50 protein-coding genes (2 of these 50 running past the window's edge) are annotated in these 57,671 nt (G+C 56.7%); 37 read left to right on the forward strand and 13 right to left on the reverse strand.

What is annotated here, in order from left to right:
• The 4 genes in view from B0G52_RS30825 to B0G52_RS30840 are tightly spaced (at most 54 nt apart) and all read right to left on the reverse strand, a layout consistent with a single transcriptional unit that may run on beyond the window.
• Positions 1–530 carry the 5' portion of an ABC transporter substrate-binding protein gene (locus tag B0G52_RS30825; RefSeq protein ID WP_094050269.1) on the reverse strand. 502 nt of this gene lie to the left of the window's left edge, so the window shows 530 of its 1,032 coding nt (coding positions 1–530); it begins with the start codon at positions 528–530; its stop codon lies off the left edge, out of view.
• 34 nt (positions 531–564) lie between these two features.
• Positions 565–1,434: an MBL fold metallo-hydrolase gene (locus B0G52_RS30830; RefSeq protein ID WP_094050270.1), complete on the reverse strand. Its 870-nt coding sequence runs from the start codon at positions 1,432–1,434 to the stop codon at positions 565–567.
• Positions 1,435–1,488: 54 nt separating this feature from the next.
• Positions 1,489–1,839, reverse strand: coding sequence for a 4Fe-4S dicluster domain-containing protein (locus B0G52_RS30835; RefSeq protein WP_094050271.1), 351 nt, complete (start codon positions 1,837–1,839; stop codon positions 1,489–1,491).
• On the reverse strand, positions 1,836–3,416 hold the full coding sequence (locus B0G52_RS30840; protein WP_094050272.1) for an FAD-dependent oxidoreductase: 1,581 nt from the start codon (positions 3,414–3,416) through the stop codon (positions 1,836–1,838). Before B0G52_RS30840 ends, B0G52_RS30835 begins: the two co-directional genes overlap by 4 nt.
• 195 nt (positions 3,417–3,611) lie before the next feature.
• Between B0G52_RS30840 and B0G52_RS30845 the strand changes: the two genes are divergently transcribed.
• Positions 3,612–4,793, forward strand: a complete 1,182-nt coding sequence (locus B0G52_RS30845) for a helix-turn-helix domain-containing protein (protein ID WP_255407520.1) — start codon at positions 3,612–3,614, stop codon at positions 4,791–4,793.
• A 137-nt stretch (positions 4,794–4,930) separates the two neighbouring features.
• Here B0G52_RS30845 and asd read toward each other — a convergent pair whose 3' ends face one another.
• Positions 4,931–5,722, reverse strand: a complete 792-nt coding sequence (gene asd, locus B0G52_RS30850; protein WP_094050274.1) for an archaetidylserine decarboxylase — start codon at positions 5,720–5,722, stop codon at positions 4,931–4,933.
• A 210-nt stretch (positions 5,723–5,932) separates the two neighbouring features.
• On the opposite strand from asd, the gene B0G52_RS30855 reads away from it, so the two are divergent.
• Positions 5,933–7,081, forward strand: a complete 1,149-nt coding sequence (locus tag B0G52_RS30855) for a glycosyltransferase family 4 protein (protein ID WP_094050329.1) — start codon at positions 5,933–5,935, stop codon at positions 7,079–7,081.
• 57 nt (positions 7,082–7,138) lie between these two features.
• On the opposite strand, the gene B0G52_RS30860 is transcribed toward B0G52_RS30855, so the two are convergent.
• On the reverse strand, positions 7,139–7,501 hold the full coding sequence (locus B0G52_RS30860) for an ArsR/SmtB family transcription factor (RefSeq protein ID WP_094050275.1): 363 nt from the start codon (positions 7,499–7,501) through the stop codon (positions 7,139–7,141).
• 175 nt (positions 7,502–7,676) lie between these two features.
• On the opposite strand from B0G52_RS30860, the gene B0G52_RS30865 reads away from it, so the two are divergent.
• The 24 genes from B0G52_RS30865 (at position 7,677) to B0G52_RS30980 (ending at position 42,214) form a co-directional block, all read left to right on the forward strand.
• Positions 7,677–15,302, forward strand: coding sequence for a WIAG-tail domain (locus tag B0G52_RS30865; protein ID WP_143762677.1), 7,626 nt, complete (start codon positions 7,677–7,679; stop codon positions 15,300–15,302).
• Between the two features lie 190 nt (positions 15,303–15,492).
• On the forward strand, positions 15,493–15,846 hold the full coding sequence (locus B0G52_RS30870) for a BlaI/MecI/CopY family transcriptional regulator (RefSeq protein WP_233163228.1): 354 nt from the start codon (positions 15,493–15,495) through the stop codon (positions 15,844–15,846).
• 9 nt (positions 15,847–15,855) lie between these two features.
• Positions 15,856–17,529: a M56 family metallopeptidase gene (locus B0G52_RS30875; RefSeq protein ID WP_094050278.1), complete on the forward strand. Its 1,674-nt coding sequence runs from the start codon at positions 15,856–15,858 to the stop codon at positions 17,527–17,529.
• 298 nt (positions 17,530–17,827) lie between these two features.
• Complete coding sequence (locus B0G52_RS30880; protein WP_094050330.1) at positions 17,828–18,673, forward strand: glycosyltransferase family 2 protein; 846 nt, start codon at positions 17,828–17,830, stop codon at positions 18,671–18,673.
• Between the two features lie 4 nt (positions 18,674–18,677).
• Entirely contained in the window at positions 18,678–19,775 is a 1,098-nt protein-coding gene (locus B0G52_RS30885) for a hypothetical protein (protein WP_094050279.1), read from the forward strand.
• Positions 19,772–20,509 (forward strand): glycosyltransferase family 2 protein, encoded by a 738-nt coding sequence (locus B0G52_RS30890; protein WP_094050280.1) that lies wholly within the window; start codon positions 19,772–19,774, stop codon positions 20,507–20,509. Before B0G52_RS30885 ends, B0G52_RS30890 begins: the two co-directional genes overlap by 4 nt.
• 43 nt (positions 20,510–20,552) lie before the next feature.
• Positions 20,553–21,278 carry a sugar phosphate nucleotidyltransferase gene (locus tag B0G52_RS30895; RefSeq protein WP_094050281.1) on the forward strand — a complete coding sequence of 242 codons (726 nt, stop codon included), beginning with the start codon at positions 20,553–20,555 and terminating at the stop codon, positions 21,276–21,278.
• On the forward strand, positions 21,275–22,387 hold the full coding sequence (locus B0G52_RS30900; protein ID WP_094050282.1) for a GT-D fold domain-containing protein: 1,113 nt from the start codon (positions 21,275–21,277) through the stop codon (positions 22,385–22,387). Before B0G52_RS30895 ends, B0G52_RS30900 begins: the two co-directional genes overlap by 4 nt.
• A gap of 18 nt (positions 22,388–22,405) precedes the next feature.
• Entirely contained in the window at positions 22,406–23,788 is a 1,383-nt protein-coding gene (locus B0G52_RS30905; protein WP_094050283.1) for a glycosyltransferase family 2 protein, read from the forward strand.
• A gap of 236 nt (positions 23,789–24,024) precedes the next feature.
• Positions 24,025–24,315 carry a nucleoside-diphosphate sugar epimerase gene (locus tag B0G52_RS30910; RefSeq protein ID WP_094050284.1) on the forward strand — a complete coding sequence of 97 codons (291 nt, stop codon included), beginning with the start codon at positions 24,025–24,027 and terminating at the stop codon, positions 24,313–24,315.
• A gap of 30 nt (positions 24,316–24,345) precedes the next feature.
• On the forward strand, positions 24,346–24,681 hold the full coding sequence (locus tag B0G52_RS30915) for an alpha-helical endospore appendage domain-containing protein (protein WP_094050285.1): 336 nt from the start codon (positions 24,346–24,348) through the stop codon (positions 24,679–24,681).
• On the forward strand, positions 24,678–24,947 hold the full coding sequence (locus tag B0G52_RS30920; protein WP_094050286.1) for a hypothetical protein: 270 nt from the start codon (positions 24,678–24,680) through the stop codon (positions 24,945–24,947). The genes B0G52_RS30915 and B0G52_RS30920 overlap by 4 nt, the downstream gene beginning before the upstream one ends.
• Positions 24,948–24,976: 29 nt before the next feature.
• A complete protein-coding gene (locus B0G52_RS30925; protein WP_094050287.1) occupies positions 24,977–25,282 on the forward strand; it encodes a hypothetical protein in 306 nt (101 codons plus the stop codon).
• Positions 25,283–25,471: 189 nt separating this feature from the next.
• A complete protein-coding gene (locus B0G52_RS30930) occupies positions 25,472–26,194 on the forward strand; it encodes an S-layer homology domain-containing protein (protein WP_094050288.1) in 723 nt (240 codons plus the stop codon).
• Positions 26,191–27,102, forward strand: a complete 912-nt coding sequence (locus tag B0G52_RS30935) for a copper amine oxidase N-terminal domain-containing protein (protein WP_158223962.1) — start codon at positions 26,191–26,193, stop codon at positions 27,100–27,102. Before B0G52_RS30930 ends, B0G52_RS30935 begins: the two co-directional genes overlap by 4 nt.
• Before the next feature lie 602 nt (positions 27,103–27,704).
• Entirely contained in the window at positions 27,705–33,482 is a 5,778-nt protein-coding gene (locus B0G52_RS30940) for a PKD domain-containing protein (protein WP_094050290.1), read from the forward strand.
• A 169-nt stretch (positions 33,483–33,651) separates the two neighbouring features.
• Positions 33,652–34,734, forward strand: a complete 1,083-nt coding sequence (locus B0G52_RS30945) for a CgeB family protein (RefSeq protein WP_233163230.1) — start codon at positions 33,652–33,654, stop codon at positions 34,732–34,734.
• A 54-nt stretch (positions 34,735–34,788) separates the two neighbouring features.
• Positions 34,789–35,904 (forward strand): CgeB family protein, encoded by a 1,116-nt coding sequence (locus B0G52_RS30950; RefSeq protein WP_369827173.1) that lies wholly within the window; start codon positions 34,789–34,791, stop codon positions 35,902–35,904.
• A gap of 200 nt (positions 35,905–36,104) precedes the next feature.
• Entirely contained in the window at positions 36,105–37,610 is a 1,506-nt protein-coding gene (locus tag B0G52_RS30955) for a glycosyltransferase family 4 protein (protein WP_094050293.1), read from the forward strand.
• A gap of 4 nt (positions 37,611–37,614) precedes the next feature.
• The gene (gene wecB, locus B0G52_RS30960) at positions 37,615–38,706 is read left to right on the forward strand and encodes a non-hydrolyzing UDP-N-acetylglucosamine 2-epimerase (protein ID WP_094050294.1); all 1,092 of its coding nucleotides are present in this window, start codon (positions 37,615–37,617) and stop codon (positions 38,704–38,706) included.
• Positions 38,699–39,682: a polysaccharide biosynthesis protein gene (locus B0G52_RS30965; protein ID WP_094050295.1), complete on the forward strand. Its 984-nt coding sequence runs from the start codon at positions 38,699–38,701 to the stop codon at positions 39,680–39,682. Before wecB ends, B0G52_RS30965 begins: the two co-directional genes overlap by 8 nt.
• 2 nt (positions 39,683–39,684) lie before the next feature.
• Positions 39,685–40,539 (forward strand): dTDP-4-dehydrorhamnose reductase family protein, encoded by an 855-nt coding sequence (locus tag B0G52_RS30970; RefSeq protein ID WP_369827174.1) that lies wholly within the window; start codon positions 39,685–39,687, stop codon positions 40,537–40,539.
• Entirely contained in the window at positions 40,521–41,489 is a 969-nt protein-coding gene (locus B0G52_RS30975; protein ID WP_094050297.1) for an NAD-dependent epimerase/dehydratase family protein, read from the forward strand. The genes B0G52_RS30970 and B0G52_RS30975 overlap by 19 nt, the downstream gene beginning before the upstream one ends.
• Before the next feature lie 14 nt (positions 41,490–41,503).
• Positions 41,504–42,214 carry a glycosyltransferase family 2 protein gene (locus B0G52_RS30980; protein ID WP_483296167.1) on the forward strand — a complete coding sequence of 237 codons (711 nt, stop codon included), beginning with the start codon at positions 41,504–41,506 and terminating at the stop codon, positions 42,212–42,214.
• A 123-nt stretch (positions 42,215–42,337) separates the two neighbouring features.
• Here B0G52_RS30980 and B0G52_RS30985 read toward each other — a convergent pair whose 3' ends face one another.
• The 3 genes from B0G52_RS30985 to B0G52_RS30995 are packed head-to-tail and all read right to left on the reverse strand — an operon-like array spanning position 42,338 to position 45,576.
• Complete coding sequence (locus B0G52_RS30985; RefSeq protein ID WP_094050298.1) at positions 42,338–43,723, reverse strand: glycosyltransferase family 2 protein; 1,386 nt, start codon at positions 43,721–43,723, stop codon at positions 42,338–42,340.
• Positions 43,717–44,811 carry a glycosyltransferase family 4 protein gene (locus tag B0G52_RS30990; protein ID WP_158223963.1) on the reverse strand — a complete coding sequence of 365 codons (1,095 nt, stop codon included), beginning with the start codon at positions 44,809–44,811 and terminating at the stop codon, positions 43,717–43,719. Before B0G52_RS30990 ends, B0G52_RS30985 begins: the two co-directional genes overlap by 7 nt.
• A 42-nt stretch (positions 44,812–44,853) precedes the next feature.
• Positions 44,854–45,576: a glycosyltransferase family 2 protein gene (locus tag B0G52_RS30995; RefSeq protein WP_094050300.1), complete on the reverse strand. Its 723-nt coding sequence runs from the start codon at positions 45,574–45,576 to the stop codon at positions 44,854–44,856.
• A gap of 183 nt (positions 45,577–45,759) precedes the next feature.
• Here B0G52_RS30995 and B0G52_RS31000 point away from each other — a divergent pair, with 183 nt between their 5' ends.
• Entirely contained in the window at positions 45,760–46,665 is a 906-nt protein-coding gene (locus B0G52_RS31000) for an NAD-dependent epimerase/dehydratase family protein (protein WP_094050301.1), read from the forward strand.
• Between the two features lie 32 nt (positions 46,666–46,697).
• Here B0G52_RS31000 and B0G52_RS31005 read toward each other — a convergent pair whose 3' ends face one another.
• Entirely contained in the window at positions 46,698–47,666 is a 969-nt protein-coding gene (locus B0G52_RS31005) for a ketoacyl-ACP synthase III (protein WP_094050302.1), read from the reverse strand.
• 206 nt (positions 47,667–47,872) lie between these two features.
• Between B0G52_RS31005 and B0G52_RS31010 the strand changes: the two genes are divergently transcribed.
• Together B0G52_RS31010 and B0G52_RS31015 are read left to right on the forward strand one after the other, a co-directional pair.
• Positions 47,873–48,499 carry a YhcN/YlaJ family sporulation lipoprotein gene (locus B0G52_RS31010; RefSeq protein WP_158223964.1) on the forward strand — a complete coding sequence of 209 codons (627 nt, stop codon included), beginning with the start codon at positions 47,873–47,875 and terminating at the stop codon, positions 48,497–48,499.
• 202 nt (positions 48,500–48,701) lie between these two features.
• The gene (locus B0G52_RS31015) at positions 48,702–48,926 is read left to right on the forward strand and encodes a helix-turn-helix domain-containing protein (protein WP_019422432.1); all 225 of its coding nucleotides are present in this window, start codon (positions 48,702–48,704) and stop codon (positions 48,924–48,926) included.
• A 286-nt stretch (positions 48,927–49,212) separates the two neighbouring features.
• Here the strand turns inward: B0G52_RS31015 and B0G52_RS31020 are convergent, their stop codons facing one another.
• Positions 49,213–49,614 carry a Ger(x)C family spore germination protein gene (locus tag B0G52_RS31020; protein WP_094050304.1) on the reverse strand — a complete coding sequence of 134 codons (402 nt, stop codon included), beginning with the start codon at positions 49,612–49,614 and terminating at the stop codon, positions 49,213–49,215.
• Complete coding sequence (locus B0G52_RS31025) at positions 49,589–49,936, reverse strand: GerAB/ArcD/ProY family transporter (RefSeq protein WP_233163234.1); 348 nt, start codon at positions 49,934–49,936, stop codon at positions 49,589–49,591. Before B0G52_RS31025 ends, B0G52_RS31020 begins: the two co-directional genes overlap by 26 nt.
• Before the next feature lie 151 nt (positions 49,937–50,087).
• On the opposite strand from B0G52_RS31025, the gene B0G52_RS31030 reads away from it, so the two are divergent.
• The 7 genes from B0G52_RS31030 to B0G52_RS31060 all read left to right on the forward strand — a co-directional run bounded on the left by B0G52_RS31030 (position 50,088) and on the right by B0G52_RS31060 (position 55,094).
• Positions 50,088–50,459 carry a hypothetical protein gene (locus tag B0G52_RS31030; protein WP_094050306.1) on the forward strand — a complete coding sequence of 124 codons (372 nt, stop codon included), beginning with the start codon at positions 50,088–50,090 and terminating at the stop codon, positions 50,457–50,459.
• 113 nt (positions 50,460–50,572) lie between these two features.
• Positions 50,573–50,965, forward strand: coding sequence for a cupredoxin domain-containing protein (locus tag B0G52_RS31035; protein ID WP_094050307.1), 393 nt, complete (start codon positions 50,573–50,575; stop codon positions 50,963–50,965).
• 287 nt (positions 50,966–51,252) lie between these two features.
• Positions 51,253–51,414: a cytochrome c oxidase subunit 2A gene (locus tag B0G52_RS31040; protein ID WP_106359418.1), complete on the forward strand. Its 162-nt coding sequence runs from the start codon at positions 51,253–51,255 to the stop codon at positions 51,412–51,414.
• An 18-nt stretch (positions 51,415–51,432) separates the two neighbouring features.
• A complete protein-coding gene (locus tag B0G52_RS31045; protein WP_094050308.1) occupies positions 51,433–51,903 on the forward strand; it encodes a cytochrome c oxidase subunit II in 471 nt (156 codons plus the stop codon).
• A gap of 13 nt (positions 51,904–51,916) precedes the next feature.
• Positions 51,917–53,569, forward strand: a complete 1,653-nt coding sequence (locus B0G52_RS31050) for a b(o/a)3-type cytochrome-c oxidase subunit 1 (RefSeq protein WP_094050309.1) — start codon at positions 51,917–51,919, stop codon at positions 53,567–53,569.
• Between the two features lie 152 nt (positions 53,570–53,721).
• Complete coding sequence (locus B0G52_RS31055) at positions 53,722–54,312, forward strand: hypothetical protein (protein WP_094050310.1); 591 nt, start codon at positions 53,722–53,724, stop codon at positions 54,310–54,312.
• A 77-nt stretch (positions 54,313–54,389) separates the two neighbouring features.
• Positions 54,390–55,094 carry a hypothetical protein gene (locus tag B0G52_RS31060; RefSeq protein ID WP_094050311.1) on the forward strand — a complete coding sequence of 235 codons (705 nt, stop codon included), beginning with the start codon at positions 54,390–54,392 and terminating at the stop codon, positions 55,092–55,094.
• Between the two features lie 61 nt (positions 55,095–55,155).
• On the opposite strand, the gene B0G52_RS31065 is transcribed toward B0G52_RS31060, so the two are convergent.
• On the reverse strand, positions 55,156–56,496 hold the full coding sequence (locus B0G52_RS31065; protein WP_094050312.1) for a sensor histidine kinase: 1,341 nt from the start codon (positions 56,494–56,496) through the stop codon (positions 55,156–55,158).
• A gap of 160 nt (positions 56,497–56,656) precedes the next feature.
• Between B0G52_RS31065 and B0G52_RS31070 the strand changes: the two genes are divergently transcribed.
• Positions 56,657–57,671, forward strand: partial view of a DRTGG domain-containing protein gene (locus tag B0G52_RS31070; RefSeq protein ID WP_094050313.1) — the 5' portion only. 329 nt of this gene lie beyond the right edge of the window; only the first 1,015 of its 1,344 coding nucleotides appear in the window; the start codon lies at positions 56,657–56,659; its stop codon lies beyond the right edge, outside the window.

Below are 57,671 nucleotides of genomic sequence, written 5' to 3' on the forward strand. Positions count from 1 at the left end.
GCGCGCGCGATAATTTGCACGCCTGAATCGTTTGTCGTTACGGGCAATCCTTCCTGTTCCAGCAGCATTCGCAGCTGCGTCTCGACCGTGCTGCCCTTGGCGGTAATGGAGACGGTTTTGCCGACCAAATCTTTTAAGCTGCGGATGCCGGCGTCTTTCCTGATGATGAGCAAGGAGCCTCCGTTAATCGACCCGCTGATGACGCGGAAATTTTGACTTTTCAAATACTGGATCGTGACCGGCGCAGGACCTGCAAATCCGAAATCGATTTGGTTGGTGGCGATTGCGGCCGAGAAATCCGCTCCCTGATCGAAGGGGATAAGTTCAAGGGTGACGCGGTCGCCGAATTGTTCTTGAAAATAATTTTTGGCAAGAGCGGTATAGGCAACGGCATGGGAAACGTTCTTGAAGATGCCGACTTTCACGGTAATCGGCTCCGAAGATGACGCTCCTTCATTCCGATTCCCGCAAGCGCTCAAGCTGACGAGTACGAGTAATAAGCTGATGATCGCAATGGACGTTTTTTTCACGATTTTTCCTCCAGATAGATAATGTAGTGGTCTTCTAATCGACGGCAATAGCCGGCGGCGGAATAACGTTGACGCTTTCCCCGATGTCGATTGTCATTCGATCCAGGCCGACTTCCAGCGGACCGGCATATCCGGCTTGTCTCGTTCTTTCGATGAGCACGGAGTCATGATTTCCGTTGGCTAACCCTTTTTTAATGACATGGGTGTAGACGGCGAGCCGCGGAGCGGTCCTTCGGAAAATATCGGCGGCTTGCTCGGGCGTGGTCAATTTGGCAAGCACGCTCTGCAGCTTGGGAAGTTGCGCAAGTTCGTCGCTGACGGCAATCACATTGTGAACGAGAAGGTCCGTTTCTTGGGCAAACTGGATGACGTTCTCATGGTACGTCGTATCTCCCGACAGGACGACGGACCGCCCGGCATGGGCGATACGGAAGCCGAACGCGGGATTGCCATCGTCATGCCATACTTCGAAAGCTGTTATGACAACGCCGTTCCGCTCATAAATGACGCCTTCCGAATATTCCGTCACCCTCGTTTCGAGAGCTTCCGGAGGATGGCGAGGATCGATCCGATTGGCCAAATCGAAGCGATACATCTCTCTCATCCCGTCGATCATACGCTTCGTACCCGAAGGCCCCCAGATGTCCAACGGCCGGGTTCTGCCATGCGAGAACCAACCCGTCATCCAGAGATTGGGCAGTCCTTCGATGTGGTCGCTGTGCATATGCGTAAAAAAGATTTGGGTCACGTCGGCGATGCTGACGCTGCATTCGAACAGGCGCTGCAGGACGCTGCGCCCCGCATCGAATAACAATTTCTGGTCGTTAACCTCGATCAAGACCGCGCTGCCCTGTCGATGTAGCGTGATTTCGGGACCGCCGGTTCCCAACAAATAGACTTTCATTCCGGTAACCCACTCGCTTTCCGTTTCTAATTGAATTTTCGAATCCTGAACGTACTAGGAGCGCGGACCTGCATCATCCTCCACCAAATCCCTCAGGATATGCGTCATATCGAGTGAAGCAGTTGAACTCCTGCCTTTGCCCCAGCCGATCGCTTGCCTGTAACTGCCGAGCATGGCGGATTCTTCGGGAGTGACGGTCAGAGGCTCGTTCGTATTGTCCAGCATAGGCGAGACGTAGAGCGCGTCGACAGGACAATAGGCTTCGCATAAGAAGCAAGTTTGACAGTCTTCTTGCCTGCTGATGGTCGGAAAATGATCCGCGACTTTATCAAAAACGCTCGTGGGGCAAACCTTAACGCATAAATTGCATTGGATACAGCGATCTTCGCTTAAGTATTTAATCATGATCGATCCGGGCCCCCTGACTGAGGTTCGCGTTGGGTTCTTATTGAGTCCACACCGGAAATCAGTACCCGGTAGAGGGCTCCGTTGTCCTGTGCCGGATAGTCGTCATGCTGGTGCATGCCGCGGGACTCTTTCCTTTCCAAAGCACTGGTGTACATCCAGCGGGCCGTAGCGATCATCGAAGCGGCTTCCCTGCTGCGGACAAGCGCTCTGACATCGTTCGGATCATGTTCGTTCAGACGAATCGTCTTCCACAGATCGTTTAATCTGGCGAGGGAAGCGCGCATCGATGTTTCCGTTCGGAACAGATTTTTGTCATAGGGAATGACCTCTTCCTGAATGGATTTGACGATCGAAGGCATATCCATCGATCGGGCGGGCTTCCCGGCAGAGTGACGCTCTGTGAATCGAAAATGAAGCTGCGTCCTCATTGCAGCTGCTTCAGTCCCCAACGCGTAGTCGGCGGCCGCGCTTCCGGATATGCGGCCCGAGCAGATCGCCCATGAGGCGTTGATGTGACCGCCGCCCGTCGTTGCCCCGGCAACAAATTCACGGGTAGCGGCATCGCCTGCCGCGTACAGCCCCGGCACATTGGTCGCGCAGGTATCGTCGACAAGGTTGATGCCGCCGGTTCCCCGCACGGTGCCCTCCAAGCGCAGAGTGATCGGGAAGCGTTCCCGGAACGGATCTTTCCCCAACCGGTCGAAGGAGAGGAAGAAGTTCGGCTGCGATCGCCTCATGGCGACCTGGATCGCGTCCGACGCTTTATCGATGCGGGCATAGACGGGAGCCCGCTGCATTTCTATCGCCAAAGCCCGTTTATCCGTATTTGTAATGACGGAGTTATCCTCACGGTAGAAAGTCGCCCAGTGATAAAGGAAATTTTTCGTACAGGAGGAAAACTCGGTGGAGAAGCCGTAGATGTTGGAGAACTCCATTCCCGATAAGACCGCGCCGGCTTCCGCCGCCATCAAATAGCCATCCCCGGTCAATACATTGCAGCCAAGCGCGCGGCTTAGAAAGGCGCAGCCTCCGGTTGCAATGATGACGGCTTTCGCATGAACGCTCCATTCCTCTCCGGTTTCCAGATTGACCCCGGCAGCGCCGCTTACGCCGCGTTCACCGGTAATCAACTTCAAAGCGGGAGAATGATCGAGGATGACAACCCCCGCTTTGCGAACGGTTTTCCTCATAAGGCGCATGTACTCGGGACCTTGCAGATTTCTGCTGATTGGTCGGCCATGCTCATCCAACGGGAACGGGTATCCCAGTTCGATTAATTGCTCCGTGCCCATTTTCGTATGATCATACAAAATTTCGAGCCACCGACGGTTGGCAAGCCCATTCCCCCTGGAGAGAAATCGACGTATGGATGCCTCTCTTCTCGCCGGTTCCGACCGGACATGCCACAAGTTGGTGCCGGAGGCGGCCGTCGCGCCGCTGCTTCCGCAATAGCCTTTGTCGGCCAGTACGACTTTGACGCCTTGCGAAGCCGCCGTATAGGCCGCCCAAGTTCCCGCCGGTCCGCCTCCCAGAACTAGGACGTCGGATTCGAACGTTTTCAAGCCGGAGCCCATGAAAATCACCTTCTTCTTATTTACACATTAACCATAGTGTAATACTATGAATTAAAAGTAACAGCAATTTCGCGATAGTTCAATGCGATGATCGATAGTGAGTCGCGAATGACCCGGAATGAGCCTGGGATACAATTTGTGGTAATTTTCGGGGAGGAGGAATAGGAGTTGCGCAGCGACAGAGAACTTCTCACGTTGCAGGAAGCGATGGATCTCTTGCAAATTAGCCGCTCGACGATTAATCGTTGGCGTCGCAATAAAAGTTTGCCGTTCCTTAAAATCGGCAGAGACGTTTATGTGGATAAAGATAAATTGCTAGCCTGGGCTTCCCGATACGAGCACACACATAACGATCCGGATACGGATAAGCAGCAGCGAATCGAGACGGTCACCGTCGGCTATCAAAGCATGAACGCTCACCTATGGAGCTCTCTGATTATTAAGGAACTTCGCTTGTTCGAGGAAGAACTGCTCGAGCTGAGACCTCGCCGTCAGATTCACGTCCAGTGGAGAGACCTGCACGGTCCGAGCCAGATGGAAGAGCTCGTCATCGGGCGAATCCAGATCGCTTCGATCGGCGATTACCCGTTAGTCAATGTGTTTAAGTTAAACCAACTGTTTCCGTCGTTCCAAGCGAACCTGCTTGCTTTTGACGGGAAAAACGCAAGCTCCGAACAAGTCTCTCTCGTCATCCCGCACAAATCCGACATCCGAACGCTCGATCAGTTGTCAGGGAGAACCGTCTCGACTTTCGTTCATTCGAGCGCATGGCACCGATTGTTCAAGGCGTTGGGCCAGGACGTAAGCAACCGTCCGCGAATCATTAATCAGAATTCGCGCCAAAGCTTCCATGATATTTTGAATACGCAAGTGGATGCATGCACGATGGTAGAGCCTTACTTAAGCGTCGTGCAGCGTTATCAATTAGGCAGAATCATCAAGCTGGAGGATAACGGGGACGACTACTTAACCGGAATCGTTGCGGATAACAAATGGTTAAGGGAACACGAAGATATTGTCGTCGCCTATTTGAAGGCGCATCTTCGGGCACACCAGCTGCTCAGGAATAGTCCGCTTCGTATGGCGAAGATCATCTCGGAGCATACGGATTTTCCGCTGGAGATCGTCACCGGAATTTTGGACGGAATCCGATGGGACGCGGCTATCTATCAACGAGATCTTCAAACTCTCGTCAATATCGGCACGACGCACACTCCGGCTCATTATGAAAGGATCAGCGGAGGACTGGACACGAATCTTTTGCGAAGCCAGTTCATGAATGATATGTACTTGACCCGCGCCGCGCAGCACTTGAGACTTCCGCAGATGTTTCAAACCCTGTTCGACGGCGCGTGGCGCCCCGAACCGATATACTAGGGCGTGTATGCATACACGCCCTAGTACCGATCCCAAATTCAAAAAGAGGATTTCCTCGATACAGGTCAAACGTATGATTGAAAAAGGCATATCGCGTATCCATTCTGTTGGATAGGCGATATGCCTTCTCTGCTTGTTCAGTCTTTGGGAACCAACGTCCCGAGCCGTTCGCCCATGCGGACTTTCGAGCCGAGCGTCAAATCCTCGCGGGGCTTCAGCGTGCCGTCTTCGGTCAACAGAACGATGGTGGAACCGAATTCGAAGTAGGCGAGCTCGTCCCCTCGGCGAAGACGGTCGGGCTTCGGTTCGACGTAGCGGATGCTGCTGACGTTCATCGCGCCTACTTTGACGACGGCGACTTCCCCGCCCTCGTGGCAGATGTAGGAGACGAGGCGTTCGTTGCGCGACAGCACGCGGCGCATCGAGGTAAGCCCGAATTCGTTGACGGGATACACTTTGCCGGCGATGTGCTCGCTCTCGACGATCTGTCCGTCGCAAGGAGAGTGGATGCGATGGTAGTCCGTAGGGCTTAGATAGAGCACCCAGAAGTAGCCGTGCCGGTATTGGGCGATTCTCGGAGAGCCGTTAAGCAGTTCCTCGACCGTATAGTCTTGTCCTTTGATTTTCAGCATCATGCCGTCTTCGATGACTCCGCATCCGGTAATGAGCGCGTCGACCGGACTGGCCAGCGCATCGGGAGCGGAATCCACTGGTCGGCGGCCGGGTTTGAGCCTGCGCGTAAAGAAGTCGTTCAGCGAGCGGTATTCTCCGATCTCCTTCTCCGCTTCTTCGACCGGAATGTTGTATATCGCCGCAAAACGGGGAATCATGCGCCGGCTGAAGGAAGATTTGGCGAAGCGCCCTGTCATTCGGGATATGAACTTGCGCGAGGACAGCTCTGTCATCATGCGCAGCAGCCAACGAGTCATGTGGCCGAGCACTCCTTTATCGATAGATTCATTCCCGAGAATTGTGACATAACGCCGAATAAAGTGCAATAGCCCCTTTGTCTGGCGCCGGGGTAGACGCCGTAACCATTCTCCGGGCCGGCGTATATGCTGGAGCGATGGCCTAGGGCGTGTATGCAACCTCCGAGGAAAGCAGATATGGCCGAGAAGGCAGGCGAGGGAGTTGGGACGATGCTGAAAGCCGCATTCATTACTCCGGGAGCCTTCCCGGTTCCCTCCGCGATGGGAGGATCTGTCGAGCGCGTAGTCGAGAAGGTCGTTCCCGCGCTGCTGCCCCACGTCGACGCTACGATCTACGGCAGAAGAGGGAAAAGATTGCCTGCCAGAGGGAGCTTGCACGGCGTGAAGGTGGAAAGATTCCCCGCCGCGGACAAGGGAGACTATTTTAGAAGCGTATGCGCCAGGCTGGTCCGATCAAAGCCGGACGTTATTCAGGTGGAGAACCGTCCCCTGTGGGTGCCCAGGCTGAAGCGGTTGTTTCCGCGCAGCCGGATCTGGCTCAATTTGCATTCCACCACGTTCATTAACGCCCCGTATTTGACTCCTTCCAAGCGAAAAATATGTTTGCAGGCGGCCGACCGCATTCAAGTGAACAGCGAGTTTCTGCGTTCTTACGTTCAGGCGCATGTTCCGCGGGTGTCCGATAAAATCCGCGTGAACCCTCTTGGGGTGGACCTGTCGAGATTTCACGGCAGATCGACGCCGGAGGGCGCGGCCATGCGTCAGGAAATGCGTTCCCGCCACGGCTGGGGCAACCGCCCCATCGCCATATACGTCGGCCGTCTCGTTCCCCAGAAAGGGGTAAAATACTTGCTCGCCGCTATCCCTTCCATCTTGTCGATGGTGCCCGACGCGCTGATCGTCGTCGTCGGCAGCGCCAGATACGGCTCGCATCGAGAGACGGGACACGTGAGACGGCTGCACAAAATGGCGGCGCGGTTGAAAGGGCACGTTCATTTTCAACCCTACGTATCCCATCACGATATTCCCCGCTGGTTCGCGATGGCCGACGTCGCCGTCGTTCCGTCCGTCGGACGGGAGGCGTTTGGGCTCGTCAATCTGGAGGCGATGGCCGCGGAGCTTCCGGTCGTCGCTACCCGGGCGGGCGGGATGAAGGAAATCGTCGTGGACGGACATACCGGGTTTCTCGTATCCACGGATTCCGGAGCGATCGCGTCGGAGCTGGCGGGAAAAATCGGCTATCTGCTGGCGAACGGAGAGGAGCGCCGGGAGATGGGCTATCGGGGCAGGGAACGGGTGCTGAAGGATTTTCAATGGCGGCATACGGCGGAACGCTGGCTCGATTTCCAGCGGGAATGAGAAGAGGCGCATGAGTCCCCTTGCGGGAATCGTGCGCCTCTTTGTCGCGAACGGGGGTTACTCATGCTCCAGATGCTGCAGCGTCTGCAGAAAAATCTGTTCGATGTGGGAGTCGTCGAGCGAATAGAAGACGGTTTTGCCGCTCTTGCGCCGCTTGACCATGCGCATGTTGCGCAAATACCTGAGCTGGTGGGACACCGCGGACTGCCCCATGTCCAGCAGCGTTGCCAGATCGTGCACGCACAGCTCCCGGTGCAGCAAGGCGCCGATCAGCTTGATTCGGGTCGGGTCGCCCAGAGCTTTGAACAGCTCGGCCAAGCGGTTGGCGGAATCTTCGGTAATCATGAGTCGCTTGACGTCATGCAGCGGAAGATCGGAATGGGCGCATTCTTCCGACCGTTCGAGCGCGATTTTATCCATAGTAATCTCCCTTGCGGCTGGTTGCGATTGTTTCTTCATTATAACCTAACGGCAAGCTCGCGGAAATAAGGGGATCATGCGGCAGACGGAACTGGACGGACGCCCATCCTCGTGACGCGCCCATGGGTGAATGCATATGATACTGAAGATTTCGATGAACAGGAAGGAGAGGGACATGAAAAAGAAACGAACGGCTAAATCTCCGAAGTCGCGCAAGCCGCTGTACTACGTCGACGATCCGAACAAACTCGAGCTGAAATGGCTGGATGACATACAAAAGTCGAAGACGAAGCGGATGGCCGTGCACGGATCGGCCGTTGCCGCGCCGGAGAGTCAAGCGGGCGACAAGCCTAAACGCGACGTTGCCAAAAAGGACGCAGCCGACGTTCCGGCGGCAGCCGGGAATGAAGCGGGCCTGTCGCCGGCGGAAACCGCGTCGACCCCCGAGGAGACGGATGAACTCGTAGCGATCGCGACCGCGCTGCTTCCCGCGATCGAATTGCCGGAATCCGCGTCGCCGCCGGACATCGTGGCGGTCGTCGAATCGCTGCGTTCGGAAAGCGTACAGTCCACGGATGAGCTGGTGGCGATGATGAGCGAGGCGGTATCCCAAGACGACAGTTCCCCGGAGCAAGAGGAGGAAGAGGCCGCAGAGCGGGAAGCTCGGCATGCCAAGCTGGAGGAGAAAAGGATGCCTTCCCGTCCGGCGCCCATCGTCTATACCGACGATGTTGCGGACGAGGCGATTACGGGAGAGAAGCTGGCCCCGTTCGCGGTGAAGGCCATGCATCTGGCTGCCGATACCGTCCATACCGATTCGCTGGCGGACTTCTCCGTCACGGCGATCAAGCTGGCCGACGGTTCGGTCACGTCTTCCAAGCTGGCTTCGGAATCCATTGTCGGGGACCATCTGGCCAAAAACTCCATCTCCGGCCAGAAAATCCGCGATCGGTCGATAACAGGCGAGAAGCTTCGCGACGGAAGCGTCTCGTCGGAGAAATTGGCGGACAGAACGATCAGCTCGGATAAAATCGCCGAAGGATCGATTCAGTCCAAACACTTGAACGTCTCCGTCATCTCTTCGGAATTGCTGCAGGATCAGAGCATCACGTCCGAGAAAATCCGCAGCGGAGCGATCCGCAGCGAGAATCTGGCCAACGAAATCGTAGACACCTCCAAGCTGGCCGAAGGATCGGTGACGACATCGAAGCTGCGCGACGGAGCGGTGACGAAGGATAAAGTGGCAAGGGGAGCGATAGAGTCCCAGCACTTGACCGAGGGACTTATCGTTGCCGATCACGTGGCGCTGGGCGTGCTGCAGGGAAAGCATTTGGCTCCGCGGGCCGTCGCGGCGGAGCATCTCGGGGACGGAACCGTAGGGACAAGGGAATTGGCGGACCGCTCGGTGGCCGGAAGCAAGCTGGCGCTCGCATCCGTTCAATCCGAACATCTTCGGCCGGCAACGGTAAAGGCCGATCATCTCGCGGACGAGGCCGTTAATAGCAAACATCTGCAAGACGAGTCGATTACGGCGTCTAAGCTGGCGGATCAGTCGGTTACGACGTTGAAGCTCGTCGATCAAGCGATAACGTCGACGAAGGTGGCGGACCAGAGCATCGTCTCCGCGAAGATCGGGGACGAGGCCGTGCAGTCGCGGCACATCGCCAAGGGAGCCGTCGTATCCGAGAAGCTGGCCGAGGGGGCGGTAGAAGAGCGCCATCTCGCGGACGACTCGGTGAGCGGCCGCCATCTGGCCGCCCAATCCGTCGGCAGAGTTCATCTTGCCGACGGCGCGGTCGGTTCGGGCGAACTCGCCAAAAACGCCGTTCAAGCCGCCCACGTCTCGGAAGGAGCGATCGGACCAACGCAGCTGGCCGAAGGCGCCGTAACCTCCGACAAGCTGGCTGAGCGTTCCGTGGGCAGCGGGCATCTGTCGTCAGCTTCCGTCAAGACGGAGCATTTGGCCGGGGATAGCGTCACGTCGGAACAGTTGGCGGCGGGAGCGCTGAAGCCGCGTCATTTCGGCCATGAATCGGTGGTCGGCGGCGCGCTGGCCGCGGATTCGGTCGACGGCAGGCATATCCGCGCCGGAGCGGTGGAAGCCGCGCATCTGGCGAACGGTTCGGTAGGCACGTCCTCGCTGCAAATCGAGGCGGTGACGGAGAAGAACATTGCCCCAGGAGCCGTTGGAGAGCGTCAGCTCGGCATTCGGGCCGTATTTTCCCACCACTTGACCGATCACTTGATCACTTCGCTGAAGCTCTCTCCGGAGTGCGTGTCCACAGATAAGCTCGCGGATTTGGCGGTGACGTCGGCCAAACTGGCGGATGACAGCGTCGGCTCCGACAAGCTGACGGAGAACGCGGTGTTCGACAAAGCATTGCAAGACGGAGCCGTAACGGGGCGCTCCCTGGCCGAAGGCGCCGTCGCTTCGAAGCATCTGAAGCCGAAATCCATCAAGCAGTCTCACTTGAGCGAAGGGGCGGTCTCATCCGCGAGCCTGGAGGACGGAGCCGTCACGTCGGATAAAATCTCGCACGGTTCGGTCAAGTCGCCGCATTTGGCCATGGGAACGGTGGAAAGCCGCCATCTGGCGGAGCAAGCCGTTCTGGGCGTTCATTTGGCCGAAAGAAGCATCCGCGAATTCCATTTGAACGACGGTATCGTCGGTCCGGGCAAGCTGGCGGCCAACAGCGTTGACGGAGGCAAAATCGCGTCGGGCTCGGTGAAGGAGCATCATATCCAGGAACAATCGATTTCTTCAGCGCACTTGAAGCGGGAATCGGTCGAGTCGGCGCATATCGGGGCGGGAACGGTCGGCGAGCGGCATTTGGCCGCCGGCAGCGTGCAGGAAGCGGCGATCAAGAACGCCGCCGTTACCGCGGATAAGCTGGCGGACGGCAGCGTGACTTCCAAGAAGCTGGCCCAGCTCAGCGTCGGCATGGAGCATCTTCAGATCGAGAGCGTCAGCGGCAAGCACCTGAAATCCGAGGCTGTGCACGGCTTCCATCTTCGCAAGGGAACGGTGTCCATCTCCCACTTGGCTCCGGATTTGCTCGAATTGGCCAAAAACGGCGAGCGGCGCATCGACGCGGAGAGGCTGGAACCGAACGCCGTCAGCGCCGTGCACATCAAGGATCGGACGATTACGGAAGAGAAGCTGGCGGACGGTTCCGTCACGAGCTTAAAGCTGGCGGACGAAGGCGTGACGGGCGACAAGCTGTCCGCGGGCAGCGTCACAACCGGCAAGCTGGCCAATTCCGCGATTACGTCGGATAAGCTGAGCGACGGCGCGGTGACGACCGAGAAGCTGGCCGGCGGCAGCGTCGGCACTGAGCAGTTGGCGGCAGCCTCTGTAACGGCGGCCGTGCTGGCTGACGGAGCAGTTACCGGCGCGAAATTGACGGACGGAGCGGTAACCGGGGACAAAATGGCTCCGGGAAGCGTGGGCGCGGACCAACTGGCCGACGGCTCGATTACCGGCGAGAAGCTTGCTGACGGCGCAGTCGGAGCGAATCAGCTGGCTTCGGGCTCGGTACAGGCGGATAAGTTGACGTACGGCGCGGTGGGGGCGAGGCAAATTGCGGAAGGAGCGGTCGGCGAATTCGCGCTTGCGGACGGAAGCGTAACGGCCGATAAGGTGCGGGACGGAGCCATTACGGCGGATAAGCTGGCGGACAGCGCGGTAGGGACGAAGCAGCTCGCGCTTGGAGCGGCGACCGCGGCGATACTGGCGGACGGCAGCGTGACGAAGGAGAAGTTGCTTCGAGGGGCCGTGACGACCGAGAAGCTCGCAATCGGCAGCGTCGGAACGGAGCAATTGGCGGTCGGAGCGATCACGGAAGACCTCCTGGCGAGCGAAAGCGTGACGGCGGATAAGCTGGCCGGCGGTGCGGTGACGGCCGATAAGCTGGCTTACGACAGCGTCGGAACGTCGCATTTGTCGGCGGGTGCGGTTACGTCGGACATTCTGGCCGACGGCAGCGTAACGGCCGAGAAGTTGCTCGCCGGCTCGGTAACGACGGATAAGCTGGCCTATGGCAGCGTGGGCACCGGGCAATTGGTCGTCGGCGCGATCACGTCGGATCTTCTTGCGGAAGGAAGCGTGACGGACCGGAAGCTGGCGGACGGCGCGGTGACGGCGGAGAAGTTGGCTTACGGCAGCGTTGGAACGAACAAGTTGGCGGACGGTGCGGTCGTCTCGGAGATTTTGGCCGACGGTGCGGTAACCGGAGAGAAGCTGGCGGAAGGCGCGATTTCGGCGGAGAAATTGGCTTATGGCAGCATAAGCGCGCGTCATCTGGCCGCGGGTTCAGTCGTCACGGATGCGGTGGCAGACGGAAGCATTACGGGCGAGAAGCTTCTGGATGGCATCGTCACGACCGATAAGCTGGCGGGGAGCAGCGTAGGTACGAGTCAACTGGTGCTCAATTCCGTTACGGAAGATATTTTGAGCCCTGGCAGCGTAACGGCCTCCAAGCTGAGAGACGGCGCGGTGACGACCGCGAAGCTGGCGCTTGGCAGCGTTGGAACGGGGCAGCTTGCCGATGGCGCGGTGCAGGCGGGTAAGCTTGCGGAAGGCGTCGTAGGGACTGGGAAGCTGGCAGACGGAGCGGTATCGACGGAGAAGCTGGCTTATGGCAGCGTTGGACCGGAACAGCTCGCAGAAGGTGCGGTGCAGGAGAAGTCGTTGGCCGACGGAGCTGTAGGAAGCGCGAAGCTGGCGGACGGAGCGGTAACGACGGAGAAGCTGGCTTACGGCAGCGTCGGACCGGAACAGCTGGCGGAACGCGCGGTGCAGGAGGAGTCGTTGGCCGAAGGCGCGGTGGGAACCGGGAAGCTGGCGGACGGAGCGGTGACGTCGGAGAAGCTGGCTTACGGCAGCGTTGCGGCCGGACATTTGGCGGCTGGCGCGGTAACGGAAATCCGATTGGCTAACGACAGCGTTACGACGGAGAAGCTGGTCGACGGGGTCGTGACGACGGATAAGCTTGCCGGAGGCAGCGTGGGCACAAGCCAATTGATGGACGGTTCGGTAGCTTCCGAGAAGCTGGGCAAAGGCGCGGTGACGAGCGATAAGCTTGCGGACGGAGCAGTGACGACCGCGAAGCTGGCGCTGGGCAGCGTCGGAACGGAGCAACTGGCCGAAGGCGCGGTGCAGCCGGAGTCGTTGGCCGAAGGAGCTGTAGGAACCGGAAAGCTTGCGGACGGAGCGGTGACGTCGGAGAAGCTGGCTTACGGCAGCGTCGGACCGGAACGGCTTGCGGACGGAGCGGTGACGACGTTGAAGCTGGGACTGGGCGCGGTCACGGTGGAAAACCTGTCTCCGCCGTTGTTCCAATACCTGCAATTTGCGGGAGCGGATATTACGGAGGAGCGGATCGCCTCGGGAGCCGTAACGACGGAGAAGCTGGCGATCGGCGCGATCGGGACGGAGCAATTGGCGGACGGCTCTATCGCGAGCGGGAAGCTTCAGGAAGGCAGCATCGGACCGGAACAGTTGGCGCCGGGAGCCGTGAACGGGGAGAAAATCGCAGCCAGAAGCGTAAGCTCGTCGCACATCATTCCGCGTTCGATTCTTGGTTATCATCTCGGGGAGCAGACGATCACTTCCAGCCACTTCAAGCCGCAATCCGTTACGGATACGCAGCTGGCGGACGGAAGCGTCAGCGAATCGAAGCTCGCTCCGGAAGTGCGCGATTGGCTCTACCAGCTGCAGCAGGCGCACATCACGGCGTCGGAGGCCCCGCTTGATGCTTCTCGCGAGCTTGAAGCGGGCAGCGTGACGAGCGAGCATCTGGCGGATGGCAGCGTGAGTAGGGCTAAGCTAGAGGCGGGCAGTGTGACGAGCGAGCATCTGGCGGATGGCAGCGTGAACGGAGCGAAGCTGGAAGCTGGCAGCGTGACGGGTGAGCATCTGGCGGATGGCAGCGTGAGCGGGGCTAAGCTAGAGGCAGGCAGCGTGACGGGTGAGCATTTGGCAGACGGCAGTGTGAGCGGGGCTAAGCTAGAGGCGGGCAGCGTGACTGGTGAGCATCTGGCGGATGGCAGCGTGAACGGAGCGAAGCTGGAAGCAGGCAGCGTAACAGGCGAGCATCTGGCAGATGGCAGTGTGAGCGGGGCTAAGTTAGAGGCAGGCAGCGTGACGAGTGAGCATCTGGCGGACGGAAGTGTAAGTGGCACGAAGCTGGGAGCAGGCAGCATCGTAAGCGGACATCTGGCTGACGGCAGTGTAAGCAGCGCTAAGCTTGAAGCGGGCAGCGTGACGGGTGAGCATCTGGCGGACGGAAGTGTAAGTGGCACGAAGCTGGAAGCAGGCAGCGTAACAGGCGAGCATCTGGCAGACGGCAGCGTGAGCGGAACAAAGCTGGAAGCGGGAAGCGTAACGAGCGAGCATCTGGCAGATGGCAGCGTGAGCGGAGCGAAGCTGGAAGCAGGCAGTGTGACTGGTGAGCATCTAGCAGATGGTAGTATAAGTGGCACGAAGCTGGAAGCAGGCAGCGTAACAGGCGAGCATCTGGCAGATGGCAGCGTGAGCGGAGCGAAGCTGGAAGCGGGAAGTGTAACGAGCGAGCACCTGTCTGATGGCAGCGTGAGCGGAGCGAAGCTAGAGGCAGGCAGCGTAACAGGCGAGTATCTGGCAGATGGCAGCGTGAGCGGAGCGAAGCTGGAAGCGGGAAGTGTAACGAGCGAGCATCTGGCAGATGGCAGCGTGAGCGGAGCGAAGCTGGAAGCAGGCAGTGTGACTGGTGAGCATCTAGCAGATGGTAGTATAAGTGGCACGAAGCTGGAAGCAGGGAGCATTACGAGTGAGCATCTGGCGGATGGCAGTGTAAGTAGAGCGAAGCTAGAGGCAGGAAGCGTAACGGGCGAGCACCTGGCTGACGGTAGCGTGAACGGAGCGAAGCTGGAAGCGGGAAGCGTGACGGGCGATCATCTGGCGGATGGCAGCGTGAACGGAGCTAAGCTGCAAGCAGGCAGCGTGACGAGCGATCATCTGGCTGATGGTAGCGTGAGCGGAGCGAAGCTGGAAGCAAGCAGTGTAACGGGCGATCATCTGGCGGATGGCAGCGTGAGCGGAGCGAAGCTAGAGGCAGGCAGCGTGACGAGCGAGCATCTGGCTGATGGTAGCGTGAGCGGAGCGAAGCTGGAAGCAAGCAGTGTAACGGGCGATCATCTGGCGGATGGCAGCGTGAGTGGGGCTAAGCTAGAGGCAATCAGCGTAACGAACGAGCACCTGGCGGATGGCAGCGTGAGCGGGGCTAAGCTGGAAGCAGGAAGCGTAACGAGCGAGCACCTGTCTGATGGCAGCGTGAGCGGGGCTAAGCTGGAAGCGGGCAGCGTAACAGGCGAGCACCTGGCGGACGGCAGTGTGAGCGGGGCTAAGCTGGAAGCAGGAAGCGTAACAGGCGAGCATCTGGCCGACGGAACCGTAAGCGGAGCGAAGCTGGAAGCAGGGAGCATAACGAGTGAGCATCTGGCGGACGGCAGCGTAAGCGAAGAGAAGCTTGCTTTCCCTCCCGTGGCAGGTCCTTGGCCAGGAGTGGGCGTGCTGTTCGGCAACCAAACTTATGCCTTCCAAGGCGGAAAAGAATCGCTGCGGTTGATTATACCGTTTCCAATCGCTTTTTCCGATGATTCCTATACGCTTGTAGCGATGTCTGATCATCCGGCTTGCAGTTGCATCCTTGCCGCCAAACGTCCTCATGAAGCGGAACTGATTGTGTTCAGAACGAGATTGGGCCCTGAACCGCAGGGAGCCATTCAGTGGATTGCGCTAGGCCAAAAAGCAAATGCATAGTTTCGAGTCATACCATACGGTCATTTTTCCCACTTTCATCGTTGTGGGGGAAATGACCGTTTTACTTTTTCCTCCGCCAATACGGAGAAATTACAGGACTCTATCGACAAAATTATTCTACTCAAGTAGAATGTAAATATATGATTCTACAGCAGTAGAACAACTGTGAACGAGGTGCATTCATTTGGTTATGAAGTTATTCGATAGCGAACTTAATATTATGGAAATCTTGTGGAGAGATGGCGATACCCCCGCAAAGAGAATTGCAGAAATTACAAAAGAAAAAGTAGGTTGGAGTAAAACAACAACGTATACCATCATCAAGAGATGCCTTGATAAAGGGGTAATCGAGCGGCATGAGCCTAATTTCGTCTGCCATGCGCTTGTTACACGAGAGCAGGCGCAAGAACACGAAACAACGGAATTGATAAATAAATTGTATGATGGCGCCCCCGACAGACTGATTGCTTCATTGTTGGGACAGAAACGACTGTCGACGGAAGAAATCAGCCGCTTAAAACGTCTAATCGATAGTTTGGAATGAGGTGAGGGAATGCCGTTACTTCAAATAAGCATCTCGGCTTCCGTCTTTATTCTTGCGGTTATTTTCTTACGTTCCTTGCTGATTCACAAGCTGCCCAAAATGACCTTTATGTTTCTTTGGGGTGTTGCAGTCATTCAATTGCTTGTACCTGTTTCAGTTCAATCGCAATTTAGCATTTTTACGGCAGCGGAACATGTAAGCAGAATGTTTACATCGCCAAAATTGATTCCCTCGCCAGAAAGTTCAACATCTATTAATGGAACTACGGTCATCATGCCGCCCATTACAGAACATCTGAGCGCGCCGATTGTGCCATTGAAGACGGCTTCACAAATATCGCCCATTGTATGGGTGTGGTTAGTTGGTTTTTTGTTATGTGCTTTATTGTTTATCATTCCGCATTTAAGATATCGCAAAATCTACAAAATGGCTGTGCCTATTAGAAACGATTTTATAAGAAAATGGCAGCATTCAAATTTGTTATGGCGAGATGTTCAAATCAGGCAACTGGATCGTATCTCAACTCCGCTTACCTACGGTATTTTTCGGCCTGTTGTACTCTTGCCGAAAAATTTAGATTATGACGATGAGAAACAACTTGAGCTTGTCCTGACCCACGAATTTACGCACATCAAGCGATTCGACACACTCAAAAAATGGATTCTTGCCGCTAGCGTATGCGTCCATTGGTTCAACCCTTTAGTATGGGTCATGTATATCCTTGCCAACCGCGATATCGAGCTATTCTGCGATGAAACGGTCATACGGAAATTCGGAGAAAAGACGAAAACTACTTATGCCAGGGCACTTGTACGTTTGGAAGAAAAGAAAATCGGTTTGTCGCCGATGATTAGCAGCTTTTCCAAAAGCTCGACCGAAGAAAGGATTATATCGATCATGAAAACCAAGAAAATCACGATCGCCACGATGCTGCTCGCTATTGGGCTTGTAGCCGTCGTCGTTCTCGTCTTCGCGACTTCTGCATGGGACAAAACGGATGTCGACAATCCCATAGCCGAGATAGCCGAACCTTCAGCCGAAGCACTGCCCGCATTATATCAAGGGACCATCACTACCGAAATAGTGCCCGCACTATCTCAAGGCGCCACAAATACAGATTTAATGCCGCACGATTTAACATTCAACAAGAAATATGATGTACCGAAGTTGATAGACAGCCTAATGGCTTCCAAGTATCGTGCAGTTTATATGGACAACGAAATCTATCTTCGTGTCATGATGGATAACACAGTACAGATAAGCAAAGATAACGGCGCGGTTTGGAAAAAATATGATACAGATGAAGTCGATGCAAAAGAATTTGCAAAATGGCTGCTGATCAATGATCCAATTCCGGGCTATTCAATGGAAGAGGTTCAGACTCGCTTGGCCAACGGGGCAGTAGTAAAACATTTGGTGTTTGAAAACGTAAAGGAAATGTATTTCATCATCGACACGAACGGTGTACAGATTGAACTTGTACAGCCTGAAAAAATATCTTCCGTTCTGATCGACGGTCAAAGAATGATGATTACCTCCGCTATATCAGCCCAGATGCTGAAATCATTTTACGACTTGTTAGTGTCGAACAATATACTTTCGGAAACTCATGCCGAACAAGATTATTCGGAAAGAATGAAGGTTCTTGAAAAAAATCTCCCTAACTTTATCGCGATGAAATAAAGGCGGGTTGCTATCCCCTTACGATAGACAGTGAAAAATGAGTTCATGACACCATGAATTCAACACTGTTGAGTGAGGGGATTTTTTTGTCGGTGTCAAGCAAGTGCGGTCAGTTAACGAACCATTGGTCCTTACAAATTGCAACGCCGAATGAAGGGGGCAAATACCATAAGTATGCACGAGTAGGCCAATTGATGAGGCACACGAACTTGTCACACATACTATGTCTTGTATACCCTTGCCCGAACCTGAGGGGGTGAATGGATTGGCGATTCATGGCGGGAGACGCAATTCCCGCATGCGCAAACCGAAATTCGCGGGTAAAGGACGCAAACGGCCGATCCGACATGCGGCTGCCGAACAAGTGAATCTCGACGCTCAAGAACCGATTCATCTGTCGGGAGACCCGTGGCAGGCGCCGAAGGTTTCGGTCATCGTGCCGGTCATGAACGAACGGAGGACGCTGCGCAGGGTAATAAGGGAAGCTTTTCGCGTGCATCCGCATACGGAAGTGATCGTCGTCATCAACGGTTCGACGGACGGTTCCCTGGACATCGCGAGAAGAAGCGGAGCCAAGGTGCTCGTCTACGACCGTCCGCTAGGACACGACGTCGGCAGATCGATCGGCGCAAGAGAAGCAATGGGAGATATTTTGCTGTTCGTCGACGCGGATATGGTTATCCCGGCCGCGAAGCTGAGAGTGTTCGTCGACGCGGTGGCGAGAGGGACGGACGTGGCGCTTAACGATTATTCCGGCCCGGTCGACCTTCCTGTCGTGCACGGCGTCGTCCTGGCCAAACATGCCCTTAACACGCTGCTTGGGCGGCCGGATCTGGCCGGGGCTTCGATGACGGCCATTCCCCATGCGATCAGCCGCCGCGCCTTGTCGGCTTTCGGCTGCTCGGCGCTGTCCGTTCCGCCGCTTGCGCATACGATGGCGATCCGGCACGGGCTTAAAGTGGAACGAGTCGTCCCGGTCAATGTCGGCAAGCTCAACCCTGTGCGGTTAAAAAGGGAACGCACGAACTCTCTGGAGCCGCTCATCGTAGGCGACCATCTGGAAGCCATCCATTGGTGGCTCAGGCATACGGACTTCAGGGGCGGATACGAGGACGGCTTCCGCCAAAGAGGGATGGTGAGATAGCGAGATGAAGAAAAAGCGCCGCTCTACTAAGCGAGCCGTCCGTCCTTCCGCACGCAGGAGAACGGTTCGTCCCTCCCGGAGCAGGAAGCTTCGCCCGAAAACCGGCGCTTCCAAAAGGAGGAAACCGGCCGCGCGCACGGGAACGTACGCCGATTATGCCGCGGGAGCAAACGACGGAACGGCTTGGCGAGGAAGTCAGCCCGGCTCGCCGGAGATGCTTCGCGAAGCCGTTCACGAGAGTTGGAATCGAAGATTCCGGGGCGCCGGCGGGAGAAGAAAAGCGGATTGGCGGCTGACGCTGCAGCGCGGCAAGCATTATGCGGCCGGATTTATGCAAGCATCGGGAGTACGCGCCGCGATCTGCCCGGTCCCCCTGCAGATGAGAGCGTCGGCCGTCGTGTACGCGGGAGAGAATGAGACTGCGCTGTTTCAGACGCTGTCCCAGTTGGAGGTTTTGCCGCTGCACGAGATCGTGATCGTCGCCGGACAACCGACCGAAAGTCTCTTCGCGCTGGCGAGAGGGTTCGGCAATGCGGTCGTCGTCGTTTTGCCGGACCGGGTGGACCCCGATATCGGACGGGCTCTGGGCGCTAAACTAACCGGAGCGGACACGGTGCTGTTCGTCGACGGGGAGCAGCCTGTCGGGGCCGATCAGCTCGCACGTTTCTTATGGGAGTGCGACGGCAAGCTGGACGTCGTCCTGAACGATCTCGGCTCGAGAATGGGAACGTTCCGCCGCCGCAAAGCAATCGAGCGGCTGCACGAGTTTCTGAACGCGAGCTTGAAGAGAGAGGATTTGAAGATCAATTCCCTGTCCGTGCTTCCGTTCGCCTTATCCCGGCAAGCGCTCGACTCGCTTGGCGCAGGCGCGCTGTCCGTGCCGGTTAAGGCGCACGCTCTAGCGATACTGAAGGGACTTCGAGTCGGAACGGGAGGCTTCGTACGAACGGGGACGTTGCCGGATTATGCCGATTCAAGATGGAAGAAAGTTGCCGGCGATCATGCCGAAGCTTGGAGAGAAGCGCTTGGCGTCAGAGGGAATCGGATGCATTTCGCGGATTCGATGCGCAATCGAGGCATATTGGGAGAGTGGGTGACATGACCAAAGCTTCCATTATCATTCCGACGTACAACGGTCTTGATTTGCTGCAGAGATGCGTACAATCGATTCGCCGCTACACCGATCTTCCGTATGAAATCATCGTCGTGGACAACGGGTCCCGGGATGATACGGCGGCCTGGTGTTTGCGGGAAAAGCTGACGCTCGTGTCTCTTCCGCGCAACGAAGGATTTCCCATCGCCTGCAACAAAGGTCTGCGCCTCTCTTCCGGGGATACGATCGTTTTGCTGAACAACGATACGGTCGTGACGCGCAACTGGCTCGCCAATCTGTCGTCGGCTTTGCATAGCTCCGCGGACGTCGGCATCGTCGGCCCCGTTACGAACTATGCCAGCGGCTCGCAGCAGGTGCATTATCCGTTCGAGGATCTGGAAGAGTTTCAGAGAATCGCGGAAGCCGTGAACGTGTCGGATCCGGCGAAGCGGAAGCGGGTCGAACGGATTGTTGGGCTGTGCTTTGTTTTCCGAAGGGAACTGATGGAGAAAATCGGTTTGCTGGACGAAAGATTCTCGCCGGGTCATTACGAGGACGACGATTATTGCTTGCGAGCCAGGCTTCACGGATTCGGCTTGATCGTCTGTCACGACGCATTGATCTATCACGAAGGAAGCGCCAGCTTTAAGAGGGAAGGCTCTTTGGAGCAATCTCTGCTCGTCGAACGAAATTATAAGATGTTTATGGATAAATGGCAGCTTGATCCTCGGGCGTTTGTCTAAAAAAAGGGCTGTCTATGCCCCTTATCATGAGGAGGTATCGCTTTTGAAGGCTGTCATCTTGGCGGGCGGCACGGGAACTCGACTGAAGCCGCTCACCTATTGGACGAACAAACACTTGCTTCCTATAGGCACGTATCCTATGATTTGCCACGGAATTACGAAGCTGAGAGAAGCCGGCATCCGGGATATCGTCATCGTGACGAACCGGTCCGCGCTTGGCAGTTTTGCGGATGTTTTGGGCAGCGGAAGAGATTGGGGCGTATCGATCGTGTATCGGGTCCAGGAAGAAGCCGGAGGAATCGCGCAGGCTTTGGAATTGGCTCGGCCGGTCATGAACGGCAAGGATAAATTCGTCGTGCTGCTCGGAGACAATCTGTTCGAAGAAAGCCTCAAACCTTATTGCGACCAGTATGCCAGGCAGTCCGAAGGTGCAATGGTGCTGTTGAAAAAGGTCGACGACCCGCGCAGGTACGGAGTTCCGTTGTTGGATGAGGAAAGCGGACGGATCGTGACGATCGAAGAGAAGCCCGAACAGCCGAAGTCTGATTTTTGCGTAACCGGGCTCTACTTCTACGATACGGAAGTATTCGAGCTGATTGACGGAGTCAAGCCTTCCCGCAGAGGGGAATTGGAAATTACCGACGTGAACAACGCTTATGCCGCGACCGGCAAGCTGACCTATCGGGAACTGACCGGCTGGTGGACGGATGCGGGCACGTTCGAGTCTTTGGAAGAAGCGGGAAGGAGATTAAAGGGGGCGATTTCATGATTCAGCCAAGCTTGCGCAAGCCGGTTAAGCCGGCGGCCGTCCCTCCCGCGCCCAAAGCTGAGAAGCCGCGTCCCCCGGCGAAGCCGGCGTCCAAGCCGAAAGCCGTCAAGTCGATTGCGGCGGCCAAGCCGGGCAAGGGTTCTTCCAAAAAAGGCGTCCGAAAGCTTGCGGGAGGGAAAGGAAAAGCGATCTCTCGCAGAAGGCGTCTCGTCAGAAAACGCAGAACGCCCCTCGTTCCCAAACCTCAGCTGGAGCAGTCGGGCGAAGGGACCCAAGAGTTGAAGCGCAGCTACGAGCAAGGATTTCAGGAGGGGATGATCGAAGGCGGCGAGCGCATGCTGCAGGAGCATCTGCCGTCGGATATGATTATCCCGGACATTACGGCCAGAGAAGCGATCTCCGCCGGAATCGAATCGCTCAGGAAGCGGGGCGTTCCTCTGCTGGACAGCTCAGCGGTCTACGAGGAGCTGGAAGCGGCGCTTAGAGAGAAGCGGTCTTACGCTTTCATTCGCCTCGGAGACGGGGAATTGCTGACGTTGGCGCAGGAAAAAGTTCTCTCTCTGGAGGAAGTCCGGCGAGCGGGAGACTTTCTCCCTTATGCGGGCGTGACGATTCCGAATTTGCAGGCGCGCGACGAGCTGGCGGAGTGCATCAAGGTGGCTACGCTGATCGGAGTGCCGATGTCGCGTCATCCTCATTTTCAACCGTTGCTGTTCGCCGTTCTGCGCGCCCATGGCATCGATTACCGCAAGCTTCGCTACACGACGTCCACGATGAATTATACGATGGAGGAGCAAGGCTTGCTGCTCCGGCTGTTCCGGGGACGCAAAATTCTGATCATCGGGGACGTGGCGCTGCAGCTTCGGCAGGCGCTTGTCGACAAAGGGCTGGAAGTGGTCGGAGCGGTAACCCCGGTTAACGGCTACGCCGACGTTCCTCGGGTCGTGGCCGAGGCGATGCAGTACGATTACGATATCGCTCTCGTAGCCGCCGGCATTCCCGCGATTCCGATAGCGGTCCATCTGGCGGGAATGGGGGGCAAGGTGACGTTCGATTTCGGACATCTGGCCGATCGAATGGCCGGACTTGCTCAACCCGAAAGGCAATAGGAGCAGGAGGTGAGAGGAATGGCCGCGACGAAAAACAAGGTCAAACGGGCTGGGCGGCGCAGGCCTTCTCGTACCGGATCGAAAGTTGCCGGAGGAAGGTCCCGCCGGCAGCGCGAAACCCGGCAAATCCGCCACCGCGAAGGATTCGGGGACGGATACCGGGAAGGCGTGCAGTCGGGACTGCAAAGCTATCCGATTCTATTCGAAGGAACAAGCATCGTCATCCCGACTTATAATCAATTAAACATGGTGAAACAGTGCATTGAGAGCATTTTCGACAATACGGATCTGCCCTATGAGATCATTGTCGTGGACAACGCATCGACCGACGGGACGGCTGCTTACTTGCGGGATCTGGGCGGACAGGTCCGGTTCCGGGTGCTGGAAAAAAACCTCGGTTTCGCAGGTGCGATCAACGTCGGAATGATGATGTCGAAGGGCGGCACGATCGTGCTGCTGAACAACGATACGCTGGTGACGGAGAACTGGCTCGACAACCTGCTGGCGTGCTTGAACAGCGACGAATCGATCGGCATGGTCGGCCCGATGACGAACTATATCAGCGGCGAGCAGAAGATCGACGTCCCTTATACGGATATTGCCGATATGCCCGCTTTTGCCAGGGAATACAACCAGTCGAATCCTTCAAAATGGCGCAGAATGGATCGTCTGACCGGGTTCTGCCTGCTGTTCAGGCGCGAACTGTTCGAAGCGATCGGCTACTTCGACGAAGGGTTCGAAATCGGCAACTTCGAGGATGACGACTACAATATTCGGGTACGGTTAATGGGAAAAAGCCTCGTTATGGCGCAGGATACGTTTATTCATCATTTCGGGAGCGTCAGCATGAAGGCGCTGGGGGACCGGTTCCAGGAGGTCAACGATCGCAACCAGCAGTACTTCATGGACAAATGGCGCAACCCGTACGAATGGATTCAGCAGGTTCGCAGTCAACCCGCTCTAACGCAAGGAGTTCCGCTTCATTCGGCTTCTTTCTTCCCCGAGAGAATCGTCGTACAAGGGATCGGTGCGAATTACTACTGGATCGAGCAGGGACAGAGACGTTTGGTGGAAGGCTCGATTACGTTTCCTGTCGTCAGACTGTCGCAGATCGATCTGAAGCGCTGGCCTCTTGGCGACCCGATCTCCGTTCAGGAAGTGGAAGCGCGCTGGCGGGGACTGGACGGGGCATCCGGATGGGAATCCGGCGTCGCGCAGCTGGAGGACGGGACGTTGTTCTATGCGGAGAGCGGCAAAGCGCGGAGAATCGTCAGCGCGGCGGTGATGAGGTCTTGGCAGCTGCATCTTAAACCGTCGCGGACGATCTCGGTAGAGCAGTTGGCGGAAGCGGAGGAAGGGCTGCCGATTATCGCTCCCCCTGCACTGAAGCAAGTGCTGTAAGGGAAGGAGCGAATGAACGGCGCCTCCGCGAGGAACAATCGGTCAGGCTTATTGTCGGCTGGCTTCATGTGGCGGACGATAGGCCTTTTTGGCGTTGCGCCGGGCGAAAAGGCGCGCCAATGTAGGCGATTGCTCCTGTGGCAAGCGCTGATTGGCGGCATATGCTGTAGGGAACTAGATGGTTGGGGCTGGTTGCGGGAGAATGCACTTTTGGCTTAAGGGAGGGTATGGCTGGCATGCAGGAGCTGTTGACCGAAATCGTCGTCCACCTCTCCAGATCCCATCAGCAGATGGCCAGAATATTGGATGCCAAGCGGCATGTGGCCGTACGTATGGCCCATCTCGTCCAGGCGCTGCCGGATGAGCATCCTCAGTTGAACGGCTTAAATGGGTTGCTGGATAGTTCGTCCAACGTAACGAAGAACGTCATTTCTTATTTGAACAGCCTTGCGGATTTGCAGGAAGCCGTCGCCGACAGCTTAACCAACGTCGTAAAGGCGATCGGGGATTCCGGCGACGAGGAATAGCAGCAGCGAAGAGAAAGGAGGGGAGATGAGATGAACCGGGAGGAAGCTTATCATCTCACGCTCGACGCCATTGCGAAGATGCAGTGGAACGTAGCCATGATTCTGGAAGCGAAGGCCGCGGAGGCTGAAAAAGTCCGCAATTGGCTCTGCACCCACATTACGAACGATACGTACGAAGCTCATAACGACCAGCTTACGACCTGCATGCAGTGGAACGAGCAGAACGTCGAGGTTCTGGACGGATTGACGAAGCTGTGCAACGGACTAAGCCGCAACATGAAAGTGATCCTCAATCCGGATAGCGAAGAATCCGACGGCATGGGGTCCATGTTCGGAGGATACGACATGGGAGACCGCGAAAGATGAACCGGCCGGATCGGGAATGGGAAATCAAGCTGCAACTGATGGGCGCGATCTCCAGAAGCCAAGAAGCGTTAGCGAAAATATTGGAAAACGTAGCGGACGTGACGGATCATGTCGGCGTCTCCCCGGCGACTTTGCATGAGCACGTTCGGGTGCTTAACGGGATGCAAGGGGCGCTGCTGAGAACGGTAACCGGGCATAGCTGGCGGCCTCCCGTCATCGGAACGCCGGCCGAGCCATGGTTATCCGAGGCGGTCAGACGCAAGTAACTAAGCTAAGCGACCGGAGGTGTCCCGAATTGAAAGGCAAATCGCGTTCCGCCCGCGTGGGCGGAAGGAAGAAATCCGTCTCCGGCAGAAGCGGCAAGAAGCCCGGACGCAGAGGCAAGATCCGCTCGGGCAAAGGCAAGCTTCGTTCCCGCAAAGGCGCAGGCAAGCGTCATCTTCGGAGAAGGCGGGCAGGCAAGGGGCGCGCCGGAAGCGCCGGAGGGGGCGGCTCTTCGTACCATGCGGGTTTTAACCAAGCGTATAACGAAGGGTACAACATCGGCTTCGCCAAAGGCTTCGAGGACGGTCATCAGCTCGCTTACGAGCAGCAGATTTGAGCGAGAGAGTCGGATAAAGGCATGATTTGTAAAAGTGTGCTTGACAGAATTGTAGTTAATGTAATAAATTAACTAAAAACAGGATAATTTTACGCGAGGAAGCACCACGCCGACTGGGGAGACATCCCTTTGTTTGCTGGTGTTTTTTTATCGGCATTTGTGCGAATTTTTGCGTAAGGGGGATCGTTAATGAGGAAAATAGGCGCCTTGCTCGTCGCGCTGGGCTTGGCAGCATGCGGGGTGTCGGAGGCGGTCGGAGCCGCTGTCGCTGCTGCGGAGACTTCGTTCAAGGATATCCCGAAGCGGCACTGGGCGAGGAGTCAGATCGAGAGAGCCGTATCGCTGGGGTATGTGAACGGCTATCCGGACGGGACGTTTAACGCCGCGGCTTCCGTCACCCGCGCGGAGTTCGTCAAGATGATGGCGGACGCGCTGCGCCTTCCGCATTCGCAAGGGGGGACTCCCTGGTATCAAGGTTATGTGTCGGCGGCGTTTGAATTCGGCATCCTGGAGGAGACGGACTCGACAGACTACAATCGTCCGATCAAACGAGTCGAAATCATGCGCATTATCGCCCGGGCGTTGGCGACGGAGCCTTCCTACGGCGAATATTTAGAGAGCTTTCAGGTTCTCAAGAAGGGGGATATGCCGTTTGAAGATCGACAGGAGTTTCAGAATCGGGATGTGCCGTTTATCGCACTGGTTTACGGTTCCGGCATAGTAAACGGCTTCCCGGACCGGACAATGCAAATTAATCGCACCGCTACCCGGGCTGAGACGGTTGTCATGATGGAGAGCTTTCTGGAAGTCAGAGCCGCTGATCCGCTATTGAGAGATCGGCTGCGGCAGTTCAAATCCGACGAATTAAACAAATGGACTCAAATCGATCCCATACTGGAGGAAGTAAAATGATGAAACGAATGTCGCTATTGATCTTGGTCGTAAAGCTGCTGGCCGTGGCTGTGATCCCCGTTGCCGCTATTGCCGCAGAGCAGAAATCTGCTATTCCTAAAGTCGCGCCTCAAGCAATTGAAGTTCTCGTGAACGCCCGTAAAGTGAAATTTCCCGACCAGAAGCCCAAGATGGAGAACAACCAGGTGCTTGTACCGATTCGTTTCGTCTCGGACAAGCTGGGGGGCAAGCTTGATCTGAAGGGCAAAGAAATTACGATCGTCAAAGGCGACCGGACGGTAAAGCTGCTCATCGGCACGAAGACGGCGACGGTGAACGGCAAGGAACTGGCGCTGGGCGTCGCGGCCAAGGAAGTGAACGGACGGACCTATGTGCCGCTTCGCTTTATCTCCGAAGCGTTGGGCGAGAAGGTGGAGTGGGACAAGGCGACTCGCTTTGTTTGGATTGGCAGCAAGGATATTCCGGAGCTAAGTGATCTGGTAGAGCCTGTGAGTATTGATCCGTTTAAGAAGTATTTTAAGGATAAAGAGTTTTTGATGAAAATCTGTTACAAAATATGCGAAACTGCGATCCAAGCATATGTGGTTACAGCGGATGATCTGCCTTTTACCGTTCGAGGGGAAGCCTATTTTCGCTTTGATATGTCTTCCGATGCTCGCGGAGCCTGGATCCGCGCTACAACAACGGATAAAGGTGTAATGCCCAACGGATTAGTTTACTTAAATCCAGAGCAAGAAGCGATTCCTACAAACGGCGGCTTTTTTACAGAAGAGAACCAGGGTGACTTTCGTTTCATTTATTACTATGTTGATGTTGAAAGAAAGGGTTACACGATCCAACAGGCGGATTATATTTCGATTACGGCAGACTATCCAGGCTATATTTTGATTGAAAATCCCTTGAAATAAGAATTGCAATTAGGAGTGGCTGAGATATGCACAAGAGAGTACGTAGAAGAATTCTAAGCATTTTGCTCATGATTTCTTTTTTGTCTCCCCTTGTACCGATTGCGCCTCAAGAAGCGGAAGCTGCGATTCTCGGGGGAAATAGCTGGATTCAGCCTAAGGGGTATCCACCGGAAAATCCAGCAGACACGAAGCGCTACGCTGTGGCGTTCATGTACACGGAGATTTGGAGTAAAAACGACGGCACATGGGATTATGAGAAGAAGGTATACCAGCATTATTACGAAGAGAAAAATGTAGAAATGGTTCATCCCTACACTTTTAATTTTCCAGGGAGAAAGGTAAAAGATATCAAGATTAGACGCTTCGGTGAAGGGCCGTTGGACATGGAGTATTTTAATAACTCCCGTCCAACAGGAGAGAGTTTTTCGCTCTATCAGCGTCACATAAGCACTAATATAAGAAAGATTGAAGTATCCAATAAAACGGGACAAGGCACGAGTGATATTAGTTTTAAGATTACGGCTTACGCTGATTTGGAATCCGATGTTCCCTATATTGTTACAGACCAGCCGAATAACCCGTATCCTGATGTCAAGAATCCAATGAAAGTCGTCCGAGTGTTCGTGCCTATTGTCCTTGAATTTGAACTGGAGGCCAACCTCAAGGTTGCTTACAAAACGACGAGCGGACAGAATATCGACGCACTTTTTACGAATCAATCGCAAAGTATGGCGGCTGGGCAACGCTACACCATCGTCCCGGCTACGACTCCGAATTATCGATATGTCGGCTACAAGAAAAGTACGGTCAGCCAGCCCAGCGGCGGGGCGATGACGAACGGTCCTCCGGAAACCTTTACGTATGATGGGAAATACGATACATACTACTTAAATTTGTATTATGAACCGCAGACCGACGACGGCACAATCAATATACGACACATGGTAAAATCCGGAACCGGAGCTTATAGCGAGAAGGGGCGAGAGTCGCAAACGGTCAGTCCGTTGCCCGCCAATCGGACAGTGAATCCCAAATCATCTTACGGGACGGTTGTGGGAAGCAGCGTTTCGTACGGAGCCGCTTACTCGGATACGATCAATTCGGCGAAAAATGCGGCTGTAAGCCTTACGAATACGCAGAAAACGGCTTATGTCTCCTTCTTTTATGAGAACGCGGTAACCGGAAACTTCGAGATTTTGCCGTCGCAGACGATTAAATGGAGGGACAGCTTCTCGCTGAAGCCGAAAGACTTCGTCATTCCTCCGGCATGTAAGTACCTGTATCACGAGTATTATTTCGAGAAAGACGGAGCGACCTGGGTCAGTAAAAGAATAACCAGTCAGACGGAAACGACGGCTTTCTCTTATTCATCTTATCCAGGTATTTTGGGCGTGGGGACTAACTTTATCTCCATTCGCGTAACCGCAGACTGCGGAAATTCAGGATGGGTCAACCAGAAGCCGTTGGAAATAACAAGTCCTTCCGATAATCGCCCGCCCATATTTTCAGTCGGATTTTTTAAGGAGTCCAACCGCACGGGAACGATACCGGATCATCAAGTCGTGATCAATCGCCCCGTAAATTTGAGAATTATCTACAACAATATGAGCAATCCGCCGGAGCCTTACGATCCGGATGGAGATCCGATCACGTACACGTTCTTATTCAGCGGCAGCTCCAGCTCCTGGATTCGAAGCTTACCGGAGGAATACGGGCTGTGGGAACATAGTGAAGCGCATTATATGCTGAAGGCAACCGAGCTTGGCTCGCATTCCATCACGGTAATCGCAAGGGATACGTTCGGTGCGGAATCGAGGAGAACCGCTTCGATCAACGTCATTCCCGAGAACCCGATTCCGGTCATTACCGGACCGACCAAAGTAAAAGAGAATCGTCCGCTGCCGTCACCGTTTAGCGGTGAAAGAAGTTACAGCCCGATTGGACGATCGATTGCCGAGTACATCTGGGAGAACAAGAAGGACGTCTATACGACTCCGGGAACGGAGACGATTCGTCTGGAGGTTGTGGATAGCGCGGGTTTGAGATCGGAATACGCCGCATCGCATCAACTGACCGTGCTTCCGGACGAGCCTCCGATCGGCGTGCTGGAAGTGCCGCCTTTAGGCATTCGGCCAAGCGACTTCAATATTTTCAACAAGTCGTACAGCCCCGACGGCGACAAGATAGTCAGCATCCAATATCGCTACAAATACGATGCGAATAACAACGGCGTGTTCGACGAACCATGGACAGAGATGCTTGGGGGGGATTTGACGAAAGTTGTTCTAAGGCCGCAGAAGGTAGGCAAGTTCCTGCTGGATGCGCGCGTGTGCGAAGACTGGGGGAAATGCGCCTGGGCGTCCGATACGCAGCCCGAAAGCTCGCGGATCATCGACGTGGTAAACCTTGCTCCAAGCGTGTCTTTCCTGATCGAGGGCGAGAACGAGATTCCGAAGCCTCCGACAGAGGACGGAATTCCAGTCTCGCAAATTTTGGAATGGGATCTCTATGATACGAATACGACCAGTAAAATCGTCAATAGCCCGTTTATGTGGCAAAAAGACGGGAGGTCGTTGCTGGCCGGCTTGGGAAGGGGAATGGAATCTCAAACCCGAACGTCAAGTTCTGTAGGATTTGGCGGAGGGTGGGATGCGCAATCCGGATTTGCGGCTATCAGCGATAATGGTCTGGGTCCTAACGGACTGTCCGCCTATCGCGCTATCGCATCCCGAGATTCAAGGTCGCAACCCGTCTTACTCCCGGTTAAAAGCAGCGGCTGGTCCTCGACGACCTATACTACGGGAGAGGACTATTCGCAGCTTCAGCCCGCAACATTTAATTCCAAAGTAAGAACCAACAAGACGTATCTCTTTTTTGATCATAATCGTCATATTTTTGCGCTAAACAAAAGTAAAATCCCCTCCTACCATAAGGATCTAGTTTTGACTTGCGGCGGTACTACCGACATGAGTCAATGCAATGGCTATAACTGGGAGCAGAACTTGATGCATTTTTGGGACGGCCCGAATCCCTATGATTTTATTTTGAATCTGGATAATCTGCCTGCTAATCGATACACGGTTCCTTACTTTACAGAAAGTGATAAAGAGAGAGACAGCAGTTGGGGAACCAAGGCGCAAAACGGGAATTTCTCAGGTGCTTCGGGAACAACTGCAAATACGGTCGCCCCCATTTTTTATGAAATTGCCGGGAGCAGAATTTATGTCGTCTATAACCGAACGACCTATGCGTACTACTATCGGAGCGATGAAGGATCAAGAACGGATTTCGGCAATAACGGACATCTTGACGTGCATGTCTATGACGCCTACACCGGAGAGTTTCTAAGCAGCTCCTATGAGAAGGGCGAGAGAATAGCTTCCAGAGCGAATTATACCAGTCTCCATGTTTCGGATGTTCTCGGTGACGACTTGATCCTTAGATCTTATACAGGTCGTATGCTAAGGTACAACCGGGACGGCCGTAATATTATGGACAAAACCGTTACTTTACCGACGACGGTCGAGCGGATCGAAAGGAAGGGCCGCGCTTGGAATGGCGCGATCTACACCGAGGACCCTGCAGACTTTACCTGTACATGGGTCAATGCGAACTATCAATTCAAGGATGCCGAAGGCAATATGTATGCCTATGTCATGAATACTTGCAGCCGAACGGTAAATAGCTCTACAGTGACTATCGATCCGGAACTTAATCCGGAATCGTCAGCGGGATATCATCTCGTACAGTTAAAGCCGGATTTTACGTTCGGAATCAAAGCAAGGCTGCAAGGAACTTATTTTGCTAACGCGTGGCCCGGCCCTTACGATCTTAACTTGGAGACGAGTGCGGTTCTTGCCATAAATAATGTCACCAAGCAAGCGATAACCAGGACGGCTGCCCCGGTACAGGGATCGATGGGCAACTATTTCTACACCCAGCTTGTCGATTTAACGACCGGGGAGGTAGGTCCTTGGACCAGAGGAATGCCCACATCGTCTCAGCAGCGGTTCAGCAACCCGTTTCATATTACCTATACTGGCGAGTATAAGAGCGGGTGGCTGTCGCAAACCGCTGACGGCATCGAATCCAGACCTAACAATTGGGCGGGGTTTGAGTATTTAAAGCGAGCATTTAACCCGATAGTCTCCGTTAATAGCGCGAGATACATGAGATACGGGGAGTATATGGGCGACGGAATCTATCTCTCTATTTACGACACCGATTACCAAATGAGTATGGCCGGAGGAGGCCCGGCAGCGTCTGCCCACATGTTCCTGGACGTAGGGACGCCAACTGCCACGAGCGCGTACAAGGGCTTTCGATTAGGGCAATTCGTCTCTCCGGAGGCGTATGAGGACGCGGAGTATACGTTCTCTATTAAGATGGATTCTCCAAAAGAAGACCAATCGCTAGCCGGTTTTTCGTTCCGAATGACGAATCCGAAATATCGGTATGCAGTAGAGACGGATGGGACGAAGCTGTTTCTGTCCAAGTACGTCAATGGGACGCGCACGGTGCTGGACAGTGTGGCTTATCCGTTTCAGGCTAGAACATCTTACAGCTTTAAAATACTCACTCAGAATAAGAAAATCGAAGTGTTTTTGGACGGTGTTCCGTATTTCGAAATTACGGATGAGACATACCAATCGGGTAAGTTCGGCCCGTTCTCGGACAAATCCTATGTTTCGTTCGCCGGAATCGAGCAAAAGGATCTCTCGAATCCGGACGTAGAATGGATGGCCAGCTATGCCATTTGGGATGAAGGAAAAGCGACGGCAACTGTACGCTACAGCAACATTACGTATGCCGATCCAGAAAATGACCCGGCTGCGCAAAATAATTTGTGGTCGATCTCACATACGCCAAAGTTCTTGAACAACCAAGGATTATCCGAACTTGACGGCCAAACGTTAACAAGCCCAGCACTGGAGTTTGATAAGGTCGGTAATTACCGTGTGACGCTGAAGGCCCAGGATGATCCTCATCCGGATTATCCGTTCCCGGATATGACGTTCGGAGGCTACCGGAAGTGGTCGAACGAGTTCTGGCAGATCATTACCGTTCATCGGAGGCCTGTCGCGCAATTCACCGTAGCGGTTCATCCGATGGACAACACGGTCGTCTGGAACGACGCAAGCTACGATCCCGATCGCTGGCTCAGCCCGACCAACTACAGCACGGAGAACACGGGAATCGATTATCGGACGACCCGGGGCGTGCTGGAATGGCGTTATTATTACGTTACACCGGACGGGGACATCGTCAATCAGAAGCTTGTTACGCCGCAGATGAAAGGCCGTTACCGCGTCGGCCTGCAGGTGAAGGACGAATACAGCGCATGGAGTTACTGGGCGGAGCAGACGATCGATATCGACACGCCGTTGCTGCCGGACGATCCGCCGATTCCGGGCTTTACGGTTACGCCTTCCTCGAATTATGCGAACGAGCCGTTTACGATTACGTCGACGGCTTGGGACAAGGAAGACGGTCCGGCCGCGAATTTGAAGCATGCCTACTATGTGCGCAACGTGACGGAAAACGGCATGGAAGCGATCCGTTCCGCCGATCGCGGCACGTGGACGACGCAGTTCAACTCGCTCGGCGTCATCGAGATCCGCCAAGTCGTCACCGACTCGAAGGGCCAGTCCGCGCAGGCCGTGCAGCGGGTGGCGGTCGTTAACCGCAAGCCCGTTGCGGACTTCGATTGGCTGCCGAAACCGGCTTACGAGGGCGATACGATTACGCTGCTTAACCGTTCTTCCGACCCCGACGGCGATCCGCTCTCTTTCGTATGGACGATTAAAGCTCCGGACGGCTTCGCTCTGACCGGATTCACGAAGGAGATGACGATTCCCGGGAATTTGACGGAAAACAGAACGGGAGCGTTTACGGTAACCTTAAGCGTCACCGACAGTCATGGAGCCGGCGACGCCGTTACGAAGCAGATTCCGATTCTGCCGCTGACGGTTGCGGGACAGGTGGCGCATACGCCCGAATGGGAGCGGAATCGCTTGACCTGGAACGCGAAGTATCCGGCGAAATTCAGGGAAAGCCACGTGTTCTGGGCCGGCGAAGCATTCGTCCTGTCGGCGACGGTGACGGATACCGGCAGTTCCGCCACGAAGGCGGTCTCCGTGACGGCCCAAGCGACGCCTGAGCTGCTCAAGAGCCTGACGGAATCGCCGCCCGGCTCCGCCGCCTGGGCAGGTCTCCTGCGCCAAGCGGATACGTCGATTCGGTTCGTGGATATTCCCGACGGCAGCTACTCGTTCGTCTTCACGGCTACGTACAGCAACGGCGTCGTGAAAACGTCCGTCGTCCCGATCGAAATCCGCGGCATCGTCGACCAATTCGTCCAAGTTCATCGCGTGCAATAGCTATATCCGAAAATACAAGACGGCAAAAGCCCGTTTTCTCGTTCATCGCGAGAGAACGGGCTTTTTTTGCCCGCCTAATTTCGTCCCATGGACGGGTAAGTATCCAAGATCTACCCAACCGGGACGCATATATTGATTGCGGGTGATGAGGATGCGGAGTTCATCTCGAATGAGAAATTACGCTCGCGGCCGCATGGACGGCTATGAGAAAGGAAAGCTGGACGGCTGGAGGCTGGGCGCCTGCAGAGGCATCGACGAAGGCGTGCGGCATGAAGAGCTTCCGCCCAGCCGGGCTCGTATCCTCTATGTTCCGCAAGGCTTCGAAGCGATCGATCAAGGCGTCGTTGCCGCGCTGCGCACCGAAGTCGCGGAAGTTACGGTCGTCTCCGCGACGGAGATGCGCTTGCAGGCCGAACGTTATCGTCCGGACGCGGTGCTCGTCATGAACGGCCTTCATGTATTCCCGCCGGATCATCTGGAGCAGATCGACGCCATTCGCGCCATGGGGATCCGCACGGTGATCTGGTTCGTCGACGACCCTTACGTGACCGACACGACGGTGAAGGTCGCTCCGCATTACGATTACGTGTTTACTCACGAAAGGTCTTGCCTGGGCCTCTACCGCGCGCAGGGCTGCGGGCAGGTGCACCATCTTCCTCTCGCCGCGTATTCCGATTGGTTTAAGCCGATGGCCGTTCCTCCGGAGTATCGGACGGATATTTGCTTTATCGGCATGGCTTTCTGGAATCGCGTCGAGCTGTTCGACGCGATCGCTCCCTATCTTCAGGACAAGAGAGTGCTGATCGGAGGGAAGCTGTGGGAGCGCATGAACAGCTTTGCCCGATTATCCAAGTTCGTCAAGGACGGCTGGATCGAAGTTCCGGAGACGGTCAAGTATTACAACGGCGCCAAAATCGTCATCAATCTCCACCGCACGACGGAAGCGGGCAAAGACAATCTGAACGGAATCAACTGGCCGGCCGAATCGATCAATCCCCGCACGTTCGAGATGGCTTCCTGCGGCGTGATGCAGCTGACGGACATTCGGCAAGAGCTTCCCGAGCATTTCGCGATCGGATCGGAAATCGGAGTATTCCACGACGCCAACCATCTCGTTCAACAATTGGAGCATTACTTGACTCATGAGGAAGAGCGGCAATGGGTGGCCGCCAGAGGGTATAAAAGGGTAAAGAAGGACCACACGTTCCGCGATCGGATCCGTAGGTTGATCGGCACGGTCGGGCTGGCGTAGACCCGGACGAACCGCATACGAAATTAGGATCAGGAGGGATGAGGCTTGGCTAAGGTGAAAAGACGTCCCGCGGTCCGATCCCGCGATGCGGCTTACCGCAGAGGCAGGGCAGAAGGCTTGGCGTTGGGGAGAGCCGACGGACATTGGCAGGGGCTGTGCGAATACATCGTACGCAAAGCGGCGCCCGTCCCGGTGAAGCGCCCCATTCATGTGCTGTATGTCACTTCCGGTAAAGGGTTCCCCTACTCCCCTTTGGACGACGGCATTATCGCGACGCTGAAAGAGATCGCGGAGAGAGTGACCGTCGCCGTTCCCGGCGACGACATCGCGGTTATCGCCGCCAGAGAAAGGCCGGATCTGCTGCTCGTGCTCGACGGCATGCATCTGGGGCTGGAGAAAGTCCATGCGGTAAACGCGCTGGGCATACGCACGGCGATCTGGTTTACCGACGATCCGTATTATACGGACATTACGAGCGGTATCGCCCATCACTACTATCACGTCTTTACGCTGGAGCGCAACTGCGTTCCGTTCTATGCGGAGAGAGGATGCGCGCGCGTATCCTATTTGCCGCTCGGCGTCTTCCACGGCGCTTATCGGCCTCGCAATTCGGACCGTTCGATTCGGGGAGAAATTTGCTTTATCGGCACGGCGTATTGGAACCGGGTCGATTTGTTCAACCGGCTTTTGCCGCTCATCGCGCACAGGCGTTTGTACGTATCGGGGATGTGGTGGGACCGGCTGGCCGAATTCGGCCGCTGGAAGCACTTCATCGACTTGGGCAAATGGATGGAGCCGCTGCCGACTTCGGAAAGGTACAACGCGCACAAAATCGTCATCAACTCGCACAGAGCCCACGACGACGATACGTTTAACCAGAACAGCGCGATGATTACGGCGGTATCGCCGAATCCGCGAACGTTCGAGATTTCGGCGTCGGCGACGCTGCAGCTTACCGATTGCCGCGACGACATTGCCCAGCACTACGTGCCCGGCGAAGAGATCGTAACCTACGATTCCCCTGAAGATCTGGCGGCCAAAGCCGAGTACTACCTGGAGCATGAAGAAGAGCGCAAGAACATCGCGCTAAGAGGTCTCTATCGGACGCTCAAGGACCATACGTACGTTTCCAGACTGAATCAACTGATAGATTTGACGATGAATGGTTAATCGCCGCGCCGGGAACGCTGTCCGCCCCATACATTGTACAACTCACCAAATGAAGGTTCAAAACAAATGAAGGTTCAAAAAGTTCGGTTTTCAGCACCGAGGCTGGTCGTTCGCCTTACGGCGAACTGCTCGCCCATGCATCCCGGAAGGTTGAAGGAGGTGACGGACATACCCGTGAGCTCTAACAGGTATGCAAAATCGTGAACGGCGCGAAACCGAAGCTGATGATCTTCTCGCATATTTGCAGCCCCGTTTTCGTCACGGGAGCGGAGAAGCTGCTCTTGCTGTTCACCCGCGAGATGATCCGTCGTTTTCAATGCGTCATGGTCGTTCCGCAGATCGGGGCGATCGCGGAGAAGGCCAGAGAGTTAGGCGTTAAAGTCGTCGTTCAGGATATCCCTCTGTGCATTTCCTTATATACGTCGGCTCCAACGATTCCGCAAGAGATCGCCGCCATGCAGCGGAGCCCTTCGTGGGGACGAATCCATGCATTGCTGGCGGAGGAAAGGCCGGATTGCGTGCTTGTGAACACGAGCGTCCATCCTTTGCCCGCGCTGGCGGCCAAAGCGATGGGAATTCCTACCGTCTGGGTTCTGATGGAGACGGTTATGGACCGGCCGTCCAAGCCGTTGTCCGTCGGACTCATCGCTTCGAACTGCGATATTGTCGTAGGCATCTCTCATTCGACGCTTCAGCCGATTCACGAGTTCGCTCCGGGCGCGCGGACGTTTATGCTGCCTCCTTATCTCATTCGGGATGAACTGCTTCCCGGAAGCTGGCCGTACCATCGGATGAGGCTTCGACAGCAGTACGGCTGGGGCGAGCATCATCGCGTGGCGGGTTTCATGGCCGCGACGATCTACGCGAACAAAGGGCTGGAGCAGTTCGTGAACGCGATGCTGCCGATCGCGGCGTCCGACGGCTGGGCGAGATTCCTCGTTCTGGGCAAATCGGCCGACGACGCGTACTACCGTCACTGTCAGAAGCTCGTATGGGACTCCGGCTTCGCGGACCGGTTTCTGTTCCTGCCGTTCGCGGACCAGATTCAGCATGCCTATCCGGTCATGGACGTCGTCGTCGTGCCGAGCCTGATCGCCGAAGGCTTCGGAATGACTGCGCTGGAAGGGCTGATGTTCGGCAAGGGCGTCGTCGCCTCCGCCTCCGGCGGGCTGACGGAGATTCTGAACGCGACGGGCAACCAGGATTACCTCGTACCGCCCGGCGACGTCGGCAAGCTGACGGAGCGGGTGAACGCGCTGCTCGGCAACGCAGCGCTGCTTCGCGCCGTCGGAGAACGAAATATGCAAACGTCGCAGCAGGTATTCGGCGTCGAAGCTTTCCGCCAACGACTGGCCGATCTGATCGCCCAGCTGCCGCAGACGCCCGTGCTTGCCCGCGGCTCGCTCTGGCGCGGCAGCGCGCCCACCGTGTTTCTGGTTGATAACGGCGTGAAGCGTCCGTTCGCCTCCGAAGCTTCTTTCCTGCAAAGAGGATTCCGCTTCGAAGACGTGACGGAAGTGCCGGACGAGGACTTGCAGAGGCTTCCGACGGGATCGACGCTGTTCGAGCAGAAGCGGCGAGTCAAGCGGGCGCGCAGAGGCAAAGGGCGGGGCGTAAGACGGAGAAAGCGAATTTCGGGCAGACGGCGCTCCCGCGCGAGCGGAAGGAAGCGAGCGGGCCGCAGAGCCCGCCGCGGAAGAAGGTGAACCGATGCGAATCGTGACCATATTGGGAACTCGTCCGGAAATTATTCGCTTAAGCGTGCTGCTCGGCAAGCTGGATCGCTTGGCGGAGCGCCACGTCCTCGTTCATACGGGACAAAATTTCACGTCCAGCTTAAGCGGGGTTTTCTTCGAACAGATGGGGCTGCGCGCGCCCGACCTGCTGCTCGACGACCGCAAGGAGACGGTCGGCGGGCAGCTCGCGTCGATGTTCGGCGCCGTCGAGCAGCTGCTTAGGAAGGAGCGGCCCGACCGGGTGCTCGTGCTCGGCGATACGAACAGCGCCTTGTGCGCGCTCGTCGCGGAGAGGATGGGCATTCCGGTCGTTCATATGGAAGCGGGCAACCGCTGCTTCGATTTGAACGTGCCGGAAGAGAAAAACCGGCGGGTCATCGATGCTGTCTCCACGTATAACCTGCCTTATACCGAGAACAGCAAGCACAATTTGCTGAGGGAAGGCTTTCCCGTCAACCGTATTTTCCGCTCGGGAAATCCGATTTACGAGGTGCTGCGCCATTACGAGGAGCAGATCGACGCCAGTTCCGTTCTAGGCAGGCTGGGGTTGACCGCGGGACAATACCTGCTCGCGACGATCCACCGGGCGGAAAACGTCGATTCGCCGGAGGCGCTGCGCGGAATTATGCAGGGACTGAGCCGTACGGCGGAAGAGCACGGATTGCCCCTTGTGTGCAGCCTTCATCCCCGGACGAGATCCAGACTGTCCGAGGAGCTTCGCGCTTCCGTGCATCCGTTGGTGACTTTTCACGAGCCGTTCGGCTTTTTCGATTTCGTCCATTTGGAAAAGAACGCGCTTCTCGCCCTTACGGACAGCGGTACCGTTCAGGAAGAGTGCTGCATCTTCGGAGTGCCGACCGTGACGGTCCGCCAGACGACCGAGAGGCCGGAGACGGTGGACTGCGGAAGCAACGTCGTTGCGGGCTTGCGGCCGGAAGCGATCCGGAATGCGGCCCGGGTCATGGTCCATCTGCGCGATTCCTGGCAGTGCCCCGAAGGTTACCTGGATACGAACGTCTCGGACAAAGTGGCGAAATTTGTGCTTGGAGGGAAAAGGGATGTTTAAAGATCGGCGTATCCTGGTCACCGGGGGGACCGGTTCCTGGGGGTACGAATTGATAAGACAATTGCTGCCGATGAACCCGGCGGAGGTGATCGTGTTCTCCCGCAACGAATCGAGCCAAGTGGCGATGAGCCGGGCGTTCGAGGATCCGAGGCTGACGTTTCGCATCGGCGACGTTCGGGACCGGGAGGCGTTATCCAAAGCTTGCAAGGGCGTAGATATTCTGTTCCATCTGGCGGCGCTCAAGCATGTGCCGGTATGCGAAGACCAGCCTTACGAAGCGCTGAAAACGAACGTGATCGGCACGCAGAACGTGATCGAAGCGGCTATCGAAAACAAAGTGGAGCGGGTCATCAATATATCTACCGACAAGGCGGCCAATCCGTCGAACTTCTACGGCATGACCAAGGCGATCGGAGAGAAGCTGATCGTCTACGCGAACCTGCTGCACAGCGATACGAAATTCGTCTGCGTCCGCGGCGGCAACGTGCTCGGGACGAACGGCAGCGTCGTTCATCTGTTCATGAACCAGATCAAGTACAAAGAGCAGATCAGCTTGACGGACCGCAAGATGACGCGGTTTTTCATGACGCTGGAGGACGCCATTCGGCTGTTGTTCAAAGCGACGGCTCAGAGCATCGGCGGGGAAATCTTCGTGATGACGATGCCGACCTGCCGGATTGTCGACCTGGCGGAAGTGCTGATGGATGCGCTCGGCAAGCGGGTGGAGATGGCGGAGAGCGGCATTCGGCCCGGCGAGAAAATCCACGAAATTTTGCTGACCGAATACGAAAGCCTGAATACGATCGTCTACGACGATCAGTATCTCGTCATTTTGCCGACGCTGGACATTCCAGGGCTCAAAGAGCACTACGAAGCCTACGATCCCGTCGATTTCGACAGCTTCTCTTCCAGCCAATCCCTCATGGATAAGCAGGAAATTCGAGCGATGCTGCAGCGGGGAGGTTTTCTCTCGTGAAAATGCTGCTTCTGGGCGGATACGGAATGGCGGGTCATATGATCGCTTCCTACCTGAGGACCATACCGGAAGCTGAGTTGGTTGTTGCGGTCCGGTCTCGGGCGGTCTCGAATCGAACCTTGAAGGCGCTGGACGGCCTTCAGGTTCGTGAGCTCGATGTCCGATCCTTCGAAGCGGTACAGGAGCTCGTCTATGAAATCTCTCCCGACGTAATCGTCAACGCCGTCGGCATTCTGAATCACCATGCGGAGGACAGCCCGCTGGAGGCGTACAGGGTCAATGGGCTGCTTCCCCACTGGCTGCGCCATCTGGGGGACAGTCTTGGCGCCAGGCTTGTTCATATCAGCTCGGATTGCGTATTTTCGGGAGAGCGGGGGCGGTATGTGGAGACGGACGAACCGGACGGGAAGACCGTCTACGCGAGAAGCAAGGCGCTCGGGGAAGTCCGCGACGGGAAGCACGTCACGATTCGCACGTCCATCATCGGGCCGGACGATAAACCGACGGGAATCGGGCTAATGAAGTGGTTCCTTTCGCGCGAAGGAGAAGTCCAAGGGTATCGCAACGTGCTGTGGAACGGCGTCACGACGCTGGAGCTGGCCAAGGCGGTCGAATGGCTGATCCGGCACCCGGAGGTAGGGGGGCTCGTGCATCTGACGGCGCCGGAGATCGTGTCCAAGCACGAGCTGCTGCTTCTGATGCAGGAACAGTTCGACAAAAGAAACGTCGCGGTCGTACCCGCGGATGAACCGGCAATCGATCGAACCTTAGTTGCGACCAGAACCGATTTCGGTTACCGTCCGCCCCGTTATGCGCAGATGCTGGAGGAGCTTCGCGGGTGGTCGTCGTCGCCATGACGGCCCGCAGAATATTTATTACGGGCGCGGCGGGATTTACCGGGCTTCATGCCTGCCGCAAATTCGCCGCGTCGGGATGGGAGGTCGTCGCCGCGTTATCCCCTCGCGGTGCGAATACGTCCGGTCTGGAGGCCGCGCTTACGGAACGCTGCGAGCTGACGGACGCGGAAGCCGTAGCGGAGATGATGAAGAGGCTGGAGCCGGACGCGGTGCTGCACTTGGCCGGACGCAACGCTGTCGACGTCTCCTGGACGTCGCCGGCGTCGACGCTGGCCGCGAACTTGATGTCGACCGCGTATTTGCTGGAAGGCGCGCGCGCGATCGGGGGATGCAGGGTGCTCGTGGCCGGATCGATGCTTCGGGCAAGTGAAGCGGCTCTGTCGGAAGCTCCGCATCCGTACGGCTTCAGCAAGACGCTTCAGACTGCGGCAGCGAAAGCCTGGCACCGCTGGTACGGGCTGCCGGTCATGATCGCCGAGCCGTCCAATCTGATCGGGCCCGGCAACAGCGCCGGGTTATGCGGGAAAATCGTTCGCTGGGCCGTTTCTGCGGAACAGCCCGAAGGGAAGACGAAGGCCCCTCCGTTTCGGCTCAGTTCTCTTCACGAATCGCGGGACTTCATGGACGTCCGGGATGCGGTGGCGGCTTACGAGCTGGTGCTGAACGAAGGCGAGCCGGGCCGGAGCTACGCGATCGAGTCGGGTCGGTTCCGTACGCTCGCCGAGGTCAAAAGCGCGTTCGACGATTTGGCGCAGGCGGAGCTTCCCTGGGAGATCGGGGAGGGGACGGCAGCTCTGGCCCCGACTCCGCAGCCGAGGGATTGTTCGCCGATCCTGGAGCTTGGGTGGAAGCCGGTGCTGACGTTTCGCCAATCGATCTTCGACGCGCTGCAGGACGAGAGGGAGAGAAGGAGCAGGGAAAGGGGAGACGCCCCATTCGACAGTCCATAAATCCGCTCGTATCGATCGTCATTCCATTTTATAACGACCCGTACGTCCGAGAGGCTTTGGAGAGCGCGCTTGCGCAAACCTATAAGCCTCTTGAAATTATCGTCGTGAACGACGGTTCGGAACGGGAAACGGATATTTTGTACCGGCTGGAAGGGGCGGGGAGAATCAAGGTGGTCCACCAGCCGAACCGGGGGACGGCGAGCGCGCTGAACGCCGGCTTTCGCCTGGCCGCGGGACACTACGCCGCATGGCTTAGCTCGGACGACCGGTTTCGTCACGACAAAATCGAGAGACAGGTCCGCTTCATGCAAGGAGGCGGATGGGCGATCAGCCACACGGCGTTCCGGTTGATGAGCGGGGAGGGAATCGCGGAAAAAGATCCCATTCTGCTTCCGGAAGGGTCGATGCTGCAGTTCTACCGGTCGATGCTGCTCAGCAATACGGTGAACGGCTGCACGGTCATGATGGAACGGACGCTGTTCAACCGGATGGGGGGCTTCAACGAGAAGCTTCCTTATACGCATGACTACGAGCTGTGGCTCAGAACCGTTCTATCGGGCTATCCGATTGGCTATCTGCGCGTTCCCCTGACGGATTACCGCGTGCATTCCGCCATGGGCACCGTCAAGCACGGCGCCGCGATCGAACGGGAGTTGGAGAGTGTGAGGAATACGTATCTTCCAAGGCTTAAAAGGTTGATAGGGACGTTGGAAGAGAGAACGTAAGAGGACAGAGGCAAGGGGCTGTCTCATTAAGTAAGGGCGTACAAGAGGATCGATGCACCTGGCACCATTCATCGATAATCGTTCTGTACGACTTTCCTTACTTATGAGGCAGCCCCTTCTGCGTCAGTGGATCGGAAAGCCGACCGGGGTCCGATGAAACAGTTCGGGAGGGATAAACGCGGCCCGGTCCTGGTTCCAGCCGAAGCGGGTCAGCGTCTCCTCCCAGACGAGCGGCCGGAGCCGCTGGCCCTCGCTGTAGTATAGACCTCCGTTCGGTCCCCGGTACAGGGCGTAGTCGTGCAGCTCGAAGTTCTCCCAGACGTTGCCCCGCATCGGCCAGCCGTCCCCGAAGCTCCAGATCAGCTCGTAGCCTAGCGGAATCGCGTCTTCCGGCCGCAGACCGACGGCAATCATCGTCGCTTCGCTCTCGATCGGATAGCGGATGCCATGGCAGACGCTGTACAGTCCGCCTCCCGGATCTCGCGCGATAAATACGTCGGGATAGCCGTAGGGGAAGCTGCCGGCATCGATCGGATGCCCGGTCGGCAGGCTGTTCAGCAGAGCGGAGCCGCAGCGGCCGACGCGGTCGAAGCTCAGATTGAGCCGACAGAACGTATCGAAGGAGTGAATCGGCCGCTTATGCCCGCGTTCGATGCGGTAGACGCAGCCGTCCTCGCCCATGCCGTACCAGCCGCTCGGCACTTCGGGCGCTTGCGGGGCGTGATGGGGGTGGGGCGACGCGTACCGATCGGGCAAAAAAGCGGGATCGTGGACTAGAATGAGCCTCTCGGGATTAAATCCCCACTTGCGAATGAACAGGCGGCGATTGATCGCGGCCACGCCGTACATGTCGATGGCGTTGGAGTTAAAGCTTCGATTGCCTTCATGGTAGACGAACGCGTCGCCGGCCAGCCGCAGAAACAACCCCGCTTTAAGCGCCCGATAGCCGAGATCGATATCCTCGTAGCCTCCGACGCCGAACGCCTCGTCGAAGCCCCCGAGCCGCTCCCACGTGCTCCGTCTCAGCAGCATGCAGAAGCCGCTCAGCGCGGCCAGATCCTGCCACAATGCGGGATTGTGCCGGTTAAAGCTTTGCGCGAACAGGTGGTACTGTCCCTCGCTTCCGACGTCCGCGGGAATTTTCTGCAGAGGGATGACAAAGTTCGATTTCGGGCCGACGATGCCGACCCGTTCGTCGGCATGCAGGCACTGGAGCAGAACGGTTAACCAGTTGTGGGACACGATCGTATCGTTGTTCAGCAGCAAGATGTGGTCTCCGGCCGCCGCAGCCGCTCCCTGATTGCAAGCGGCGGCGAACCCTCGGTTCGCGCCGTTGGCGATCAGCTTGACGTCGGGCTGCTGGGCCAACCAGGCCGTCGTTCCGTCGGTCGAGCCGTTGTCGACGAAGATCAGTTCGTAAGGACTGTTCGTAAAGACGCGAATGCTGTGCAGGCAGCGCATCGTCTGGTCGAGGTTATTCAGCGTAAGGATCACGATGCTCGTCAACATGGTCTCGCACCAACGCTCAAGAGCATGCCGGAGAACCGCTGCGCGTATTTTTCCATCGAAAATTCACTCCGAACATGTTTTTTTCCCGTTTCGACGAGGGATTTTCTAAGCTTGCGCTCCGTCATCAGCCGCACGACCCGATCCGCCGCGCCCAGAATGTCTCCGTGCGAATAATAGAGTCCCGTCTTTCCGTCGAGAATCGCCGAGCTTACGCCGTCCGAATTGGAGGTGACGACCGGACAACCGGAGCCTAGAGCCTCAAGCGCCACGTAGGGCGCGCCTTCGGATTTGGACGTCATGCAGACGACGCCTCCCGAGGAAGCGATCAGATCGTAGTAATAGGGCATTTGCGCGTTGGGGACTTTGTGGTGATGGAGGATGTGGTGGCCGAGTCCAAGACCGGCCGTCCATAGCGCCAGTTGATCGGCTTCGCCGGGTTCGGCCAAGTCCGGGTCGCTGAACATCCATAGCCGGACGCCTGGAATCCGCCCGATCACTTCAGCTCCGATCAGCAGAAAGTCGCGCCAGTTTTTGTTGTCCTCGAGTCTGCCGATCCACGTCAGCGGAGGATAATCCAGCGGAGCGGCCGGAGGATAAGCGAATGAGCTTCGGTCGTAGGCACGAGAATCGAACGGATTCGGGAACGAATATTTGGGCGTAAAGGGGTAGAGCTCCTCCAGCAGCGAACCGATGACCGGGGTGCCTGGGTAGACGATCGCGTTGGCGAACTCGTTCACGAAGGGACGCGCTTCCGTCAAGTTGCGCCGGGCGTGCTCCTGAGTTCCGAAGCCTTGGATTTCGTAAATGACGGGCTTGTCGAAGCCGATCTGGCGGAAGAGCGCCAGCTGCAAGAAAAAAGAAGTAACGACGATGCAATCGAACTTGTAGTAGTCCAGAATATGCCGGACGGCGGGAGGTTCCGAAGCGTAAAACACCGGAATGTCGGGAGCGAAGTCAGTGGAGCCGCTGCCCTCCCGGAAATACAGAAAATGGCTGTAGATTCCCGCGGGGAGCAGAGCCTGATGCCTTAGCCGATTCAAAGTATTTACCCCGCCGCTCGGCACGATAAATACGAACAGAACCTTCAAGCGCGTTCCCCTCCCCGGTAGTCGAATGGCGGCGGAAGCCGGCTACAGCACGTTCAGCAGGGCATGCAGTTGAGGAGAGTACCGGTCGCGCACGAGATTGAATTCGAAGTCGACGGCCGCCTTTTTCTGCACGGAGCCCATCCCGTCATGCCAGCGATACAGAGTGAGCACCTCGTTAATAAAATAAAAATCGATTCTGGCCAGATGAACTCTAAGCCAATATTCGTAGTCCTGCGTGCACGACAGCGCTTCGTTGAAGTACCCGATCCGTTCGGGAACGGAGCGGTGCATCATGACGGTGGAACCGTTGATCGGACAGAACGTGAACAACGCTTCGATCAGCTTCTTCAGGCTGGGAAATTTGACGGCGAGCGCGCTCATCGTAATTTGGTTGCCGGCGTCGATCAAATGGAAGTCGGTGCAGCTGATCGGAGCCTGGTGCTCTTCCATGAACGCAACCTGGCGGGCGATCTTGTGCGGGTACATGAGATCGTCCGAGCTGAGCCAGGCGAAATATTTGCCGCTTGCGATGCGAAGGCCGTAGTTCAGCGCGCTGCCTGTGCCTCCGTTGGCTTTGCCGATGTAACGGATGCGGGAACGGAACGGGTCGAGCTTATGCTGATGAAGCGTCGAGCCGTCGTCGATGACGATGATTTCAATATTGGGATACGTCTGGTTCAGCACGCTTGCGACCGATTGATCGATGTAGGGGCAATTGTAAAACGGGATAATGACGCTCACGAGCGGAAAAGGATCGTAAGTCATGAATCAGGCAACCTCCATCCTTCAGTCGGGTTAAGCAAAGCGGATGCTCTATCGTATGTGGACAGGGCGTCTGCCGCCACGACGCATGAACCGTGTCCGGCCGCCTATTTTCCTCCGTCTGTCCAAGCGGGGGACGGGTTGTCTCCATAAAATGGAGGAAAAAGGCAAAGGACTGAAAAGCCAATGCGTGTCGTCGTGACTGGGGGAGCGGGATTTATCGGGAGTCGTCTGGTCCGTGCGCTATTGGAACGGGGAGACGAGGCGATCGTGATCGACGATCTGAGCACCGGGAATGTCGGAAGGCTGCCCGCGGCGGTCGATCTTCATCGGATACATGCGGAAGACGCGGCAACGGCGAAACTGATTGCGGAAATCCGTCCTCAGGTCGTCTTTCATCTGGCGGCGCAGGTAGGGATGGGCACTTCGATCAGATGTCCGGCCGAGGACGGCAGGAGCAACGTAATCGGCACGCTGAGAGTGCTGGAAGGGTGCAGGGAAGCCGGAAGCAAGCTGGTATTTTCTTCGACGTCGGGGGTGTACGGGGATGCGGCGGGGGGCCGACCGCTCAGGGAAGCGAGTCCGAAGAAACCCAGCGCGCCTTACGGGCTGTCAAAGTGGGTGGCCGAGCAATACATTGAACATGCTGGAAAATGGTGGGGAACTCCGCACACGATTTTGCGATACGCCAACGTATACGGTCCGGGACAAGCAGCCCGGGGCGAGGGGGGAGTGGTGGCGTGTTTCATGGAGAGAATCGCGAGCGGGCAGCCGCTGGTCATTCACGGCGACGGGGAGCAGAGCCGGGATTTCGTTCACGTGGATGACGTTGTGAAGGCGAACATCGCCGCGATCGCCGAGGGCGACGGGGAGGCGTTTAACATCGGGACGGGAATCGCCACTTCGATTAACGGGCTGGCGGACCGCTGCGAGCGATTGGCCGCCGCCTCGTACGGCCGTCTCTACGAACCGGGACGAAGCGGCGATGCCAGAAGCAGCAGACTGTCGTCGCGCAAGGCGGCAGCCGTCCTGGGATGGAAGCCTGCCATATCGCTGGAGGAAGGACTGTCGCGTCTATTCGGGAGAAAGTGAAGGCGGGGTCTTGCGCCCCCGACTTCCCGGAATCAGATCGTCCATCTGAGCAGCAGGCCCGATTGGGTCAAGCCGGAGCCGAAGCCGTACAGCGCCACGAGCTGTCCGGGGCGCAGCCGGCCTTCTTTGCTTGCCGCGTCGAGCGCCAGCGGAATAGTTGCGGCCGACGTATTGCCGTTGTTTACGACGCTTTGCAGCGCTTTATCGGAGGAGATTTCCAGCCTTTCGCAGATGGCTTCGATCATGCGCAGATTGGCGCTGTGCGGCACGAACCAGTCGATATCCCCAACGCTCAGATCGGCCTGGTCGAGAAGATCGCGCACTCCGTCCGGGACGGTCGACAGCGCCCATTTGTACACTTCGCGTCCGTTCTGGACGATTTTTTCATGCGGATAGCAGTACACCTGCATGCCTCCGCTGCCGTCCGTCATCGCGTTGGAGGCGAGGAAAGCGCCCGATTCATCGGCTTCCACCAACACGGCTCCCGCGCCGTCTCCGAACAGAATGCAGGTGGAGCGATCCGTATAGTCGGTAATCTTCGTCAAGGTTTCGGCGCCGATGACGAGCACGGAACGGTATGATCCGCTCAGGATCAGACCGTTCGCCATCTGCAGAGCGGATACGAAGCCGGCGCAGGCGGCGCTAATATCGACGGCCATGCAGCGGGCGGCGCCGATCGCTTGCTGAACTTTGGAAGCGACCGACGGGAACGGCATATCGGGAGTCGTCGTCGCTACGATGATGCCGTCGATCCGCGAGGCGTCCACGGACGGATAACGGGCGAGCAGATCGCCAGCGGCGGCGATGGCCAGATCGCTCGTCGATTCGTCCGGCGCAGCCCGGTGACGGCGCTCAATGCCGGTTCTTCTGACGATCCATTCGTTGTCCGTATCCACCATTTTTTCCAGATCCGCGTTCGAAATGACTTCACCGGGTACATAACTTCCGATGGCGACAAGACGGGCTTTCGATTGAAACGATTGCGTCGTTGCGGCAGCCATTGCGCATTCCTCCGCTTCGTTTATTTTAGTATTAAGTATTAGTATCAGGTGCTAATATTGCAATCATACTTCCCGCCGACATCGCTGTCAAGGGAGACCGATCGAATAATCGAATAATCGAGTGCCTCCGGAAGCATCCTATGATCGGGCGGGAAACGAAAGCTGAGCAGTCCCGAGCATTCGATCAAGAAGGAGGCCATGCTGTCGTGCGCAAAGGCATTATGATTTCAACGACCGTGTTATTATCATCCGCAATCGCGCTGTCGGGATGCATGAATAAAACGGGGGATTTGGGCAATAAAAATATTCGCAACAACGCCGTTCGCCAGAACAACGCCGCCAGAGGGTACGGCGTCGACGAATTCGGCTTGCGTCCCCCGGTGAGACGTTTCGCCAACGACGAGGCGAACGAGCAGAACCGCATCAACGGCAACCAGCGCATCAACAACAATATCGTCGGCATGCACGGCAATACGCGGATGGAAGCAAGCGATCGGATCGCCAACAAGGTCGCGGCGATGCCCGGCATCGATTCGGCTTACGTGATGCTGACCGACCGCAACGCCTACGTGGCCGTGAAGGAAGACGACCGGGCGAACACCGGGCATACGGCGCTTAACGACGCCGTGAAGGACAAGATCGCGGATCAGGTCAAGTCGCTCTCTCCTTCTGTGGAGAACGTATACGTCTCCGCGAACCCCGATTTCATCGGCCGCATGGAAGGCTATGCCAACGACGTCAGGGCCGGCCATCCGATTCAAGGCTTCTTGACCGAGTTCAACGCTCTCGTCGAGCGGATTTTCCCGGAACGGTCCGGCACTCGAACTCGCTAACCCGCCCGCAAACGCCAACAGCCTGAGGCTCCGCAGTATCCGGAGCTTCGGGCTGTTTTTTTGGCAGGACGGCCGAATCATTTTCCAGAGCCCATTTTGCCCGACCTCCGCACCAGAGGAAAACCCCTTTCATATGATAAAGTTGACTGTATCCCTATACCTTGTATTCACAACATTCCCGGGCAAGGAGGGGTGACAAACGTTGAAGGGCAGCGACCATAAAAGCAAATTCCTACTCACCAATCGGGAACGCGAAGTCTTCGAACTGCTGGTACAGGACAAGACGACCCGCGACATTGCGCAGCAGTTGTTTATCAGCGAGAAAACGGTCAGAAACCATATCTCGAATGTTATGCAGAAGCTGAATGTCAAAGGTCGTTCGCAAGCGGTTGTCGAGCTTATTAAGCTCGGGGAGCTAAAGATTTAAAGCAGCAGGTGCACCTTTCATTGCCGCTGATCGATCGGCGCGGGCCTTCTTCTTCGTTCCCGAAAGGGAGCGGGGAGGAGGGCTTTTTGATGTCGTAATCCTGAAATGACCGCCATATCCTCTGACTGACGCACTCGGTTATTGGAGCTTGCTTGAATGGTCTCCACCAGAAGCGTCACTGAATAGACGACACGAGAGAATTTCTCTTCCATCTGCCGGCTCATCTCTTCCTGTAAAATCTTATCGTTCTGCAGCGGATCGAGGGGGAACAGCTTCTCCGACAGAATCACCCTGATTTTGAAGCGATAGTCGAATGTGAACCGTCCGTCCGCATGCACAAGTTGCGATAGGAAGCCGTATCGACCAGTTTCGTCAAATAGACGGGCAGCCTCGATTTGTCCTTCGGGTTGAAATGGACGAGTTTCGATACCGGACCGTCGACGAGAACGATGCGCACCGAAGAAGTGTTTTTCGGTTCCCGCAGGAACGGATCGAGCAGCGTGAACCAGCCTTTGCGGCGCATCAGCTTTTTGCCGATCAGGAGCAGCTGGGTTTTGCCGCCGGACGAGTAGGCCGTGAACGTTCGGTCGCTCTCGTCCCTGGCGGCTCGAAGCGAGTACGAGCGGGAGGTGCTGATTTCCGTTTTTATTTTCGCTTCAGCTTCATCCTCCCGATCCCCGCCATCCAATGAGTTCTTTTCCCTTGACGGCTGCCAGCAGCAGAATGGGGAACGCGAACATGCACCATTCGTTCATAATCGTCAGCACGATCTCGCTGCGGTCGGCTTCGTTCCAGGTCGGCTGATGGACGAAGACGAGCGCGACGAAGACGGCCAGGAAGGCGAAGGCGAACCGGGAGTGATCGGGCTTGCCGAACAAACGGCTGGCAGAATAGATCGCGGAGTAGCAGTACAGAATCCAGCATCTGGATACGATGAACAGGTACAGCGCGAGAAAAATCATGTCGAATCGTTCGAGGAACCTGAATTCGATCGTTTTGAGCAGATTCATCAAGGGCTGGTTAAGCATGCTGCTTATTCAGAGTTCGCCACCGGCTGGGAAATTATTCTGTTCTCGGCGAAACCCTGCGAAGAGCCAAGGTTCAATCGTACAAGCACATCTCGTCCTTCTTCATATATTGAGGGGAAAGGAGGTGATGGCCATGGCGAACAAGGTGAATTCCTTGCAGACGTATCCGAGATTGACGGTGTACACCGAGGAGAATTTTCGCGGGCGCAGCGCGATCTATCGGGGCAACTTGGGCATTGCGAATCTGGATACGAGGCTTGGCGGCATCGAAAGCCTGAGATTTTTCTCCACGAGCAGCAACGCGACTCTGGTCTTGTTCACTCGTCCCAATTTCAGAGGCACTTTCCGCGTATTCCGCGGCAATAGAAGCATTGCCGATCTGGACGATATTATCGGCGGCAACGATGCGGAGTCGCTTATCTCGACGAATCAGCGGCTGACGCTGGCGCAAATTCGCGCGATCCGCGACAGCGGCAATCTGCCTCAAGGTTACAGAAGGCTCTGATGGCAGGTTGTGTCAATATTGTTACGCTGTGATACAAATCACATTCGATGCTTCCCTTCCGGTATATGATGAGCTTGTAAACGAGACGATACCGTCGAAGGGAGCAATAAACAATGAAAAAATGGGTATCTTTAAGCGCATTGCTGTTGGCCGCGATGTTGGTCGCATCCGGCTGCGGCGGGGGGGACAAGAAGGAATCCAGCCCGTCTCCGGCGGCCGCGCAAGCCGGAACGTCCGGCGGCGAGGCGAAGGCGTTCACGATCGACGCTACGAACTTCAAGTTCGAGCCGGGTGAAATTACCGTGAAGCAGGGCGACGAAGTGAGCATTACGCTCAAGAACAGCCAAGGCAATCATGCATTGAAGGTCGAAGGCTACGACAAAGAAGTCAAGGGCAACGCCACGGTGAAGTTCGTCGCCGACAAGACGGGCGAATTCAAGATCGTGTGCTCGATCTTCTGCGGCAAAGGCCATGACGATATGATCAGCAAGCTGATCGTGCAATAACGCCCTCTGAAGGGCCGAACCATAAGCAATCCGCCGGGAAGACGCGGTTCGCTTGCGGTGCGGCCCTTTTCTTAACGATTCGGAAAGTATAAAATTCGCTATCCTTATCCGAATCGTCTCCGACAAAACGCATTCATCGTCCAGAGGACGCCGAAGGCGTTTTTGCTTGCGCGCGAAAACGGTGTAACAAATCGTCCACAATAGACGGCCTTCCAGTGACAATTATCACAGTCCGCTAGGCCGGAAGTCCTTACAATGAAGACAACTTGAAATCAGGAGGAATCGGAATGCGCGATGATCGATCGGTGTCGAAGCCGCACGAAGGCCATTCGGAGCCGGAGAAGAAAGAGCAATCGCTCAAAGGAGCTTTCGCCTCCGTCATGATCCTTGGGGCGTTCTTGGCCATTACCTGGATCGGGGTATTCATTTTGTTCGTCGCACGCGACTAGAAGGGGGAAGAAATCAATATGCATATGCATCGACTAGAGAAAATATGGCTGACCGCGGGCGTGTCCATGCTGGTCGTATTTCTGCTCGTGCTGGGAATTATGACGTTCGGAAGGGGCATCGCCCCGCCCAACGAGCACATTCACCGCATTGATCCGACGAAGGTGAGCGAGACGCCGCCGTTCGACAAGCCTCAGATCACGAAGATCGGAGACAACGTGTACAAGGCGGTCATGGTCGCCTACGCCTTCGGCTACGACCCGATTCCGATGGAGGTTCCCGCCGGAGCGACGGTCCACTTCGAAATTACGTCTTCCGACGTCGTCCACGGCTTCGAGATTCCGGGAACGAACGTCAACGTCATGGTGACGCCCGGAGAAGTCAGCCACGTGTCCCATACGTTCGACAAGCCCGGCGAGTACTTGATTCTCTGCAACGAGTATTGCGGGATCGCCCACGAAATGATGAAAACCACCCTCGTGGTGAAATAGGAGGACGCGTCCCATGACTGATTCCAAACTATCGACATTCGACCGCAAGGACGGGCAGCTGGTCATCGCCCACGTCTTGTTCGCGTTCGCGGCGCTGCTGCTCGGCGGCATTGCGGGCATGCTGCAAGGGATGGTGAAGGGCGGCACGATCACCTTGCCGGCCAACATCGGCTATTACGAGCTGCTGACGGCTCACGGCGTGCTGATGGCGCTTATTTTCACGACCTACTTTATCGTAGGATTCTTATACTCCGGCGTCTCGCAGACGCTTGGCGGACGGCTATTGCCGTTGACGAAGAGGCTCGGCTGGATCGGATATTGGCTCATGTCCATCGGCACGCTGATCGGCGTCGTCGTCATTCTGCTGGGCAAAGCGAGCGTTCTGTATACGTTCTATGCGCCGATGAAAGCTTCTCCGTGGTTCTACGTTGCGCTCGCGCTCGTCGTCATCGGCAGCTGGCTGAGCGGGTTCGGCATTTTCTACCAGTACGTCCAATGGAGAAAAACGAACAAAGGCAAGCTGTCCCCGCTGTTCGCGTTCATGTCCGTCATTACGATGCTGCTCTGGCAGATCGCGACGATCGGCGTAGCGATCGAAGTCGTCGTGCAGCTCATTCCGTGGTCGTTCGGATGGGTGGAGACGGTCAACGTCGTGCTGAGCAGAACGCTGTTCTGGTTCTTCGGCCATCCGCTCGTCTACTTCTGGCTGCTGCCGGCCTACATGTGCTGGTACGTCATCATTCCGAAGATCATCGGCGGGAAAATATTCAGCGACGCGCTGGCCCGCATGTCGTTCGTGCTGTTCCTGCTGTTCTCGATTCCGGTCGGCTTCCACCATCAGCTCATGGAACCGGGGATCAGCCACTTCTGGAAATATCTCCAGGTCGTGCTGACGTTCATGGTCGTTATTCCGTCGCTGATGACCGCGTTCTCGCTGTTCGCTACATTCGAGCTGAACGGGCGCTCCAAAGGCACGAAAGGGCTGTTCGGCTGGGTGAAAGTGCTGCCTTGGAAAGACGTTCGCTTCTTCGCGCCGTTCATGGGCATGCTGATCTTCATTCCGGCCGGCGCGGGCGGCTTGATCAACGCGAGCAACCAGATGAACGCCGTCGTCCATAACACGCTGTGGGTAACCGGACACTTCCATCTGACCGTGGCAACGAGCGTCGCGCTGACCTTCTTCGGCATCGTCTACTGGCTCATTCCGGTCGTGACGGGACGCGTGCTTACGCCGCGCCTGAACAAGCTGGGCATTATCCAGACGGTCATCTGGTGCGTCGGCATGTTCTTCATGTCGGGTTCGATGCACACCGTAGGACTGCTCGGCTCGCCGAGACGCACCGCTTACAGCACGTACGACGATCATCCTGACGCCATCATGTGGATCCCTTACCACGTGGCGATGGCCATCGGAGGCATCATTCTGTTCGCCGGCGTGCTGCTCATCATCTATAACATTATCGCCTTGATGCGCGCTCCCAAGGGGGAGACCGAGTATCCGATCGGCGAAGTGTCCGACGCTTCGGAGCCGACTCCTCGTTTCCTGGAAAACTGGAAGCTGTGGATCGCGCTGACCGTCATCCTGATCGTGATCGCCTATACGATTCCGGTTATCGATCAGATCAACAATCCGACTCCGGGCTCTCCGGGATACGTGACCTGGTAATTGGGCTTTAATTTTTTGGGCAAGGCCCGTCTGCGGGCGCCTTAAGCGGCGCTCGGGGCGGGCTTATTGCCATATGCGGCCGTTCGCTGAAACAAATTCGCCTTCGGCCTCGTTAGAAGGGAAAACAGGAATTCGAAGGGGGATTTGCCGCAATGAAGAAAATCATCGTGATATTAGGGGCGGCTGCGTTGTTAATCAGCGGCTGCGGTTCGCGAGAAGGCGGGGAAGGGGCGCAGCCCGACGCTTCCCAGACCGAAGCTCCCTTGGCGGCGGGGACGCTGCTGGCGGAAGCGAGGGAAGGGGATTTCGTGCTTCAGCTGGAGACGGAGAAGGCGCGTTACCGGAAGGGCGAGCCCGTGAAGCTCAAGGCGCGATTGAAATACGACGGTCCGCTGCCCGAAGTGACGATCGGCCATGCCTTTTCTCCGATTTCGTTCCCGATCCGGGAGACGACCCGCGGCATCGAGATCGCTTACCCGATGCCGATGCCCTTGATCCGGACGACGCTTAAGCAGGGAGAGTGGTTCGAAGAAGCGTATTCCAAGGCGGGCGGTTACGGAGATCAGGACCCCGATAAGGATTTCTTGAAGCAGTTTCTATCGGGGGATGGGTTCCCGGAAGGCCGTTACGAGATTGCCGCGAGCGCCGGGTTCGAGCTTTACGAAGGGGCGCCGGATGCGCTCGGCACGAAAGAAGTCGATTACGGGATTCGCACGGAAAAAATCCGCATCGACGTGGAGTAAGAGGATTTTCGGAGTTTTCGTCGAACAACAAGGGGAGGTAAAATATTCCTAAGTTGTTCCGAGGAGGAAAATTCGACATGTCCGACACGCATTCGAATCAGCCCGATCTGCATAAGAAAGAAGCGAACGAAGAGGCGGAGAGCCAGACGGCCGCCGCGGCGAGTCCGGCTCCTGCCGCCGCCGCTCCCGCGTCCCCGCTTGCGGCGGTGGATGGGCAGAAGCTGCTGGCGCTGCTCCGAAATCCGTCCGCGGCGCAGAAGCTGCAGCCGCAGACGGAATGGATCTACGGGGCGATAGGCGCCGCCGCGGGCGTCATCGGGTTCGTGCTCTGGAATTGGCTGTTCCTGGAGGCGGTCAAAGCCAAGCTGGGCCTTTTCCAAGCGTTTGGCAGCTTGTTCATAACCGGGGTGCTCGGCATCGCCTCGCCAGGCAAATTTCTGCTGCTCGGCCTGTTCTCCATCGCGCTGTTGATCGGTTCGCTTACGCTGGTCGGCAACTGGCAGGGCGCCCGCAAGCGCGATTGGCGGGAAGCCGTCGCCCATCTGGGCGGCACGCAATTGGCGTTCGGGGCTGGCTGGCTCGTCTCCGGGCTGCTGGCGTTCGTGTCCCTGCAGTTGTCGACGTTGGTCGGCGCCTTCTTGCTGCTGGTCAATCTCGTGCTGCTCGTCGGTCAAGCGGAGCATGCGCACGAAGTGGGACGAGAGCACAGATTCCTGTATATCGTCTATTCGCTGGCCGCGTACTTGCTGCTGCTGTACCTCGTCTTTTCTATTCTGGCGTAACGAGATCAAGAGGGTGGGGCTGTCTCACAAGCGGGGGTGTTCGCTTGCTGAGACAGCTTCTTCATTTTTTTCGGGGCAGCCCGATTCGAATGGTCGTCGTTCCGTTCTCCGGGCAGTAGCGGATGCTTAACGCGCCCTGGTAGAATTGAACCCGTTCCTGCACGATGGCCAGCCCGAGACCGGAATGGCCGCTCTTCTTCGTCGTATATCCGGGCATCGTCATCATGCGCAGCTCCTCGTCGGTCAAAGCGCGTCCCCGGTTGCTGACCTCCAGCGCGAGCGTGTCGCCTTCGCTGCCGATCGTCAGGCGAACGTCCCGGCTGCCCGAAGGAAGCCGCTCGCTTTCCTCGAACGCGTTGTCGACGAGGTTGCCCATAATTTTCACGAGGTCGATCATTTTGACGAAAGCTTCGATCTCCAGACGGGCCGGAATATCGCAAGCGAACGGGATATCCCTCGCCTTCGCCTGCCCGGTCTTGCCGATGACGAACGCGGCCAGCGCCGGGGAGGAATGATCGAACACCGGGGCGACGGCGTGGGCTTCTTTGGCCAACTCGTCCATGTAGCTTTTGAGCTGTTGAATTTTGTTCATCTGCAGCATGGACGACATCACCTGCATATGGTTCAGGAAATCGTGCCGATGGCCGCGAATGACGGTGAACATCTGCCCGATCTCCTCCGCGTAGACGTCGCGGGTTTGCACGATCGCTTCCTCCCGAATGCGGACGAACAGGCGCAGCATGTAGAAGATCGAGCAGAAGGTCAGCAGCACGAGCGCATAGACGGTCCAGTTGTACGGGGCTTCGGAGAAGCCGCGCTTGCCCTTCTCCATGCCGATGGAGAACAGCAGGCCAAGCACGAAGAGCTGCACGATCGTCAGCAGCAGCACCTCCTTCATTCGGGATTGTTGGATATCCAGCAAATACTGGTATAATCGATGAAGGAAGGGGAAGCTGCGCTTCTCCAAGTAGAACGCCAACAGACCGAGAGCGACTCCGAGCGGAACGTATACCGAATGAAGAACGGCCGGGTAATGGGCGATGACGTCCTTGCGGTCGGTCATCCCGTGCAGAACCTGGATCAGCGCTCCTCCGACGATGTCCGTCAGGAAGCTGACCGCGGTATAGGTTACGAAAAGCAGCAGCACGCTTCTGGCGCCGAGCTTCCTGAAGACGGCGTACAGAGCGGCCAGCGCGATGCAGGTCGAAGTCAGAGCGTGAACCGGCGCCGACACGAACCAGTAGTCGAGATCGCCGAGGATCGAGCTCGCGACGGCGAACAGGACGAGCTTGCGGGCATGGCGGCTCGGCCCGAGGCCGGCAACCGCGAAGACGAGCCAAATGCGAACGAGAGCCTGAGGGATGGACAGGCCGATGACGAGCTGTAGGTAGGAAAGCAGCATACCGGCAGAAATCCTCCTTAAGACTGTCGAATAACGTCGATTGTGGTCGACCTATGTCGATATGCCTATTGTACTACTTTGCCGTTCGTTGGCAAGCGATGGAAGCGATCTCTATTCAGATTTTATATGTGCTTAACATTGGAGCGGAAGGAGCCGGGGGATGTCCAGAAACGACAATCATCCGAACGAGCCGACGAAGCATGAGCTGCTTCTGCAATACATTCGCGATCTGCCGATCGGCACGAAAATACCGGTGCGCCAGATGGCCAAAGACAAGGAAGTATCCGAAGGAACGGCCTACCGGGCGCTGAAGGAAGCCGAGCAGCTCGGGCTTGTCAGCACGAAGGAGCGGATCGGCACCGTCCGCGTGGACAAGAAGAGGCGCGGGAACCCCGAGCAGCTCACGTTCGCCGAAGTGCTGGAGATCGTGCAGGGCAGTCTGCTCGGCGGAGAGGCGGGCTTGGACAAGACGCTGCACAAGTTCGTCATCGGCGCGATGGAGATCGGCGAGATGGCCGGCTATATCGACGCGGGCAGCCTGCTGATCGTCGGCAACCGGGAGAACGCGCACCGGATCGCGCTCCAGCAGGGAGCGGGAGTTCTCGTGACGGGGGGATTCGGGACGAGCGAGGAAGTGAGGAAGCTGGCCAACGAGAGGAAGCTGCCGATTCTCACTTGCCGGCACGATACGTTTACCGTCGCTTCGATGATCAACCGGGCGATGTACGACCAGCTTATCAAGCGCAAAATCATGATCATCGCCGACTTGATGGAGCCCTCGGCCCGGAGCGGGGCGCTGAAGATGTCTTCCACCGTCGCCGACTTCGTGAAGCTGAGCGAGCAGACGGGAAGCAGCCGCTTTCCCGTCACGGACGAGTGGAACCGCGTTGTCGGCATGATTACGTTCAAGGACGTCTCCGGCTCTCCGACGAATCAGACGCTCGACAAGCTGATGACGAGAAGGCCGATGACGGTTACGCTGAACACGCCGGTTGCGTCCGCCGCCCATCGGATGGTGTCGGAAGGCATTGAACTGCTGCCCGTCGTGGACCGGCAGCGGAAGCTGGTCGGCGCGATCAATCGGGGCGAGGTGCTGCGCGCGATGCAGTTCGCGAACCGCCCGGCCCATCTGGGCGAGACGTTCGACGCGCTCATGTGGGGGGGCTTCGCGGAGC

This window comes from Cohnella sp. SGD-V74 (genome assembly GCF_003001675.1).
In the GTDB taxonomy this organism is placed as follows: domain Bacteria; phylum Bacillota; class Bacilli; order Paenibacillales; family Paenibacillaceae; genus Cohnella.

Excerpts from the sequence above, each read along its gene's own strand:
- B0G52_RS30910 (WP_094050284.1), top strand. The coding sequence starts at position 24,025 with ATGCAGGAGCTGTTGACCGAAATCGTCGTCCACCTCTCCAGATCCCAT.
- asd (WP_094050274.1), bottom strand. The coding sequence starts at position 5,722 with ATGACTCGTTGGCTGCTGCGCATGATGACAGAGCTGTCCTCGCGCAAG.
- B0G52_RS31040 (WP_106359418.1), top strand. The coding sequence starts at position 51,253 with ATGCGCGATGATCGATCGGTGTCGAAGCCGCACGAAGGCCATTCGGAG.
- B0G52_RS30985 (WP_094050298.1), bottom strand. The coding sequence starts at position 43,723 with ATGTTGACGAGCATCGTGATCCTTACGCTGAATAACCTCGACCAGACG.
- B0G52_RS30855 (WP_094050329.1), top strand. The coding sequence starts at position 5,933 with ATGCTGAAAGCCGCATTCATTACTCCGGGAGCCTTCCCGGTTCCCTCC.
- B0G52_RS30900 (WP_094050282.1), top strand. The coding sequence starts at position 21,275 with ATGATTCAGCCAAGCTTGCGCAAGCCGGTTAAGCCGGCGGCCGTCCCT.
- B0G52_RS31055 (WP_094050310.1), top strand. The coding sequence starts at position 53,722 with ATGAAGAAAATCATCGTGATATTAGGGGCGGCTGCGTTGTTAATCAGC.
- B0G52_RS30905 (WP_094050283.1), top strand. The coding sequence starts at position 22,406 with ATGGCCGCGACGAAAAACAAGGTCAAACGGGCTGGGCGGCGCAGGCCT.
- B0G52_RS30860 (WP_094050275.1), bottom strand. The coding sequence starts at position 7,501 with ATGGATAAAATCGCGCTCGAACGGTCGGAAGAATGCGCCCATTCCGAT.
- B0G52_RS30970 (WP_369827174.1), top strand. The coding sequence starts at position 39,685 with ATGCTGCTTCTGGGCGGATACGGAATGGCGGGTCATATGATCGCTTCC.
- B0G52_RS30915 (WP_094050285.1), top strand. The coding sequence starts at position 24,346 with ATGAACCGGGAGGAAGCTTATCATCTCACGCTCGACGCCATTGCGAAG.
- B0G52_RS30935 (WP_158223962.1), top strand. The coding sequence starts at position 26,191 with ATGATGAAACGAATGTCGCTATTGATCTTGGTCGTAAAGCTGCTGGCC.
- B0G52_RS30930 (WP_094050288.1), top strand. The coding sequence starts at position 25,472 with ATGAGGAAAATAGGCGCCTTGCTCGTCGCGCTGGGCTTGGCAGCATGC.
- B0G52_RS30840 (WP_094050272.1), bottom strand. The coding sequence starts at position 3,416 with ATGGGCTCCGGCTTGAAAACGTTCGAATCCGACGTCCTAGTTCTGGGA.
- wecB (WP_094050294.1), top strand. The coding sequence starts at position 37,615 with ATGCGAATCGTGACCATATTGGGAACTCGTCCGGAAATTATTCGCTTA.
- B0G52_RS30940 (WP_094050290.1), top strand. The coding sequence starts at position 27,705 with ATGAAAGTCGTCCGAGTGTTCGTGCCTATTGTCCTTGAATTTGAACTG.
- B0G52_RS30865 (WP_143762677.1), top strand. The coding sequence starts at position 7,677 with ATGAAAAAGAAACGAACGGCTAAATCTCCGAAGTCGCGCAAGCCGCTG.
- B0G52_RS30885 (WP_094050279.1), top strand. The coding sequence starts at position 18,678 with ATGAAGAAAAAGCGCCGCTCTACTAAGCGAGCCGTCCGTCCTTCCGCA.
- B0G52_RS31035 (WP_094050307.1), top strand. The coding sequence starts at position 50,573 with ATGAAAAAATGGGTATCTTTAAGCGCATTGCTGTTGGCCGCGATGTTG.
- B0G52_RS31045 (WP_094050308.1), top strand. The coding sequence starts at position 51,433 with ATGCATATGCATCGACTAGAGAAAATATGGCTGACCGCGGGCGTGTCC.
- B0G52_RS31065 (WP_094050312.1), bottom strand. The coding sequence starts at position 56,496 with ATGCTGCTTTCCTACCTACAGCTCGTCATCGGCCTGTCCATCCCTCAG.
- B0G52_RS31030 (WP_094050306.1), top strand. The coding sequence starts at position 50,088 with ATGGCGAACAAGGTGAATTCCTTGCAGACGTATCCGAGATTGACGGTG.
- B0G52_RS30880 (WP_094050330.1), top strand. The coding sequence starts at position 17,828 with ATGCGCAAACCGAAATTCGCGGGTAAAGGACGCAAACGGCCGATCCGA.
- B0G52_RS31000 (WP_094050301.1), top strand. The coding sequence starts at position 45,760 with ATGCGTGTCGTCGTGACTGGGGGAGCGGGATTTATCGGGAGTCGTCTG.
- B0G52_RS30995 (WP_094050300.1), bottom strand. The coding sequence starts at position 45,576 with ATGACTTACGATCCTTTTCCGCTCGTGAGCGTCATTATCCCGTTTTAC.
- B0G52_RS31025 (WP_233163234.1), bottom strand. The coding sequence starts at position 49,936 with ATGAATCTGCTCAAAACGATCGAATTCAGGTTCCTCGAACGATTCGAC.
- B0G52_RS30830 (WP_094050270.1), bottom strand. The coding sequence starts at position 1,434 with ATGAAAGTCTATTTGTTGGGAACCGGCGGTCCCGAAATCACGCTACAT.
- B0G52_RS30945 (WP_233163230.1), top strand. The coding sequence starts at position 33,652 with ATGAGAAATTACGCTCGCGGCCGCATGGACGGCTATGAGAAAGGAAAG.
- B0G52_RS31005 (WP_094050302.1), bottom strand. The coding sequence starts at position 47,666 with ATGGCTGCCGCAACGACGCAATCGTTTCAATCGAAAGCCCGTCTTGTC.
- B0G52_RS30875 (WP_094050278.1), top strand. The coding sequence starts at position 15,856 with ATGCCGTTACTTCAAATAAGCATCTCGGCTTCCGTCTTTATTCTTGCG.
- B0G52_RS30965 (WP_094050295.1), top strand. The coding sequence starts at position 38,699 with ATGTTTAAAGATCGGCGTATCCTGGTCACCGGGGGGACCGGTTCCTGG.
- B0G52_RS30890 (WP_094050280.1), top strand. The coding sequence starts at position 19,772 with ATGACCAAAGCTTCCATTATCATTCCGACGTACAACGGTCTTGATTTG.
- B0G52_RS30835 (WP_094050271.1), bottom strand. The coding sequence starts at position 1,839 with ATGATTAAATACTTAAGCGAAGATCGCTGTATCCAATGCAATTTATGC.
- B0G52_RS31050 (WP_094050309.1), top strand. The coding sequence starts at position 51,917 with ATGACTGATTCCAAACTATCGACATTCGACCGCAAGGACGGGCAGCTG.
- B0G52_RS31060 (WP_094050311.1), top strand. The coding sequence starts at position 54,390 with ATGTCCGACACGCATTCGAATCAGCCCGATCTGCATAAGAAAGAAGCG.
- B0G52_RS30870 (WP_233163228.1), top strand. The coding sequence starts at position 15,493 with ATGAAGTTATTCGATAGCGAACTTAATATTATGGAAATCTTGTGGAGA.
- B0G52_RS30920 (WP_094050286.1), top strand. The coding sequence starts at position 24,678 with ATGAACCGGCCGGATCGGGAATGGGAAATCAAGCTGCAACTGATGGGC.